The organism is Rhizobium sp. BG4, assembly GCF_016864575.1.
Lineage (GTDB): Bacteria > Pseudomonadota > Alphaproteobacteria > Rhizobiales > Rhizobiaceae > Rhizobium.
Window position 1 is genome coordinate 2215015 of the sequence record NZ_CP044125.1, and the last position, 53743, is coordinate 2268757.

General features: G+C 60.9%; 70 protein-coding genes and 1 tRNA gene (2 of these 71 running past the window's edge). 38 read left to right on the top strand and 33 right to left on the bottom strand.

Translation table 11 applies throughout. The features are described 5' to 3' along the window. Positions 1-813: the beginning of a phage tail length tape measure family protein gene (locus tag F2982_RS11310; protein WP_203427867.1), read on the bottom strand. It extends 1140 nt beyond the left edge of the window; only the first 813 of its 1953 coding nucleotides appear in the window; it begins with the start codon at positions 811-813; its stop codon lies beyond the left edge, outside the window. Positions 814-824: 11 nt separating this feature from the next. On the opposite strand from F2982_RS11310, the gene F2982_RS11315 reads away from it, so the two are divergent. Then, on the top strand, positions 825-1148 hold the full coding sequence (locus F2982_RS11315) for a hypothetical protein (RefSeq protein ID WP_203427868.1): 324 nt from the start codon (positions 825-827) through the stop codon (positions 1146-1148). Between the two features lie 152 nt (positions 1149-1300). Here the strand turns inward: F2982_RS11315 and F2982_RS11320 are convergent, their stop codons facing one another. From F2982_RS11320 to F2982_RS11425, 22 genes are all read right to left on the bottom strand, one after another. Next, complete coding sequence (locus F2982_RS11320; protein WP_203427869.1) at positions 1301-1714, bottom strand: gene transfer agent family protein; 414 nt, start codon at positions 1712-1714, stop codon at positions 1301-1303. Beyond that, positions 1714-2160, bottom strand: a complete 447-nt coding sequence (locus F2982_RS11325; protein ID WP_203427870.1) for a phage tail tube protein — start codon at positions 2158-2160, stop codon at positions 1714-1716. The genes F2982_RS11320 and F2982_RS11325 overlap by 1 nt, the downstream gene beginning before the upstream one ends. 18 nt (positions 2161-2178) lie before the next feature. Next, entirely contained in the window at positions 2179-2583 is a 405-nt protein-coding gene (locus tag F2982_RS11330) for a DUF3168 domain-containing protein (protein ID WP_203427871.1), read from the bottom strand. 1 nt (position 2584) lies between these two features. After that, positions 2585-3001, bottom strand: a complete 417-nt coding sequence (locus tag F2982_RS11335) for an HK97-gp10 family putative phage morphogenesis protein (protein WP_203427872.1) — start codon at positions 2999-3001, stop codon at positions 2585-2587. Further along, positions 2998-3402 (bottom strand): head-tail adaptor protein, encoded by a 405-nt coding sequence (locus tag F2982_RS11340; RefSeq protein WP_203427873.1) that lies wholly within the window; start codon positions 3400-3402, stop codon positions 2998-3000. Before F2982_RS11340 ends, F2982_RS11335 begins: the two co-directional genes overlap by 4 nt. Continuing rightward, a complete protein-coding gene (locus F2982_RS11345; RefSeq protein WP_203427874.1) occupies positions 3395-3568 on the bottom strand; it encodes a hypothetical protein in 174 nt (57 codons plus the stop codon). The genes F2982_RS11340 and F2982_RS11345 overlap by 8 nt, the downstream gene beginning before the upstream one ends. Before the next feature lie 10 nt (positions 3569-3578). After that, positions 3579-3875 carry a head-tail connector protein gene (locus tag F2982_RS11350; RefSeq protein WP_203427875.1) on the bottom strand — a complete coding sequence of 99 codons (297 nt, stop codon included), beginning with the start codon at positions 3873-3875 and terminating at the stop codon, positions 3579-3581. A gap of 9 nt (positions 3876-3884) precedes the next feature. Further along, positions 3885-4079 carry a hypothetical protein gene (locus tag F2982_RS11355; RefSeq protein ID WP_203427876.1) on the bottom strand — a complete coding sequence of 65 codons (195 nt, stop codon included), beginning with the start codon at positions 4077-4079 and terminating at the stop codon, positions 3885-3887. 64 nt (positions 4080-4143) lie between these two features. After that, a complete protein-coding gene (locus F2982_RS11360) occupies positions 4144-5457 on the bottom strand; it encodes a phage major capsid protein (protein ID WP_203427877.1) in 1314 nt (437 codons plus the stop codon). Positions 5458-5490: 33 nt separating this feature from the next. After that, positions 5491-6159 (bottom strand): HK97 family phage prohead protease, encoded by a 669-nt coding sequence (locus F2982_RS11365; RefSeq protein WP_203427878.1) that lies wholly within the window; start codon positions 6157-6159, stop codon positions 5491-5493. Further along, a complete protein-coding gene (locus tag F2982_RS11370; protein WP_203427879.1) occupies positions 6131-7411 on the bottom strand; it encodes a phage portal protein in 1281 nt (426 codons plus the stop codon). Before F2982_RS11370 ends, F2982_RS11365 begins: the two co-directional genes overlap by 29 nt. After that, on the bottom strand, positions 7408-9114 hold the full coding sequence (locus tag F2982_RS11375) for a terminase large subunit (protein WP_203427880.1): 1707 nt from the start codon (positions 9112-9114) through the stop codon (positions 7408-7410). Before F2982_RS11375 ends, F2982_RS11370 begins: the two co-directional genes overlap by 4 nt. Then, positions 9101-9487 carry a hypothetical protein gene (locus tag F2982_RS11380; RefSeq protein ID WP_246777433.1) on the bottom strand — a complete coding sequence of 129 codons (387 nt, stop codon included), beginning with the start codon at positions 9485-9487 and terminating at the stop codon, positions 9101-9103. Before F2982_RS11380 ends, F2982_RS11375 begins: the two co-directional genes overlap by 14 nt. 181 nt (positions 9488-9668) lie before the next feature. After that, positions 9669-9935, bottom strand: a complete 267-nt coding sequence (locus F2982_RS11385; protein WP_203427881.1) for a hypothetical protein — start codon at positions 9933-9935, stop codon at positions 9669-9671. 2 nt (positions 9936-9937) lie between these two features. After that, positions 9938-10321 (bottom strand): HNH endonuclease, encoded by a 384-nt coding sequence (locus F2982_RS11390; protein ID WP_203427882.1) that lies wholly within the window; start codon positions 10319-10321, stop codon positions 9938-9940. A gap of 168 nt (positions 10322-10489) precedes the next feature. Further along, complete coding sequence (locus F2982_RS11395; RefSeq protein WP_203427883.1) at positions 10490-11149, bottom strand: transcription termination/antitermination NusG family protein; 660 nt, start codon at positions 11147-11149, stop codon at positions 10490-10492. Further along, complete coding sequence (locus F2982_RS11400) at positions 11133-12323, bottom strand: helix-turn-helix domain-containing protein (RefSeq protein WP_203427884.1); 1191 nt, start codon at positions 12321-12323, stop codon at positions 11133-11135. Before F2982_RS11400 ends, F2982_RS11395 begins: the two co-directional genes overlap by 17 nt. Continuing rightward, positions 12320-14344 carry a DNA cytosine methyltransferase gene (locus F2982_RS11405; RefSeq protein WP_203427885.1) on the bottom strand — a complete coding sequence of 675 codons (2025 nt, stop codon included), beginning with the start codon at positions 14342-14344 and terminating at the stop codon, positions 12320-12322. Before F2982_RS11405 ends, F2982_RS11400 begins: the two co-directional genes overlap by 4 nt. Positions 14345-14346: 2 nt before the next feature. Further along, a complete protein-coding gene (locus F2982_RS11410) occupies positions 14347-14637 on the bottom strand; it encodes a hypothetical protein (RefSeq protein ID WP_203427886.1) in 291 nt (96 codons plus the stop codon). Then, positions 14634-15974, bottom strand: a complete 1341-nt coding sequence (locus F2982_RS11415) for an MT-A70 family methyltransferase (RefSeq protein ID WP_348652503.1) — start codon at positions 15972-15974, stop codon at positions 14634-14636. The genes F2982_RS11410 and F2982_RS11415 overlap by 4 nt, the downstream gene beginning before the upstream one ends. Before the next feature lie 188 nt (positions 15975-16162). Continuing rightward, positions 16163-16354 carry a hypothetical protein gene (locus F2982_RS11420; protein ID WP_203430128.1) on the bottom strand — a complete coding sequence of 64 codons (192 nt, stop codon included), beginning with the start codon at positions 16352-16354 and terminating at the stop codon, positions 16163-16165. Continuing rightward, complete coding sequence (locus tag F2982_RS11425; protein ID WP_203427888.1) at positions 16351-16821, bottom strand: phage regulatory CII family protein; 471 nt, start codon at positions 16819-16821, stop codon at positions 16351-16353. Before F2982_RS11425 ends, F2982_RS11420 begins: the two co-directional genes overlap by 4 nt. A 106-nt stretch (positions 16822-16927) precedes the next feature. On the opposite strand from F2982_RS11425, the gene F2982_RS31530 reads away from it, so the two are divergent. From F2982_RS31530 to F2982_RS11520, 19 genes are all read left to right on the top strand, one after another. Next, on the top strand, positions 16928-17275 hold the full coding sequence (locus tag F2982_RS31530) for a hypothetical protein (protein WP_246777434.1): 348 nt from the start codon (positions 16928-16930) through the stop codon (positions 17273-17275). Continuing rightward, positions 17272-17934, top strand: a complete 663-nt coding sequence (locus F2982_RS11435) for an XRE family transcriptional regulator (RefSeq protein WP_203427890.1) — start codon at positions 17272-17274, stop codon at positions 17932-17934. Before F2982_RS31530 ends, F2982_RS11435 begins: the two co-directional genes overlap by 4 nt. Before the next feature lie 263 nt (positions 17935-18197). Further along, entirely contained in the window at positions 18198-18383 is a 186-nt protein-coding gene (locus F2982_RS11440) for a hypothetical protein (protein WP_203427891.1), read from the top strand. Positions 18384-18454: 71 nt separating this feature from the next. Further along, on the top strand, positions 18455-18631 hold the full coding sequence (locus F2982_RS11445) for a hypothetical protein (protein WP_203427892.1): 177 nt from the start codon (positions 18455-18457) through the stop codon (positions 18629-18631). Beyond that, positions 18631-18798 (top strand): hypothetical protein, encoded by a 168-nt coding sequence (locus F2982_RS11450; RefSeq protein WP_203427893.1) that lies wholly within the window; start codon positions 18631-18633, stop codon positions 18796-18798. The genes F2982_RS11445 and F2982_RS11450 overlap by 1 nt, the downstream gene beginning before the upstream one ends. A 2-nt stretch (positions 18799-18800) precedes the next feature. Beyond that, entirely contained in the window at positions 18801-19172 is a 372-nt protein-coding gene (locus F2982_RS11455) for a hypothetical protein (protein WP_203427894.1), read from the top strand. Continuing rightward, positions 19165-19374 (top strand): hypothetical protein, encoded by a 210-nt coding sequence (locus F2982_RS11460; protein WP_203427895.1) that lies wholly within the window; start codon positions 19165-19167, stop codon positions 19372-19374. Before F2982_RS11455 ends, F2982_RS11460 begins: the two co-directional genes overlap by 8 nt. A gap of 1 nt (position 19375) precedes the next feature. Further along, entirely contained in the window at positions 19376-20533 is a 1158-nt protein-coding gene (gene dnaN, locus F2982_RS11465) for a DNA polymerase III subunit beta (protein ID WP_203427896.1), read from the top strand. After that, positions 20530-21111 carry a DUF1643 domain-containing protein gene (locus tag F2982_RS11470; RefSeq protein WP_203427897.1) on the top strand — a complete coding sequence of 194 codons (582 nt, stop codon included), beginning with the start codon at positions 20530-20532 and terminating at the stop codon, positions 21109-21111. The genes dnaN and F2982_RS11470 overlap by 4 nt, the downstream gene beginning before the upstream one ends. After that, a complete protein-coding gene (locus F2982_RS11475; RefSeq protein ID WP_203427898.1) occupies positions 21108-21425 on the top strand; it encodes a hypothetical protein in 318 nt (105 codons plus the stop codon). Before F2982_RS11470 ends, F2982_RS11475 begins: the two co-directional genes overlap by 4 nt. Beyond that, positions 21425-21967: a hypothetical protein gene (locus F2982_RS11480; RefSeq protein ID WP_203427899.1), complete on the top strand. Its 543-nt coding sequence runs from the start codon at positions 21425-21427 to the stop codon at positions 21965-21967. The genes F2982_RS11475 and F2982_RS11480 overlap by 1 nt, the downstream gene beginning before the upstream one ends. Continuing rightward, entirely contained in the window at positions 21964-22698 is a 735-nt protein-coding gene (locus F2982_RS11485) for a hypothetical protein (protein WP_203427900.1), read from the top strand. The genes F2982_RS11480 and F2982_RS11485 overlap by 4 nt, the downstream gene beginning before the upstream one ends. Further along, the gene (locus F2982_RS11490) at positions 22695-22940 is read left to right on the top strand and encodes a hypothetical protein (protein ID WP_203427901.1); all 246 of its coding nucleotides are present in this window, start codon (positions 22695-22697) and stop codon (positions 22938-22940) included. Before F2982_RS11485 ends, F2982_RS11490 begins: the two co-directional genes overlap by 4 nt. Continuing rightward, positions 22937-23185, top strand: coding sequence for a hypothetical protein (locus F2982_RS11495; RefSeq protein ID WP_203427902.1), 249 nt, complete (start codon positions 22937-22939; stop codon positions 23183-23185). Before F2982_RS11490 ends, F2982_RS11495 begins: the two co-directional genes overlap by 4 nt. Then, a complete protein-coding gene (locus F2982_RS11500) occupies positions 23175-23531 on the top strand; it encodes a hypothetical protein (protein WP_203427903.1) in 357 nt (118 codons plus the stop codon). Before F2982_RS11495 ends, F2982_RS11500 begins: the two co-directional genes overlap by 11 nt. Continuing rightward, positions 23512-24105 (top strand): GNAT family N-acetyltransferase, encoded by a 594-nt coding sequence (locus F2982_RS11505; protein ID WP_203427904.1) that lies wholly within the window; start codon positions 23512-23514, stop codon positions 24103-24105. The genes F2982_RS11500 and F2982_RS11505 overlap by 20 nt, the downstream gene beginning before the upstream one ends. After that, the gene (locus tag F2982_RS11510; RefSeq protein ID WP_203427905.1) at positions 24102-24311 is read left to right on the top strand and encodes a hypothetical protein; all 210 of its coding nucleotides are present in this window, start codon (positions 24102-24104) and stop codon (positions 24309-24311) included. The genes F2982_RS11505 and F2982_RS11510 overlap by 4 nt, the downstream gene beginning before the upstream one ends. Next, the gene (locus F2982_RS11515; RefSeq protein ID WP_203427906.1) at positions 24308-24487 is read left to right on the top strand and encodes a hypothetical protein; all 180 of its coding nucleotides are present in this window, start codon (positions 24308-24310) and stop codon (positions 24485-24487) included. The genes F2982_RS11510 and F2982_RS11515 overlap by 4 nt, the downstream gene beginning before the upstream one ends. A gap of 103 nt (positions 24488-24590) precedes the next feature. Then, the gene (locus tag F2982_RS11520) at positions 24591-25592 is read left to right on the top strand and encodes a tyrosine-type recombinase/integrase (protein ID WP_203427907.1); all 1002 of its coding nucleotides are present in this window, start codon (positions 24591-24593) and stop codon (positions 25590-25592) included. Positions 25593-25594: 2 nt separating this feature from the next. Here the strand turns inward: F2982_RS11520 and F2982_RS11525 are convergent. Further along, positions 25595-25679: transfer RNA gene (locus F2982_RS11525), tRNA-Leu, on the bottom strand. 118 nt (positions 25680-25797) lie between these two features. After that, on the bottom strand, positions 25798-27093 hold the full coding sequence (locus F2982_RS11530; protein ID WP_203427908.1) for an MFS transporter: 1296 nt from the start codon (positions 27091-27093) through the stop codon (positions 25798-25800). A 126-nt stretch (positions 27094-27219) separates the two neighbouring features. Between F2982_RS11530 and F2982_RS11535 the strand changes: the two genes are divergently transcribed. Continuing rightward, complete coding sequence (locus F2982_RS11535) at positions 27220-27807, top strand: TetR/AcrR family transcriptional regulator (RefSeq protein ID WP_112720237.1); 588 nt, start codon at positions 27220-27222, stop codon at positions 27805-27807. A 17-nt stretch (positions 27808-27824) separates the two neighbouring features. Here the strand turns inward: F2982_RS11535 and F2982_RS11540 are convergent, their stop codons facing one another. Then, positions 27825-28805 carry an aldo/keto reductase gene (locus F2982_RS11540; protein WP_203427909.1) on the bottom strand — a complete coding sequence of 327 codons (981 nt, stop codon included), beginning with the start codon at positions 28803-28805 and terminating at the stop codon, positions 27825-27827. A gap of 184 nt (positions 28806-28989) precedes the next feature. Here F2982_RS11540 and F2982_RS11545 point away from each other — a divergent pair, with 184 nt between their 5' ends. After that, the gene (locus F2982_RS11545) at positions 28990-30618 is read left to right on the top strand and encodes an AMP-binding protein (RefSeq protein WP_203427910.1); all 1629 of its coding nucleotides are present in this window, start codon (positions 28990-28992) and stop codon (positions 30616-30618) included. Positions 30619-30628: 10 nt separating this feature from the next. Here the strand turns inward: F2982_RS11545 and F2982_RS11550 are convergent, their stop codons facing one another. From F2982_RS11550 to secA, 3 genes are all read right to left on the bottom strand, one after another. Next, positions 30629-31906 carry a GNAT family N-acetyltransferase gene (locus F2982_RS11550; RefSeq protein ID WP_203427911.1) on the bottom strand — a complete coding sequence of 426 codons (1278 nt, stop codon included), beginning with the start codon at positions 31904-31906 and terminating at the stop codon, positions 30629-30631. After that, a complete protein-coding gene (locus tag F2982_RS11555; RefSeq protein ID WP_130284199.1) occupies positions 31906-33321 on the bottom strand; it encodes a lipopolysaccharide biosynthesis protein in 1416 nt (471 codons plus the stop codon). The genes F2982_RS11550 and F2982_RS11555 overlap by 1 nt, the downstream gene beginning before the upstream one ends. A 165-nt stretch (positions 33322-33486) precedes the next feature. Continuing rightward, positions 33487-36201 (bottom strand): preprotein translocase subunit SecA, encoded by a 2715-nt coding sequence (gene secA, locus F2982_RS11560; RefSeq protein WP_112720241.1) that lies wholly within the window; start codon positions 36199-36201, stop codon positions 33487-33489. 249 nt (positions 36202-36450) lie between these two features. Here secA and F2982_RS11565 point away from each other — a divergent pair, with 249 nt between their 5' ends. The 6 genes from F2982_RS11565 to F2982_RS11590 all read left to right on the top strand — a co-directional run bounded on the left by F2982_RS11565 (position 36451) and on the right by F2982_RS11590 (position 40503). Then, positions 36451-37338, top strand: a complete 888-nt coding sequence (locus F2982_RS11565; RefSeq protein ID WP_112720242.1) for a peptidylprolyl isomerase — start codon at positions 36451-36453, stop codon at positions 37336-37338. Between the two features lie 55 nt (positions 37339-37393). Beyond that, on the top strand, positions 37394-38635 hold the full coding sequence (gene argJ / locus F2982_RS11570; protein ID WP_203427912.1) for a bifunctional glutamate N-acetyltransferase/amino-acid acetyltransferase ArgJ: 1242 nt from the start codon (positions 37394-37396) through the stop codon (positions 38633-38635). Then, on the top strand, positions 38604-39419 hold the full coding sequence (locus F2982_RS11575) for a GNAT family N-acetyltransferase (protein WP_112720244.1): 816 nt from the start codon (positions 38604-38606) through the stop codon (positions 39417-39419). Before argJ ends, F2982_RS11575 begins: the two co-directional genes overlap by 32 nt. Before the next feature lie 2 nt (positions 39420-39421). Then, entirely contained in the window at positions 39422-39835 is a 414-nt protein-coding gene (gene mutT, locus F2982_RS11580) for an 8-oxo-dGTP diphosphatase MutT (RefSeq protein WP_203427913.1), read from the top strand. Between the two features lie 124 nt (positions 39836-39959). Continuing rightward, positions 39960-40298 carry a hypothetical protein gene (locus F2982_RS11585; RefSeq protein ID WP_203427914.1) on the top strand — a complete coding sequence of 113 codons (339 nt, stop codon included), beginning with the start codon at positions 39960-39962 and terminating at the stop codon, positions 40296-40298. Continuing rightward, on the top strand, positions 40291-40503 hold the full coding sequence (locus F2982_RS11590) for a Flp family type IVb pilin (protein WP_348652504.1): 213 nt from the start codon (positions 40291-40293) through the stop codon (positions 40501-40503). Before F2982_RS11585 ends, F2982_RS11590 begins: the two co-directional genes overlap by 8 nt. 9 nt (positions 40504-40512) lie before the next feature. On the opposite strand, the gene F2982_RS11595 is transcribed toward F2982_RS11590, so the two are convergent. Further along, positions 40513-41397 (bottom strand): methyltransferase domain-containing protein, encoded by an 885-nt coding sequence (locus tag F2982_RS11595; RefSeq protein ID WP_203427915.1) that lies wholly within the window; start codon positions 41395-41397, stop codon positions 40513-40515. Between the two features lie 77 nt (positions 41398-41474). On the opposite strand from F2982_RS11595, the gene F2982_RS11600 reads away from it, so the two are divergent. The 5 genes from F2982_RS11600 to F2982_RS11620 are packed head-to-tail and all read left to right on the top strand — an operon-like array spanning position 41475 to position 44416. Beyond that, a complete protein-coding gene (locus F2982_RS11600) occupies positions 41475-42251 on the top strand; it encodes a ComF family protein (RefSeq protein WP_203427916.1) in 777 nt (258 codons plus the stop codon). Between the two features lie 34 nt (positions 42252-42285). After that, positions 42286-42543: a glutaredoxin 3 gene (gene grxC, locus F2982_RS11605; RefSeq protein WP_112720248.1), complete on the top strand. Its 258-nt coding sequence runs from the start codon at positions 42286-42288 to the stop codon at positions 42541-42543. 10 nt (positions 42544-42553) lie between these two features. Further along, complete coding sequence (locus F2982_RS11610; protein WP_203427917.1) at positions 42554-43411, top strand: carbon-nitrogen hydrolase family protein; 858 nt, start codon at positions 42554-42556, stop codon at positions 43409-43411. Continuing rightward, a complete protein-coding gene (locus F2982_RS11615) occupies positions 43408-43836 on the top strand; it encodes a DUF1178 family protein (RefSeq protein ID WP_130284187.1) in 429 nt (142 codons plus the stop codon). The genes F2982_RS11610 and F2982_RS11615 overlap by 4 nt, the downstream gene beginning before the upstream one ends. 1 nt (position 43837) lies before the next feature. Continuing rightward, on the top strand, positions 43838-44416 hold the full coding sequence (locus F2982_RS11620) for a DUF3291 domain-containing protein (protein WP_199627801.1): 579 nt from the start codon (positions 43838-43840) through the stop codon (positions 44414-44416). A 4-nt stretch (positions 44417-44420) separates the two neighbouring features. Here the strand turns inward: F2982_RS11620 and ubiG are convergent, their stop codons facing one another. After that, a complete protein-coding gene (gene ubiG / locus F2982_RS11625; protein WP_199627800.1) occupies positions 44421-45167 on the bottom strand; it encodes a bifunctional 2-polyprenyl-6-hydroxyphenol methylase/3-demethylubiquinol 3-O-methyltransferase UbiG in 747 nt (248 codons plus the stop codon). Between the two features lie 53 nt (positions 45168-45220). Beyond that, positions 45221-46651 carry an amidase gene (locus tag F2982_RS11630; RefSeq protein ID WP_203427918.1) on the bottom strand — a complete coding sequence of 477 codons (1431 nt, stop codon included), beginning with the start codon at positions 46649-46651 and terminating at the stop codon, positions 45221-45223. A 94-nt stretch (positions 46652-46745) separates the two neighbouring features. Here F2982_RS11630 and F2982_RS11635 point away from each other — a divergent pair, with 94 nt between their 5' ends. Then, a complete protein-coding gene (locus F2982_RS11635; RefSeq protein WP_203427919.1) occupies positions 46746-47528 on the top strand; it encodes a helix-turn-helix transcriptional regulator in 783 nt (260 codons plus the stop codon). A 35-nt stretch (positions 47529-47563) separates the two neighbouring features. Here F2982_RS11635 and F2982_RS11640 read toward each other — a convergent pair whose 3' ends face one another. Further along, positions 47564-48895 (bottom strand): APC family permease, encoded by a 1332-nt coding sequence (locus F2982_RS11640; protein ID WP_112720255.1) that lies wholly within the window; start codon positions 48893-48895, stop codon positions 47564-47566. Positions 48896-49006: 111 nt separating this feature from the next. On the opposite strand from F2982_RS11640, the gene F2982_RS11645 reads away from it, so the two are divergent. From F2982_RS11645 to prfA, 4 genes are all read left to right on the top strand, one after another. Further along, entirely contained in the window at positions 49007-49177 is a 171-nt protein-coding gene (locus F2982_RS11645; RefSeq protein WP_203427920.1) for a hypothetical protein, read from the top strand. A gap of 198 nt (positions 49178-49375) precedes the next feature. Then, positions 49376-50650 (top strand): aspartate kinase, encoded by a 1275-nt coding sequence (locus F2982_RS11650; protein WP_112386085.1) that lies wholly within the window; start codon positions 49376-49378, stop codon positions 50648-50650. Between the two features lie 91 nt (positions 50651-50741). Beyond that, positions 50742-53009, top strand: coding sequence for a phosphoenolpyruvate--protein phosphotransferase (ptsP, locus tag F2982_RS11655; RefSeq protein WP_203427921.1), 2268 nt, complete (start codon positions 50742-50744; stop codon positions 53007-53009). Positions 53010-53037: 28 nt separating this feature from the next. Next, positions 53038-53743, top strand: partial view of a peptide chain release factor 1 gene (gene prfA, locus F2982_RS11660; protein ID WP_112720257.1) — the 5' portion only. Its footprint extends 374 nt past the window's final position; only the first 706 of its 1080 coding nucleotides appear in the window; the start codon lies at positions 53038-53040; its stop codon lies beyond the right edge, outside the window.

Consider the following 53743-nt stretch of genomic DNA (forward strand, 5'->3'; position numbering starts at 1 on the left):
ATCATTGGCCGATGAGGCGAATTGGTCGAAGGCATCCTGCAACTGGAGGATAACCGTGTCTTCCTCGCCGGCAGAGCGCAGTTTGTTGACGAGGTCGTCAACTTCCACTCGGGCATCTTTTATCTGCCCCTTGGTGTCTTCGAGAGTGCGCGCATTGATAATCGATCCGGCCTCGTTGATCTCAGCCGCATCCTTCGCTCGCTTCAGTTCGTCGGCATAATCGCGTAACGCCGGCAGTGCATCGCCCCAACGATCCGCTACCTGTTGAATCAACTGAGCCTGCTGCTTCAACGTCTCCTCAGATGCCTTCCCGCCTGAAACCATTTCGGCGAAATATTGGACTGCGGATCCGCCCAAGGCGATGATCGCAATAGTGGCGAGCGAGACCGGGTTGAGGAGAGACGTAAACGCACCGGCCAGAGCGCCAACTGCCGCTCTTGCACCTGTCCCGCTGCCGAGGGCCTGAGTGATCTGGGTGCCCTGCTGCAGAGCAATCAGAAATGGGGATTGCCCACCTGCCAATTGAACTCCAATATCGTTCAGCTGAGCCGCCAGATTTCCGGTCTGCACCGAAGAATCTTTCACTGCGCGCTGAAACTGCTGCGCATTTTTGGCGCTCGAGGAAAACGCTTTATTGCTGTTCGCGGCGACCCCGTTGAATGCACCCGAGGCGGCTTTGTCTATGCCCGAGAACGCCTGCTCAATCGCCTTCGTATTAGCTTGGGTTTGCCCCACCAAGGATTTTAACTGACGCTGAATTTGACGCGTGTCCGCGCTTATGCTCAAAACCAGTTGTTCGTTATCGGTTGCCAAGGAGGTTCCTCATGGACAGGTGGCTGCAGGGGTTGGTTGCAGTAGCATGCGTGGTGGTGATCGCAGCCGGAGCTTACTTTGGCTTGAAAGAGATCCGTGTCTCGCAAGCCGCCGAAAGCAGGAGGCTCGCCGAGCAAGCACGCCAGATGGAGCGGCTTCGCGTATCGCGTCTTACTCCTCAGGAGTGCACGCGGATGGCTAAAGAAACCATTCCCGACCAGGTTGGGCAACCGGCGCGGACAAAGGAGTATCTCAAGGACCTTTTTGAATGTGATGATCTTGGCCGGATCGACGCCTCTTGGAGGGCTGAGTTAGACAAGTTTGGGATATTCTAATCACGAAGATAACCACTCCCAAAGCTCGTCCTTCTCGCTTTGGCTGAGCCGCCTGTCGCCCTCCGGATCATTCGCATCGACAAATCCGTCGAGAGCGGCGAGATACTCAAAAACCGACAGACCCAACACCTCCGATGGCGAGAGACCCATTGCTATGCCGTTTCCAATGATGGCGGCAAACCGGAACTTTCCGTTCGGGAGCGGCTCTTCCGCTTCCTTGGATTTGCCGCCTCGGATTTTTTTCCGACATCCTCCTCAGGAGCGCCGACAACGCCGGCACCAAGAACCGTCTGAGCGATGACGAGATTTTCGAGGGGCCGACGCCCTTCCACTTCCGTCTCGACGAGAGTGAGTGCCGCCGATTGGCTCATTCCGCCACCGATGAGCCCCCACTTGATCACCTCGGAGATATCCTGTAGCCGCCAGCGGCCGGTCACGAGCCGGTCGAGAACAACGTACGGGCCGGCATCGCAGGCCTCCTGAATTTTCATCAGCTCCCTCCAGGTCAGCTTGAACATGGTTCGCTGACCGTTGAAGGGAATTTCGCACGAACCGTCGCGGCTCATCAGCCAGCATCCGTGACGACGCGAACCATTTCGCCGTCGCTTTGCATGGAGACGTTGAGCGTCGCGCGGCCGGCATTTGCAGCCCCGGCTTCCAGGCTCTCGATATGCATGGCGCCGGTCCAGGTGATCGTCTTGGACGGAAACTCCCATTCGACCTTGACCGGCACGGATTCGATGCTGTCGAACGCGTCCAGCCACGTCTCGACGCTCTCTTCGGCAAGAACCCCTTCGCCGCTGACCGACATGGACAGCGACGTGGCATCGCGGCCGAGCCAGTCGATCTTGTCAGGATCATCGCAGTCCGGGACATTAACCTCGTCGAGGCCCTTGTTCAGCGTAATCGAGCGCTGGGTAAAGCCGCAGGGGGCGGCATACACGATGGGGGTTGCGTCATTCCCGACGAGAACGCGGAACTTCCCGCCCTTGATGGTCTTTGCCTTCGCCATTTCACTCTCCTGTTGAGATTAAGGTTGTTCAATCGTGCCTTCGAAGGTCAGGACACTATGGGACGTGAGGCCGTCCTCATCCCTGAAAGTGCGCGTCTGCCTGTGGCGAAAGTCCACGAGTGCGTTATCGACGAGCTCGATGTCGGCCGACCTGATGGCGCGCCGAACCTGGTCTCCGATCTTTTTAGCCTGCTCGAAGCCTGGCTCTCGTGTCCAAACATCGATATCGAGTGAGATTTCGAAAGCCACGATGCAGTCGGCATCATCGCTGGTCTCGTCCGCCTCCCCGATTGTCACGTAGGGGAAATCTGCGCCGGGCGGCACGACGTCATAGACGCGGTTGCCGATGAACGCCGTCAAATCTCCATAGGATTTCAGGCGGGCAACCAAAGCCACCTGCAGCTCGTACGATGGAGAAGCCATGTCAGCCCTTGACCTTCTTGACCGCTTTGCGGACTGCCGCCGCCATCTGGCGGCGAATCTTCGGCCGCTCTTGCCGGTATGTCGGAAAAATGTGCGGCCGCTTCGCCATCTTCACAGTTCCAAACTCCAGAAACCGCCAGATAAAGTCGGCGAAGACACCGGTTGCGTTCGGATCTTTGGTCTCGTTCTTGATGCCGCCCGCCGGCGCCTGCCGTGGGCGATTGACCAGACGATCGGCTTCGATGCTGGCCCTGTAAGCGCCAGTCTTCGGTCCAGGCGTTCGCGGCTTGATCTTCGATGCTAGCATCTGGGCCGCGGCGAGCTGCTCCTTTGCAAGCTCTTTTTCGGCGTCCGGCACGATCTGATTGAGGAGCCGCATCGTGGTCTCACGACCAAGAAACTTCGCCTTGACCTTCATCCGCTCGCGCCGCCGCTCTGGCCGAGGCAGTCGATCCACGCCCGGTCATCTGAAACCGTCACTTCCGCGATGTTATAGGAAAGGCCGGTCCATTTTTTGCCGTCAACCATTTCGCCATTAGTCGCATCGACGAGATTGCCGGTTCTGGCATCGCGCATGCGCCAGTCGGTCGAAATTTCCTTTGTCTGCGATGAAGCCCGCACAAAGATCACTTTCGCGCTCTTGCCCTGCAGGCGACCGGCGATCACCGCCTCGCCGCCACGCAAGTTGATGACCCCCGCACGAACACTGAACTGCTCCTGCCACTTTCCAACGGTCACACCGTCACCGCGATCGAGCTCGACGCGCTTGTCGAATGCGAACCGATGATAGAGATCGCCGGCCGACCTTGCCTCAGGCATCAGAAGCCTCGCCACGCGGCTTCGGATCGACCTCGACCGCCTTTTTGGATGCAATCGCCTGCTCACCGCACGCGCGCTTTACAGTCTGCTCCATCCCGGCCTTGTAGCCGATGGTCACACCGCGAGTGGGCTTGTAGTCGAAATCACCTGTGAAACGGACGCGCATGAACCTTCTCCTATACTCGCAGCCAGCGGTAGGGATCGATCAGCAACTGACTCGACCTTGGAAGTCCTTCCAGACCAGCACGATTTTCGTAAAGCGCCGCCACGTACATCATTGCAGCGACCTTGAAGATCGCCTCCTTGCCGATAGGCACAAGAGAGAGGTTGCAGTACTGGAGCACCGAAGATTCAGCGGCATCCATATATGTTTGGATGGTCACGTCGTCATCGCCAGTGTCAACGCGCAGATGCTCCTTGACTTCGGCCAGCGTATAAAGCGGGCCAAGTTCAGTGATGACGACGTTTCCCATGATATACCCCTAGTTTGTGCCCGTCTTGTTTGCGACGGGTGGCGCTTTCTTGTTTGCGACGCCGGGAGCCTGCTTTTCACTGCCGGAACCCGCCTTGCGAACCGCTCCGAACGCCTCCATGCGCTCGAAATCGTCGGGACTGAACTCCCGCTCCGTTCCTTCGGGATCACCATCGAGTGGCTTAATAAGAATTGCCTTGATCATGCTGCTCTCCTTCGGTTCATGAAACCGGCGCCGAGAACAGCGCCGGTCGATATGAGCCGAGGAATTACGCTACGCGGCCGAGATCGCCGTAGACGATCGCCTGAGGGCGGTAGATAGCCATCGCAAGGCGTTCTTCTGCGCGGATGGTAACCTTGTTTTTGATGAAGTTGTCCTGATCTTCGGTCGAAACGTCGATGGTGGCGTCCTGACGGTCGAAGATCTGGGCAGCAAGGTTGAAGGCGCCGACAAGGGCCTTGTCAACGCCCATGGCCTGCGTTTCGACGACCGGCAGGCCCCAGAGCGTCTTCTGGATAGTGCCCTGCGGGTTGCCGATGATGTACCGGCCTGTGTCGTCCTTCTGCATCTCGATCGCCGCCATATCGATCGGGTTCATGACCATGCCATTCGGCGGGTACTCTGCAAGAGCAGCCTGCAGGATCATCAAACGAACCGTATCGAGCTGAGTGGTAGCAACCAGGCTGCCTGGCGCCGAGTAGGCGGTTGCAGCGGTCACGAGGCCGAGCAGGTTCTGGCCGGTCCCGGAGCCGTTAAGAAGCTGGTTCTCTTCGACGTAGGCCAGGCCGAAGCGAAGACGCTGGTCGATGATGGAGCGCAGGCCGGGAGCGTCCGCCAGGATCTGCACCGACGTGCGCATCCAGTGAGCGATGGTGCGGACGTTCGCGACCTTGTCTTCGAACTGAAGTTCCGACTGCGGCTTTGCCGTACCTTCGGCGACGGGAGCTGCGCTGTTGGTGAACAGTTTCTCCTGTTCGTACTCGATCTGATTGCTGCTGGTCTGACCCGGCATCAGCAGTGCGCGCACGGTCATGCGACGCTGCGGCAACTCGACTTGCATGCCACGACGATCCGCAGGAACCAGGGCGCCAGCCGATCCGGCGGCATCCGTCGTGAGAGAGGTGATATCCTTCACATCGACCAGGACGCGACCACGGGGGCGGGTCTGGCCGGCGAAAGCCTTGAAGTCTGAATGCTCGACGAAACGCTCGCCGGCGGTGCGCTGATCGTTGTCATCGCCGCCGCGGTTCGCGAGCTTCTGGTCGAGTTCATCAAGCCGAGCTTTGGCGTCGTTCATGCCCTTGATGGCTTGGTCGGCGAGCTCCTTGGCGGTAGTGGCCAGCGGGGTGCCCTTTTCGGCCTCAGCGAGAGCCTTTTCCGCGATTTCCTTGACCTTGTCGTGCTTGGTGTCGAAATCACGCTTGAATTCCGCCGCCAGCTCGGCCGCAGTTTTCGTATTGTTGCCGTTCGGACGGTCCGGAGCGTCGAAAACGATGCGGGGACCGAACGGCAGAGCCGCCATAGAAGCAATAGCGAATGCGATCGAACCGCCACAAACGACGGCCAGCTTATGTCCCGACATGGGAACCTCCAGTTTTCGGTTGAAATTGAGCGTTCAGCTCATCAAGGCGCGCAGGAATGCAACGCCGTCATCAGCCGCGTCGGCAAGTTCCCCTTGCCCCTTCAGGTGGAGACGCGCGGCGCGCTCCGCCTGCGAATTCGAGAAGCCCAGCCCCTTGAGCCAGGTCTCAAACTCTCTTTCTGAAAGCCGGTCCCCGGCTTTGAGCTTTTCGGTGAGATCGTGAGCTGCTTTGGCTGCCTTCACGCTCTGCACAACTGCATTCTCATTGGCACCCACAGATACGATGCTAACCTCGACGAGATCGAGTTTCTGCAGTGTCCAGACGTAGGTCTCGGTATCGACGCTGTACTCTTTGATGCGATAGCCAATCGACAGGCCATCAATATCCTTGGCTTTCAGGAGAGCATGGGCCTCTCTGCCGCGCTGAACGTCCATGTTCAGTTTGCCGCGCATCAGCAGGCCGTGAGAATCTTCCGTCGCATCAAGCCATTTTCCGATCGGTTCATCCGAATTGTGCTGCCAGAAGAGCTTTGGCATTGTGCCCTTGGCCTTGTGAAGCGCCAGGCTTTCCGAATATGCCCCATCCGCTATAATGTCGCCGTAGGCGTCGGGCTCGCCGCCGAACGTCGAGCCATAGCCTTCGAATTCGCCGGTGTCCTTGAGCGACTTGATCTCAAGAACTGGGGCTGTTTTCTTGTCCATTTCGATCTCCGTTGATGGCATTCGCCAAGGGAATGTCCTGCATCTGGACCGTGACCACGTCGCCGCCGTCGATCGGCGGAAGATTTTCGAGCGCTCTGCACTCATTTCGGGTAGCGATGCCCATCCGGATCGCCTTTTCGTAAGCTTCGTATCGACTGGCGGTATCGCCTCTCAGCAAGCCCTCGAAATTGAACTCGATCACGATCCCCTGCGACCGTTGCTCCGACAGGGAAACGAGCTGCTTCAGGACCGATTGTTCAATCCGCTTCAGGCGCTTGCGAAGCGTGAATTTCTGGAAACCAAGGACGTCAGCCTCTTTTCCAGTACCCCAATTTGAGGCCTTGTCGCCAAAACCCACCATCGCTGGGGGGACGCCGAAGATCCGGCAAATCTGCTCGCCGCTGAATTTGCGACTTTCGAGCATTTGCGCGTCCTGGGGGTCGATCGAGATCTGTTCCCATGTCAAGCCGTTGTCGAGCAGCATCGGCCTACCGTTGCGGATCGACCCCATGTACCGCTCCTGCAGAAGCCGCTCCAGATCTCCGCGCTGCTCTTTGGACAGTTGCGTCTCCGGCTTCGTGGAAAGAACGCCGCTCGGATTGACCCCATTTGCAAAAACCGAACCTGCAGCCTCCTCCGAGGCCATTGCGTCACCAAAGACGTTCCTGCAGACAGAAAGTGTCGATAAGCCGGAAATGCCATCCCCTAAAGGCCCGCGAATATGCAGAACATCAGCGGCTCGTCTGACATATGAGCGGCCATTGTCCGTCCACGAATATTCGAGATCGCCGTTTGCCTTGCGGCGAACCGTCATTCGGTCCGGTCTGACCGGGTAGAGCGATGTAATGATTCCGCCGGACCGCCGCTCGATAGACGCATAGGCATTCCCATGCAGCTCGACACTCGCCGCCATAACCTCCCAGAAATCGACGGCGGTCTGATCGAAATTCGGGCTGTCATGCAGAACGAAATATAGAGGATGATCCTTCGCCACGGTGCGAATGCCGTTTTCGGTCCGATAGACCATCAAAGGCAAGGATGCGATTGTACCTGCGATCAGCTGCACGCACGCCCACGTGGCAGACAGACCGACAGCTGCCTCCGCCTGATGAAGGCGATAATCCCGATAGTCCGCTAGAGTGACCTGGTTCGCAGTGAAATTATCACCGTTCTCGGTCGAGGCGGCGCCGCTTCGCCATGGCTCGATATCTTTCACGCCGTCGCGGCCAATTAGGCGGGTAAACCAGTTCATGCGTAGCTCGCTATCCACGCCTCGGCATCGAAAGCCGCAGCAGCTTCGGGGTTCTGGAACATCAGCATCGCGGCATTGAAGAGCGCCATAAGCATATCGATCTTCGCAGCTCCCGAGACTTCCTTGGTAACAACGTAATTGCTACCCTTCAGGGTCTGTTTTGCATTACCGACGCACCAGTTCATGATAGGCTGATCGCCATGCAGAAAGCGACGATCTTCAAGCTTGAGCGGAACCGACGAGATTGCCGTCTGTAGTTTCCAGCCCTGCAAGACAGCGCCAACCACTGGATCCGTCAGACCCTCCTCTTCAAGAGCATCAACGAGAAGAGCAACGCCTGCGCTGTCGAGACCGATGCCATTCTGCTCGGGGAGGAGACCGCTATCAGCGACGCGGCGGCATATCTCGGCTGCAGATGCGGCCTGGTCTTCACCAGACTTGCAGATGATGAGGTCACCGTCTTCCTCGAAGGTTCTCAACTGCGAGGCGATGCTTTTGCGCTGCTCAAATACGGTTTTTCGCGCCCAAGCTTTTCCCCACCCAAGCCAGCGCTTGGAGGATTTTTCGCGGCCCAGGACATAGAGTGCCGCAAGGTCGTCAGCGCCGCCCCAGTCTATGCCGATGGTGCAGACCTCAGATCGCCGTAGCAACTCATCGAGATCCGTGATCTTGTCATCGATGCAGTTCGACCAGTGCAGTGCACCTGACCATCCATCGCCGCCGAGGCCCACGCCGATCTCAATGTTGAGATGCTGGCTCGCCCAAATCTGCTCAGCCTCTTTCGAAACCTTTCCGTTGTTCTCGTAATCGTCGATCAACGCCTGCGGATCGATGGACCGCCCCATGTTCGGCAGGATCAAACCCCAGTTTTTCGGGTTGCGCCAAAACTCTTGGTCGAGCTGCTTCTCCACCGGAAACTCGTAGAGAACCGGAAGCATGATCGGCGAGCGACCGCCTTTGCCATCGCGGATCTTCCGAGCCTTGTCTAACTCGGTGCGCCAGATGCCGGCAGGAGGCTCGTCGGATTGCGTGGTGATCATCAGCAATCGGCCGCGTTGCTTCGTGATGCCGCCGCCGCGGATCTGCTGCATCACCGCCGCCGCCTTCGCTTTCTTGCCGAGCTCGTGCACCTCGTCGATGATCGTCATGATCGGGATTTCGCCGGTGACGATCGACGTGTCGAAGGTTTTGACATCGAGCGACGTGCCCGTCTTGTAGCGGGTGATCGTCTTCGTGTGGTCCTGAACCTTGAAGATGGTCTCAAGCTTCGGGTCGAGGCGGATCATGCCTTGAGCCTGGTCAAAGCAGCGCTCGGAAATGTTCTGGCTTGGCCCGACCAATAGCATTTGCCGGTTCGGGGCGTCGATCATGTATAGAGCCGTCAGGGCCAGACCGGCCACATAGGTCGTCTTAGAGTTCTTCTTCGGCACCATGCAGAGGAGCTCCCACACCGTGGGAAGCATGGTTTCCGGATCTTCGCTTGCGAGGAATACCGCCAGCATGTCGCGAAACCAGTCACCGCATGCCTCGACAAGAGGAGGGTTCCCAGGGACGTCTGGCAAACGCAGCCGATTGAAGAACGCTATCGCCTTTCCGGCCTTGACCTTATCGTACGGCACATCCGCCATAGGCGTCTGTCCCGCAAGAAGCCTGTCCCACCAGTCCGGGCAAGCGAAGCGAGGAAGATCCTCAGTGGCGAGCATTCTGCGAAGCCTCTTGCTCCAGTTCGGCCATCAGATCAGCGTCGGCATCACGCGCCCGAATTTCGTCCAGCTGCTTCTTGCCTATGCGCTCAGACGCGGCAGGCTTTGTTTCCTGCTTGGTCTTTGCAGGGGTGCCAAGTTCGCGCTCGACTTCCATTCGATCGTTGCGCTCCAGGAGTCTCCCGAATTCTCGCATCGCGCCGACATTGCCGCTCTCTGCCAGCTCCCAAGCTTTCTCCAGCCGCCGAGCCTCAAGCCGATCCCGCATCGATGTGCGCTCTTTGAGCTCGGCTCTAAAATACCGCTTTATCGTCGCCTCGGATCGACCGATAGCGTTGGCTATTCGCCGGTTAGACCAGCCAAGTGCAAGCAACAGCTTGATTTTGTTGCGGTCTTTTTCGGTTGGCTCGTAAGGAGGCCGACCGCGCTGACCTTTCCACTCGGGAATGGGGTGCCCCAGAGGTCAAAATTCTCGGTCATGCCAAAAAAAATCTCCAAATGAGAGGGGCGCGGGTCTAGGGGTCGGAGGCCTTCCAGACTTTCGACCCGCCCCCCTAGGACTCGATCGGGGCTTCGGTCGGCACCTCGCCGACCTCGACCATGACGGGCGGGTGCATGGTGCCGAGGATGCGAAGGTGCACGGACGCGCCAGCATTAAGGCGTTCCAACTCATCAGGTGTCGGCGTCCATGCCGTCACCATTGCGGGCGTGCCTTCACCACCAACTGTGCAGTTGATCAGCTCGTCACGCAGAGGAAGACCAAGGTAGCCTTGGCTCTTGCCAAGGATGCGGGTTGCACGTTCGATCATCGCTATCTGCATTGTCACCACCTAGCCTGCGCTCGTTCCTGCTTCTGCTTCTCGCTGTCGTGGTAGGCCTTGCTCACGGTCTGCAGGTTCTCGATGTCCCAGAACAATCGTTCGTCACCGTGATGCGGCTTGACGTGGTCAACGACCGGGCTGTTATCAGCCGGATGCTTGCCCATGCAGATCACGCCCGTTTGCTTGCAGGTGTAAGCATCGCGAACCAGCACCTGCTCTCGCAGCTTCTGCCAACGGCTGGTCTTGTACCACTTGCGATGTTCGAGGTTCTGATCACGCTTGCGATGTCGGATCGCTTCAGCTTCCTGCCTGTTGGCCGGCGCTATCGGAGAGAGGCGAGACCCGAGCGTCTTCAGTCGAGGCTGCAGAGATTTCAGCTTGCCCATATCCCTAGATGCAACAAAGGCGACCGTCAGGTCGCCTCGTCAATCATCTGGTCATAGCAGTGGCACTTGCTCTGAATCGGTGCCTCTCGTCGTCGAGGCTGTCAGAGCGGGGTCCGGGCGCGAGAGCGAAGGTCACTAAGAACCGGATCAACCGTGGGCAATTTGTAGTCACAAGCGATGGATCATTGCAAGAGGGGTCAGGATCGGGGTCTTGCGCCCGAAGATGTCCAATTCCACCACAGGGCATCCCTTACCCGATCCGCCAAACGCGATGACTTCGCCCTCGAAGGAAGCGAACGGCCCCTCCTTGATGCGCACTCTGCAGCCAACCGGAAAGACGTCACCTTTGACTTCCCAATCGTAGGCACCGCTCTCGGCCATGTACTTGAAGTGTTGGACGTTTTGGTCTGACAGTCGAAGCCGTATAGGCCATCCGCCGACGACGCCACGAACGTGATCAAAGCCCGTCAATCCTTGGATCGCATGCTCCGACTGGTGGCAGCGAACGAACAGGTAACCCATGAACACAGGCTTCTCAGATGGCGGCAATTCTTTGTGGTGGCGCCGGCGTTTCGGCCCTTTGCAGATGGGCACGAACGCCTGAATTTTATTTTCAGACAGGGCCATTTCCACAGCCTGCTCGCGTCCAGGCCAGACATGAAGAACGATCCACGGTTTATCTGAGGGGTTCTTGGCGGCGATTCGCATCCCTGCTTCCTCAACACAGCGAGCCCGATTCGCCGCTTCTCGCGCGATCTGATCGAGACGCTCAATGCCTTTCGCCGAAACCATGCCCTCGAACGGATCACCCTTAAGCTGCATCGTCATTGCCTCGTTCCCTCATAATCGCATCGCTGAATTCCGCCACCGCCTGCTCTGGCTCTCCCGGCGGGAAGTAGAGCCAGTCAACGCCGCTCGCTGGAACCGGTAGCCACGGCCAACCCTGCACTTGGTGATAGGCCTTCCAGCGCAGCGCCTCCGCACTGTCCTTGTGATAGCTGACGAAGTTCTCGGATAGCTTCACGAGCCACGGCGCCACTGTGACGCCTTCGGCCATCTGCGCCCGCTGGTGCATCGTCATCACCTTCGGCCATCCATAACGAAGCCTACGTTCGCGGATAATGCCTTCCGCCACAGGGCCGCCTTTCAGCAACTCCGCCCGCTGATAGGTGGTGGGCGCTATCGGTGGATTAGCAGCCTGTTTCATCAGCTCGGCAAGGCGCTTGGCGCTCCAAGCCCTGCTGAATGCGTTGTGAACGATGGTGCGCTCGCCTTCAGGCGTCGGGTCGGGAAAGCTGGTCCAGAACCGCTCGCGGAAATACGTGGACGGCATGGGAATATGCTTGCGGTTGCCAAAGGTCGCCCGCCAGGCAGGAAACCGGATAACTGCATGTCGGCGATCCTCAACCGAAAGTGCGAACCACTGCTTGAGCGGCCCCTTTTTGTCGGCGTCGGCGAAATTCGGCCAATCCTTAACGAGATCCCAAAAAGCAGCTTCGACCTGCTTTCGATCTTCGAACCCGGAATCTTTCTCTCTCCCTCGATCGGAGACGCGCTCTTGCGCGCTCGCAGAGAGAGATGATGGTTCTAATGGTGGTTCTATTACGGTTCGGGTGTCACCGTGACACCCGTCTCTGCCGTCGGTGTCACCCGTCTCCGTCTCATTTGTCACCCGTCCCTCATCCTCAACGGGTGACACGCTGTCACCCCTATCAGGCTTGAAAGAGAAGAGGCGATTGAGATCGAAATCATAAGCGGTCGCGATTCCCGGGCGGCCTGTCGCGTTTCTAACAACGACGAGAATGCCCTCGCTGACGAAGTCGGAGAGCATGCGTTGGATGGTGCGCTCCGAGAGTTCCGTCTCGGCTGCCAAGCGCGCCACGCTCGGATAGATGCCACGCCCTTCGTCGTCGGCGAAGTCGGCCAGCCTCACCGCCAAGAGCTTTCTATTGCTGCCGCCGAGGTTCATCCTGAACAGCCGGCTCATGATCATTATGCTCATGCCGCCAACCTCTCGACCGTGAGGTGGCCGCAGTTGGCAAAAACAAGCGCTGTGGCGACTGGCGGCGACACGCTGTTGCCGACGCAGCTCACCTGCACCGATTTCGAGAACGGCTTCCAGACCGGCTCTCCGCCACCCTCAGGCGCCATATAGGCGCCGTCGATCTGATAGCCGGGCGGAAAGCCCTGCGCGTTGTACAGCTCGCGCGGCGTCAGCATCCGCATGCCTATATCGACGATGACGAATGTTTCGCCGCCGATGCTGATCGTCACGAACTCCCGGTCATCCCAGAAGCCGTGCGCCCGCATGAAGGCGGCCACCTGTCGCGCCCGCTCCGCCTGGTCTTCGGTGAACGGCGGAACGTCAACGCGAGCCTCGACGTGGCCGTGCCGGTCCTTGGTGGTAATCGTGCGGCACGGCTGGTCCTCCTCGCCGCCGTCGCCGGTCCCGTAGTAGGCCTGCAGGTAGGGTGCAACGAGCATCGATTTGCCGCCGCCGTGCGCCGTCGTCGTCGCGAGCGGCTTTTCCACCTCGTGCCCGGTCGATGTGCCGAACTGGCGCGAGATGAATGCGGTCACAGGCTGCTGATGCGAGCCTGAGGCGGTGATTGTCGCCAACGGCTCCTCTGCGTCGCGGCCCGGATTGACGCCGCCGATCCTGCGGCTGTCGTTGTTGTGCTGCGCCACGAATGCGACAGCAGCTGCATGCTTCACCCCGCCAGCGACTACTGTACCCAGCGGCTTGCTGATATCGAGCGCGCGAGGCTCCTGGCCTTCGCGCTCGCCGTACCCGGTCTGGATCAGCGTCGGCACGATGACTGAGTTCTGGTCCTTCTTCGAGGCGCAGATGGTGTGGTGCGGCTCGTCTACCGGTCGGTTCGCGCCACCCTGCTGCGCATAGGTCAGCACTGGTGCGATAACACCCAGAGGCGCAGCGCCGCCCGGCCGCTTGATGAAGCTGTTCGCCGTTATGGTCGAGAGCGGATCGCGCACATCCTGTCCCGTGGCGCCGGTATTCATGCGGATGACAGATGGCGCCACCGCCGCCTTTTCGCCTCGATGAGCGCCGGTGATCGTATTGAACGGTTCCGCCACGTCCTCGCAGCGCCCGCCATGCGTCAGGTTGACGATGAAGGGTCGCTCGGCGTCGAGCACATAGCGCTTCATGCCGCGCGCCACGCGGGCCATCGTATTGTCCGCGAGCGGCCGAACCGCCTTCAGGCCGAACCGCCGCATGATCTCGTCGGACGTATCGAAGATCGACGGGCAAGGCTGCGACCAGTCGATGATCTCAGCCGCCGTTCGCCACGGCAGCTTTCGCCCGGCGATCACGTCGCGGTCATCAGGCTTACCATGCGTCGGCTTCGGCCAGACGATTGGCTGACCGTCGAAGCGGATAATGACGAACAACCGCTTGCGGATCGTTGGCGCGCCGTAATCGCATGCCCGCAGCTCGCGATACTGAATCTTGCCGCCAAGCCGCCGGATCGCCTTGCACCATTTCCTGAAGGTCTCGCCGCGGCGTTCAGGATCTGGCATCAGGCCGCGCTCGGTGGCGATCAGCGGCCCGTAATCCTTGAACTCCTCGACATTCTCCATGATGATGACATCGACCTGTCCGCCGCTCTTCTGGATGCGCTCCACCCAGCCCGGAATGATCCAGGCGAGATCGCGGATATTGCGCTCCACCGGCTTGCCGCCCTTGGCTTTCGAGAAGTGCTTGCAGTCGGGAGAGAACCACGCCAGCCCGATATGCCGCCCTTTCAGGTAATCGAGCGGGTCGATACGGTAGACGTTTTCCGAAAGGTGCAGCGTCTCAGGATGATTGGCTGCGTGCAGCGCCAGGGCATCGGCATTGTGGTTGATGGCGATATCCGGCGAGCGACCCAGCGCCATCTCGATCCCGGTCGATGCCCCGCCGCCGCCGGCGAAACTGTCTATGATCATCGGCGGAAGCTTGCCCCCGCGTTGCTGAAACAGGTCAGCAGTGCTCGTGCCCCCGAAGAGCGATCCCGCATACATGGTCAATCCCCTCTGGTCGCCGCCGCGACCCGCATGTCGAGCGCGGCCATCGCCAGCGCCTTCTCGATTTCGATTGAGTAGTGGCCGTCCTCTGTTCGGACGGAGAGCGCGGCGGACAAACGAACCGCCGCGTAACTGAGGGCCGTCTCGAAGCCGATACCGGCAAGGACGAGCTTGATGTCGGAATGGCAACGCAAATACGCGTCGTCAGAGGCGCGGAGCAGCCAGATGGCAATATCTGGCCAGGACCGCAGCGCGGCGAGATGTTCGACGGTTGGGAGAAAGCCGGTCACGCCACCTCGCCTTCCGCGCTGGCGGCTTCAAAACCCCACGCTTCCCAGCCGGGGCGCGGCGCCCTGCAGAACAGTTCGAGCTTCGGGATGCCGGGATAAAGTTTGTCGATCGTTTCGGCGTAGAAATCGGGCTTGGCGCTGTGCCTGCCCTTGGCTTCCCGATGCACCGTCTGCGGCTGCGTGCCGGGAAGCGGCGCCACCGGTTTGCCCTTCTTGCCGATCAGCAGCAGTTCGTGGCGGTCGCGACCCCAGTATCCGGTTCCGGCGAATTCCTTGTCCCATATCCAGTGGTGGACATAGGTGAAGCCCCAAGCCTCCATGACGCGCAGCGCGTCGGGCAGCATGGGGTTCGTCGCCCAGAGAAAGAGCACCGCATCAGCTTTGGCAGGCGATCCGATCTCGGCGAAAAGGTCGCAGATGGCCCCGGTTGGCATGGTCGGATAGTGGTTCTCTGCGCTCTTCTCGCGCCCCGTCACTTCCGAACGAACGCCAAACTGCCATGGCGGATCCGCATAAATGATCGGAAATCGCTTGGTGATCTGGCCCACCGTCGCCGCGCCATTGGTCTGCACATGCGCCATGTGCGTCAGCCGCACGCTATGGCGGACCTCCGCCAGCTTGCGCCGGTTTTCCTTCGTGGCGGCCGCCATGCGCTTTTCTTCGTTGAGAGCGGCCTCGACATAGAGAACCTGCTTGTCCGGCGCGACCTGTTTGAGACGATCGAGGAACGCGCCGCTGTCGAGACGGGTGCCGCGCAGCCGATGCAAGGCCATATCGACGATCTTTTCGCCCCTGGCAGCATCACGCTGGATTGAACGTTCGCTCTGGCCTGTCGCCTCGGCGGTTGCTGTTGAGAACCGCCTCACAGAGGAGTCGCCAACTTGGCGACTCCTCGTGTGCTGGTTTGCGCCATGCTCCGTTTCAGGATGCTTTTCGAGATAGATTTCTTTACGGCGAGCGATGAACAAGGCTCTGTCTGCCGCCGTCAGCTCCTCGCGGCAAAGGTTTTCGTCGATCTCCCAAAGCTCGCGGTCGAGATCGTCCACCGCTTCGTGAAAGCAAAGAACCTTCGCCCATCCGAGCTGCCGCGCCGTTTCGATACGATGCAGGCCGGCAGAGAGATTGACGCGATCGTCCGTCTCTGAACCCTGAACGGAAATCGGCGTCTTCTGTCCTATCTCGCGAAACGAAGGCTTGAGCGCCTCGACCTTCGCCATATTGGCCTGACGTAACCGAGTACCGATATTGATCGTGTCGATGTCACGCCAGATCGCGCGGCGGGAGTCTTCTGGCTCTTCGATCAGGGCCGCGACCGGAGCGGGCACCGCCTTCTGCATATGCCCGACCAGCTTCGGCGTCGGAAACCAAAGGTCTGCATCCTTTGCATCCCGCTTCAGCAGTCCCTTGATGTTGAGCTTGATGCAGGACTTTCGTTCGGCGGCATTATTGCTGCGGACCTGACCTTCACGCTCCGCGATCTGAAGCAAGGCAGCCTGACGATCCCGCGAGATGCTGATAGTGTTCGTCATTGCGCCGCCCTCCGCTCGAACCGCACGAGACCGCGCAAAATGGTTTCCGGTTGGCGGCCCTTGGCGATGCGAGCGGCAAATTCTGCGGGCTCATAGATGAAATCGCTGTGCGCGATGGCGCGGCGAAGCGGCTGCGGCAGGCTGTCAAAGGCCTGCATACGCTCGACGGATTGAATGGCGGCGTTCACTTTGCGCCTCCGTCTTCGATCTTCGCCAGAACCTGCTCGATCGCACGCAGGGCCTGGCGGCCTTCGGCGGCGATCTTCTTGCGTTCCAGCGCGTCGATACGGTTGTCGAGAAGGGCATCCAGAATGGCCCGAGAGACATCCATGCTCTCGGAGAGCACTCGGTGCGCGTCCATTTCCGTAAGCGGCCCACTCGCTACGCCCTCACCGTCGGGAACCAGCCGATAACCAAGTAGGCGGGCCATCGCAGAGACAATTGCCGGGCTCTTCGCCCGCCGGTCGGCTTCGACCGCAATGTCGCACGGGATGACGTTTTCCTTCAGGTCGTCATTGAAGGAGGCGTATTTCGACAACGTGGAGACGTTTACGCGCGTCAGATCAGGAAACGCGGTGACGCCGCCGCCCAACGTGTAGGACGCCTCGGTTGCGGATTTGATCGAGCGTATCTCGACCTCAGAAATTGTGCGCACGACTACTCCCCCTCGGAAAGCAAGGAAACAAAATCAGGAATGGATTCGGTGATGGGCGCAGGCTGGCGCCTTAGTGGTCGTTCGTCAGCAAATCACGGAGGTCCGCATGCCTGTGAATATCCACGAGTGCGTCGAGGAGAAGAGAGCCCAGCGCATCTATGTCTCAAGGCAGAGGAAGGCGAGGTCATTCGGCCGCCTCCGAGATGAGGATAAAATCGTTAGGACAAACCTCTCCTTTCGTCACCTCGGCGATCTTTCGCATCTGCTCTGGCCGCGGAACGCGCTCGCCGTTCATCCATTTTCTCGCCCCAGATACGGACACGGTTCCAACGATGGCCGCGAGTTCTTCGGGCGTGAGGTGATTTTCGGCCATGTAATGAGCGAGCTTCATTACAAAAACTTACCCATTATGGGGAAGATTAGCAACCCCAAAATGGGGCGCGACAGGACATGAAAGCTGTGGACATGTTTCCCGCTATGGGAAACCAGTTGAGAAATCTGCGTAACAAGCGTGGTTGGACGCACGAACAGGCGGCCGATGCGATGGGTGTTTCAAGGGGCCAGTTCATCAAGCTTGAACGGGGCGAGCGTCGACTCACGGAGCAGTATATCGAGCAAGCGGCTCGGGCGTTCGAGGTACGGAAGGCCGAAATCTTGGCTGACGGCGGTGACGACGTGGTGCCTTTGATGGGATATATCGGCGCGGGCGCCCAGATCGAGCCAGAGTTTGAACAAACCCCGCCCGAGGGTCTCGACCAGATTTCAGTTCCCTTTCCGCTGCCTGACGACATGATCGCTTTTGAAGTTCGTGGCGACTCGATGCTGCCCGTTTTCAAGGACAGGTCGATTCTAATTGTTTATCGCGATCAGAAGCGGCCATTGTCATCGTTCTATGGTGAGGAAGCGGCAGTTCGAACATCAGACGGCCGGCGCTTCATAAAAACGATTATGCGCGGGGCGACGGGGGTCACGCTCAATTCATGGAATGCGGCACCCATCGAGGACGTAGAGTTAGAGTGGATTGGTGAAATTTTCGCAGTCCTGCCGCGGGCCTCCCTGAATAAGGTTGCGCGCCTGGGCGGCATCCAAGGTAGCCTCCGGATCAACGGATAAAAGCCTCAAAGAACTGACGGCGATCAAGCCCTGCGAAAGATTTTTCGCGGGGTTTTTTTGTTTTTTGCCAATAGCTTGCGGCCCGCGTTGCCACGATGAGACCAAATCTTCCCCATTATGGGGTTGCTAATCTTCCCCAATTTGGGTAATTTTTTCTTGTCCGGCCAACTCCTCCCCATCCGGACTGCCACGTTGGCAACGCCGCCGCCTCCCTCCTCCCTGCAAGGCGGCGGCGTCAACGAGGGGAGATACAGGCCAAACACATGAAAACCGAATCCACCACGATCACCGCCGCCGACCGCGCCGACCGCGCGCTGATGGTCAGGCTCTTTCAGGAACGCGGCCCGCAGACCGACAAGCAGCTGCTTGCAGCCGGCATCTCCTATGAAAGCCAGGCGAAGAACGTACCGGCCGTCGCCGAAATCGTCCGCGGCGCCGAACTGCACTGATCCGATCCGTTTTGATTTCCGCCCCTGGCCTCAGCGGGCGGAAGGCCGAACGGATGCGAAAGGGCACACCGATGCGGAACATCAAGATCAAACCGATGACTCTCTCGTCGAGCTACATGGAGCGCCGCAAGCGCGTCAATCACGTCGCCTTGTTTCTCGCGGTCTTCATCCTCTGCTGGGACATCCTGGCGGTAAAGGCGGCGCTGGTCGCCATGCAGCGTCAGGCTGAAGTCGCGGCGAGGGTCTGATGAGCGACGACGCCCTGATTTTCATCCTCACGCTGACCGCCGTCTGGTGCGTCATCGTCCTGGTGCTTGTTGGCCTCTGCCTTCGCCGCGCGGCTTTGCGCATGCGGCGCGAGCGCTTGGCGTACCAGCGCATCTACCAACCCTTTGTTATGCGTAAAGGAGAGTGACCGTGCGCAAGAAGCTACCGGGAAAAGATCAGCTGGCTGCGTATCTGGCCGCCGGAAACACGGTCGAGCAGATCGCGGCCAAGTACGACTGCAAGCCGAAGTCGGCGAGGCGAAAGCTGCGTGAGCTTGGCCTCACTGCCGGGATGACCGGCCATTCGCATTCGCACCATGTCGAGCGACGGATGAAATCCATGATCGACTGCGCGCCGGAGCCCGGCGTGATCCTCAAGGAGGATCGCATCACCTTCAATCGTGAAATGCCGTGGCAGGGCACTGGATCGCGCATCCGGCCGCTCTCCTTGCCGCGACCGTCCATGTATCTCGCGGCGATCGCCAACAAGTATCCGAACCTCAATGGAGATGCCCGTGTCTGACGCGATCCTCAACGGCACTGGCCCATCAATCAATTCCGAGCATTACGAGGTCGAGCGCATCTATCGCGCTGTCGCAGATGGCGAACCGACGTTCGAGATCCTGCAGCTGCTCTACGATCGCTTCGGCGTTGAGTGCAACCTGCGCCCCCCCGTCGCGGAACTTCGCCTTGCAGGCCGCTGCAGCCGTTCGTCGAGGGCCTGAGATGTTCGTCACCGAAAAGGCAGCTATCGCCGCGGCACTCTCAATCGCCAATGACGCGGTCAACAACGGGGCAAAAATCCCCGTGCTTACGCATGTCCTCTTCGACCGGGACGGCGACCGAATGACTGTCACTGGCACCAACCTCGATCAGGAGATCAGCGCCAGCTTCGCAGCTGAGATCGCACGGGATTTCGAGCCGTTCGCGTGCCCTGCAAAGCTCTTGGTCAGCATCGTCAAGAATATCGCTGACGGCTTTAATGTGACGATCGACGCCGTCTATTCCGGCGGGAAGCTCAGCGATATCAGGATCACCTCGGGCAAATTCCGAACAAAGCTGCCGGTCCTGCCCGCTCGCGATTTCCCGGCGATGCCTTCGGGCGATCTTCCTCACCAGTTGAGCCTGAGCGCCGACCACTTCCTGAAGGCTCTCAAGACGGTCTCGTTTGCCGCTGAAACCAACGAGCAGCGATATGCTCTGTGCGGTGTTCGCCTCGACCCGGAGAAGGACGGCCTCGTCGTTGTCGCCTCTGACGGCAATCGTCTGGCGCGCCGCACCCTGTCGGCGCTGGAGTTCGATCAGGATCTATACGGCGTTCCGGGGGTCACGATACCCAACGCAGCCGTCTCGGCGATCGCGCGCATCCTCGACAAGAAAGAAGACGTGACCATCGATCTTTCGGAGGATCGCATCCGCGTTGCCACCGATGGAGCCGTCGTCACCTCGAAACTCGTCGATGGTCACTTCCTCCCATACAAGCCGCTGATGCCGCATCCGGACAGTCTGCGAGTGATCATCAGCGCGCAGGCGCTGTCATCTGCCCTCGCTCGAGTCCTGACGGTCAGTCCCGACAAGATGAGCGGCGTCGTCTTCGATTTCAGCGAAGGCAAGCTCGTCCTGCATTCGAGCGACGATTCCCACGGTGAGGCGGACGACGAGATCGCAGCCGTCTGCCCCGGCGAAATCTGCCAGGGCTACAACGGCCGGCATATCATTGCCGCGCTTGAACACCTGGACCGCGACGAAGTCGAGATTGTCGTCGGCGCCGGCAAGGTTCCGGCATATATCCGCCCAGTTGGTGACGATCGCACAATCATGATGGCGGGTGTCGTGCGTATGCGCGGAACCTCGGCGGCGCTACTCGAAGGAGAAGCGGCATGACCCAGCTGTCGCTGTACGGCTCCGAGCCGGAAATGAAAAAGACCGCGCTCATCTCTGATTGCGGCCTCTATCGCTACGAGCTGACGCGCGTCTGGCAGAAGGGTGCGCCGCTTCTCGTCACCTGCATGCTGAACCCATCGACGGCAGATGCCGATATCGACGATCCGACAATCCGCACGCTGATCCATTTCGGCAAGGTCTGGGGATACGGCGGCCTGATGGTCGTCAACCTGTTCGCGTTTCGCTCGTCGAGCCCGGTCGTCATGATGGCGCAGACCTATCCGCGCGGACCGAAGAACGAGGACGCCATCGCAACCGCCCTCGGGATAGCCCGAGCGCAAAACACGCCGATGCTCGCCGCATGGGGCGCCAACGGCGCGCACCACGCGGGGCCGCGCGACCTGCTTGGCGGTCAGGACTGGCTTTGCATTCTGGCGAAGAAGCACACGGTTGATCTCGTCTGCCTGGGCCTAACGAAGGACGGCTTCCCGAAGCACCCGATGGCGCGCGGCGTCCATCGTATTCCGCGCGACCAACAACCGATCCCGTTTCAACGCGCGGCGGAGGTGTCACTATGATTGAATTTCATTGCGACAGGACGATCAAGTCTACCCGCAAGCCGCATCGTTGCGAGCAGTGCAACACCATGATCGATGCTGGAAGCCCGGCACACTACGGCGCCGGAAAGTTCGACGGTTACTTTTACTCGCATCACTGCCACGTCGAATGCCATGCAGCAGCGTATGCGCTTGCTGAAGAAACGGACTGCTGGGCTGAAGATTTCCCATGGTTTCAGCATATGTCAGAGACCGATCATCATGAATGGCTCCTGACGTTTTACCCGATCGTCGCAGATCGCCTTAGCATCGTCCCCCTGGAGTTCGATCGCTGATGGCTACAGTCGAAGAGAAAGAGCGGCTGGGCGCCATACGCTTACGACATGAGCAGGCGAGCAAGGACTGGCAGGTTGGCGGCTCTGGTCTGGAGTTGCATGCAGTCCTCGTTCCTCGAACGCCGCCAGTTGCGATCGTCGGGCTCTTGGAAGATTGCGGCTATACCGATCGCGACTTCCTCGTGCACGCGCATGACGATGTCGCCTTTCTCTTGGCGATGCTGAAGCGGGCAGCTGACAAGCTGCATAGCCTAGTGCCGCCGGAAGATCCTCGCGAGATCGAGCGCCGGGAACGCGAGGCCGCCGAGAAGAACTTTGCCGCCAACTGCGCGATGATGTGCGCCAACGACCGCGCATTCCGCCAGTTCCTGATCGAGCGGCACCAGCTGCAGGACGCTGGCGATACCGAGCGCGTGAAAACGCGTGTCCGATCCATCCTCGCCATCACATCGATGGCTGAGTTGAACGACGACGAGAACGCCGCAAAGCGCTGGAAAGCGCTGCGGTCTGATTTCAAAACATGGCTGAGGGTGAGCGCGTGACCAAAGATATTGAAAAATTTGCGGCGATGGCGACGGAAGAATACGTTCGCTGGCTGGCCGCTGGCAACTCCAGCGGAACCCTTTCGGAGCACGCGGTCGCAGGGCTACGCAAACACTTCGCAGATGTCCTGAACGACTATGCGAGCGGCTCCTACCCATCCCCCATTTCACATTTGCTGGGGAGCGCCGATGACGACGAAACCTACGAAATCGGCAAGCGTGATGGCTATTCCGAAGCTGTCCAGCAGATCGATCAGCTGACCGGCGGCGATGGCGAGTACCGCTATTGCACCGATCATGATCCGGACCGGCACACTCCCGGCCCTGCCGAGATGATCCAGCGCATCGTTGACCGCTTCGAAACGCTCAATCTGCTGCACGATGCGGAGAAGACAGGCCGAGATCAGGAGTGGGGCATATCAGCCGCACCTCGTTTGGTGGGGATCGATGATCTCCGGAAACGCATTGCTGGCGCCATTTTCGACCCCGGCGCGACTGAGGGCGTCAAGGGCGACCGCCACCTGACGACATGGCAGACGGACGCCGTTATGCGCGCGATTGCCTCTGTGCCTCATGTGGTGGGGAGCGAGCACCAATTTCGGGACTTCTGCGATCAGCTGATCGCGATGTTCGATTTCAATAAACTTGAGCATTCAGTATGCGACGAGGATATGGACCTCGTCGAGCACATCCGCGCTGCCTTGGCCTCAACTTCGGAGGCGCAGGGATGAGAAACGTCAACGACAGCATCACCTTTCTCACAGGATGGGCAGCCGAAATCAGGGCTAGCAGCGGAAACTCAGTTGATGCTGACTGCTTGGAATACGCTGCCACCAATCTGGCCGAGCAGGCTTCTGAGATTGACCGGCTACGCGCCGCGCTGACGAAAATCTCAAGCCCAACGCAGACCACTGGCTTGCTGTGGTGGCAGGTGGAAGCCCGCGCCGCTCTCTCTGCGGAGGTAGAGGGATGAGCAAGCCACACCCTGATGACATCGCCGTTGACCGCTTCGCCGCAGCGATGAAGGAAAAACTTGCCGAAAAGCGCAACGAAGGCTTCAGCGGCTGGTGCGACCCAACCCAATGCCCGATCGACTACCTCACCGCAAAGCTTGCTGAGCAAATTCACTCCAGACCTGTCCTCGATCCGGTCGATATCGGCAATTTCGCAATGATGATTTTCAACCGCCCTGGGGAGGTACCAGATCGTGGCCGCTAAACGTTTCCGCAAGAAGCCAGTCGAGATCGACGCCGTACAGTGGACAGGCAAAAACGTGCTGGAGGTCTACACCTTTATGCACGGCGCGCCTGATCTCAAGCGCGATATAGCGCAGGACAAATGGCAAGACTTCACCAGCATGCACGAGGGCAAAGACTGGCATATCAAGACGCTGGAGGACGGCCCGAACGGCGAGGCAAAGCATGTAGCCAGCGTAGGCGACTGGATCATCAAAGGCGTGAAGGGCGAGCTATACCCCTGCAAACCCGACATCTTTGAAGCCACCTACGAACAGGTCGAGCCCCCACCGCCCGTAGAGACATGTGGTGGGGAGCGAAGCCGATAAAATTGCCCTGCTCGAGGAAAAACGCATGAGTTTTACCCTCAACCGCGCACTCGACAAGAACGTCAGCAAGTCAGAAGGATCAGGCGAAACGATGCATGTTGTATCGTATTTCGAGGACTGCGGTCACTCTCCTGCGTGGCCCCTTATCCCGACCGCAGTCATAAATTTGGATCAAGCCGGTTTCAGCTTTCATCCTTACCAGTCTCCGCTCTGGAATGACCCATGCCTAATTTGCCACGATGAGGAGGGGGCAACCAAGGGCTTCCTTGTCTATCGGTATGACCAGCAGCGGTGCGCGTGGTTCATACTACTCGCCTACACCTTACCGAACTATCGTCGCCTCGGGGTTCATACCATCCTCTTCGAAACCCTCGTCGAGAGGGGGAAGATGCGTGGCGATATTTTATCGATCGACAGCGGTACCCATGTGCTGAACAAGGCGGCTCAAGCAGCCTTTGAAGCTCAAGGACGGAAACAGGTCGCCGTCCATTACGAATATCGCCTTCGCGATTGGCTTCCGGGCAAGCGACCGGTTGATCTCCCACCTCCTGAAGAGAGGAAAAACGCAGAATGAGCGACCGCACCAGATCCGGTCGCCGCAAGTCTGCGATCGTCCGCCTCGTGGCAGGCGCACCTTCGTCAGAAATGGAGCGCCACGGCGCCGCTGTCCTCGCCATTGCGCTCGGGACGACGACAGATCAGCAGCTCGTCGATATGGCCCGCGAGGTCTGGACGGCGATGGCAGCGCAGCGCGCGAAAGAGATGGAGGCGCCGCAATGACCGCTACGGCTGTCGTCAAGCAATCCGACCTGAAGCGCATGGCTGCGGTCGCCAACGAACAGAACGTATGCGTCGAGATCGAAATCGACGGTCGTATTGTCAGGGTTCTGCCGGCCGCGGCGGCAAAGCAGCAGGAGAGGAATCCGTTTGCACCCAAAGGGGGAATTGATCTTTAATGCACGACATGCCGCGCAAACTCCCTCTGAACGTCATCAAAGAGAAAAACCGCCACGGAAATTGGGTCTACTATTACCGAGAAGGTAAAGGCCCAGGACCCGCATGCGTGCCGAGCCGGGAACGTCAGATTTCGAGGCGGAGTACAAGAGGATATGCGCAGGCACGCCAGTCCGAACGCGAAAGGAAGTGAAGGATAAGCGGTCTCTGCAGTGGCTGGTTGATCGCTACATGGAAAGCCGCGTTTGGTCAGACCTATCAGTTTCCACCCGGAAGCAGCGCAGCAACATCTTCACCAACTTTCTTGAAAAAGCAGGCAAGTCGGCCTTCGCCGACGTATCCAAGCAGGACATCGAGCGTGCGATCGAGCGCCGCTCTCACACGCCAGCGCAAGCCAATTGCTTCTTGAAAGCGGTGAGGGGCGTCTATGAGTGGGCCGTTAAGAGTGAGCTTGCCGTATTCGATCCAACGCATGGCGTTGATCGTCTCAGCGACAAGACTGACGGCTTCGAACCGTGGACATCAGAGGACGTGCATCTTTTCTGCGTCAAGTGGCCGATCGGGTCGATGCAGCGGCTGGCGCTCGAACTACTCATGTTCTCCGGGCTCCGCAGATCCGACATTGTTCGCGCCGGCAGGCAGCACATGACAGGCAACGTCTTCTCGATCAGGACTAAGAAGACGAACACCGAGGTCACGGTCGAGTTTCCTCAGCGCCTCCTGGACGTGATCAGCCAGACGAAGACCGGCGACCTGAACTTCATCATCAGCGAACACGGAACGCCGTTCACAGTCGAGTCATTTGGGAACTGGTTCCGGAAGCACTGCCGAAAGGCCGGGGTCTTCAAGAGCGCCCACGGAGTGAGAAAATTGTCGGCGACCATGGCGGCAAACGCCGGCGCCTCGTCGCACGAGCTCATGGCGCAGTACGGTTGGGCGACCTCGCGGCAGGCCGAAACCTACACGAAAAAGGCCGATCGCAAGCGACTCGGCGTCAAAGCTTCTCAATTGGTTGCAGAACAGATCGAGAAGGAACTTTCCCCGCACCTCAATCCCAGTGCGGGGAATATCGCGAATTCCACAATGAAATCAAAGGCCGCTAAGTAAAGTGGTGCCCCATGCCGGGGTCGAACCAGCACTTCTTTCGAAACTCGATTTTGAGTCGAGCGCGTCTACCAATTCCGCCAATGGGGCACGGATAGTAACGGGCGGGTGTCTAACATGCAGGCGCCCGCGCATGCAAGACGGTGGGCGGTGTTATCCGGCTGATTTGATATGGCTTCCGGCGCAGGCGCGCCGGAAGCCATTTTCGTTAGTGGGCGATGGCCTCTCCGGCGCTGCCCTGGCCGGACTTCTTGAGCGTGATCGCCAGGATCGAGGCGAGCAGGCAGAAGGCGCCGGCGATGAAGAACGCGGGGAGGAAGCTCTGCAGCTCGGTGCGCGACAGGCCGGCGCCGTAGGCAGCGGTCGCGGCACCCAGCTGGTGACCGGCGAAGACCCAGCCGAAGACGAGGCCGACCTTTTCCTTGCCGAAGCGGTCGGCGGCGATCTTCACGGTCGGCGGGACCGTGGCGATCCAGTCGAGGCCGTAGAAGACGGCGAAGATCGACAGGCCGTAGAAGGTGAAATCGCTGAAGGGCAGGAAGAGCAGTGAGAGGCCGCGCAGGCCGTAATACCAGAAAAGCAGCCAGCGGTTATCGAAGCGGTCGGAAAGCCAGCCGGAGCCGATCGTGCCGAAGAAATCGAAGATGCCCATCACGGCGAGAACGCTGGCGGCGGCCACAGGCAGGATGCCGAAATCGCCGCAGAGGGTGACGAAATGCGTCTGGATCAGGCCGTTGGTGCTGAGGCCGCAGATGAAGAAGGTGGCAAACAGGATCCAGAAGGTCGAGGTCGTCGAGACTTCCCGGAGAATGACGAGAGGCATCTTCAAGGCGTCGATCAGCGTGCCGCGGGCCGGAGCGGCCGTCACATGCGCCTCGCCGACGGACGGTAGGTTCAGGTCCGACGGGCGGTCGCGCATGAAGAGCAGGACGACGAGGGCTGCGACCATTATCATGGCGCAGACGAAGAACACCGTCGAGCGCCAGCCGTAGCGCTCCGTCAGCTCGGCCATCAGCGGCAGGAAGACCAGCTGGCCGGTTGCCGAGCTAGCCGAGAGCATGCCGACGACGAGGCCGCGATGCTTGGTGAACCAGCGGGCGGAGACTGTTGCTGCCAGCACCATCGCCGTCAGGCCGGTGCCGAAGCCGACGACGATGCCCCAGAGCACCAGAAGCTGCCAGAGCGAGGTCATGAACAGCGAGCCGATGAAGCCAACGCCGATCAGGCCGAGGGCGAAGACGATGACCTTGCGGACGCCGAAATAATTCATGAAGGCGGCGGCGAACGGACCCATCAGACCGAAGAGGATCAGGCGGATCGCCAAGGCCGAGGAGATCTGCGAGGTTTCCCAGCCGAATTCATCCTGCAGCGGCTTGATGAGGACGCCGGGTGCGCCCATGGCGCCGGCCGTTACCAGCATGGTCAGGAAGGTGGCGGCGACGATGATCCATCCGTAATGAATGTTTCGCCGGGCGAGGGTGGAGGCAAGCGCTGTCGATACCATGAGGCGTCATCCATTCAGAGGGCTGATCAATACATCACCGATTTAGATGATGGTCATCATATTTGTTGCGTATTGATGATTGGCATCATATAAATTGTCAAGCGACCAATTTCAGGAATTGCTGCAATGCGCGTGAGCCGCGAAAAATTTGCCGAAAACCGCCAGAAGATCATCGAGGCCGCCGGGGTGATGTTTCGCGAAAACGGCTTCGATGGCGTCGGTGTCGCCGACATCATGAAGTCCTGCGGGCTGACGCATGGAGGGTTCTACGGTCACTTCCAGTCGAAGGACGAGTTGCAGATCGAGGTCAGCCGCGCACTGGTGGCCCGCGTCGAGGTGCGCTGGAAGGAATTGATCGCAGGCTCGCCGCACCGTCCCCTCGAGGCGCTGCTGGAGCACTATGTCTCATGGTGCGCAGTCGACGATCCCGGCAACAGTTGTGTTTTCGTATCGCTGATGGACGAAGTTGCCCGCAGCAAGGGTGCCGTGCGGGAAATCTTCAATGACGGGCTCTCGATGCTCGTCTCGATCCTCGCCGAAGTCGTGCCCGGCGATACGCCGGAAGAGCGGCGCAAGAACGGCTTTACAACCCTGTCATCGATGATGGGGGCTGTCAGCCTGGCAAGGGCTGTCGAGAGCCGCGAGCTTGCCGCGCAGTTTCTCTCGACCACGCGCCAGAAGCTGTCGCCGGCGACGGCGCCTCTCGAAATCTGAGGCGCCGCGCGAGTGTCTTACTTGAAGCCTTCGACGCGGTGCGGAACGTAGGGTTCCTCCAGCATCGCCACTTCCTCCGGCGTCAGCTTGACGGCAAGCGCGGCAACCGCGTCGCTGAGGTGGCCGGGGCGTGAGGCGCCGATGATCGGGGCGGTGATGGCGCTCTTCTGCAGGATCCAGGCGGTGGCGATCTGCGCGCGGGGAACGCCGTGTTCCTTGGCGAGACGGCCGACGGCATCGATGATCTTGCGGTCGGAATCTTCGGCCTGCCGGTAGAGCGTCTTGCCGAATTCGTCGCTTTCGGTGCGGGCTGTCTGCTCGTCCCAGTCCCGCGTCAGGCGTCCGCGGGCAAGCGGGCTCCAGGGGATGACGGCGATCTTCTGGTCCTGGCAGAAGGGCAGCATCTCGCGCTCTTCCTCGCGGTAGAGCAGGTTGACGTGGTCCTGCATGCTGACGAACTCCGTCCAGCCATTGAGGCGCGCGGTGTAGACCATTTTGGCGAATTGCCAGGCATGCATCGAGGAGGCGCCGATATAGCGGGCCTTGCCGGCCTTCACGACGTCATGCAGCGCCTCCAGCGTTTCCTCGATCGGGGTCGAATAGTCGAAGCGATGGATCTGGTAGAGGTCGACATAATCGGTGCCGAGGCGGCGCAGGCTGTTGTCGATCTCGTCGAAGATCGCCTTGCGCGACAGGCCAGCGCCGTTCGGGCCGGGGCGCATGCGGTTGAAGACCTTGGTGGCAAGCACGATGTCTTCGCGCTTGGAAAAGCTCTTGATGGCCCGGCCGACGATTTCTTCGGAGGAGCCGTCGGAATAGGTATTGGCCGTATCGAGGAAGTTGATGCCGAGATCGATTGCCTGCTTGAGGATCGTGCGGCTTTCCTCTTCGCCGAGCGTCCAGGCATGATTGCCGCGGCGGGGATCGCCGAAGGTCATGCAGCCCAGGCAGATCTTTGAAACTTCGAGGCCCGTCTTGCCTAGTTTTACATAATCCATTGAAATGACTCCGTGATTGAATTCCGCCCGCCGCCTGAAGATCAATTTAGGGCGGAGCGGCGACAAAAGTCAGCAAGCATCGCGCATAAATTTCGATGACCGGCCGAAGGGTGCCTTCAATGCTCGCGCTTGCACTCGCGCGCCTGCGGGTGTTAGCTGGTGCAGCATTGACCGGAACTAGCCTATGAAATTGCCCCGCTTCGATCGCTATGACGATCTCTACCGCGATTTTGCGTGGGACATCCCCGATGATTTCAATATGGGCCGTGCCGTCAGCGACGACTGGGCGAAGATCGAGCCCGACCGGATCTGTCTTGAACATTTCGATCCCGGCGGCCAGCACCCCTCGATGACCTATGGCGAACTGTCGGCACGGTCGGCATCGCTTGCCAATGGGCTTGTATCGCTCGGCATCCGGCGGGGGGACCGCGTGGCGTTGCTGCTGCCGCAATCCTTTGCGACTGTCATCTCGCATGTGGCGATCTACAAGATGGGCGCGATTGCGCTGCCGCTGGCGTTGCTCTTCGGTGTCGAGGCGCTGGAATACAGGCTGAAAACCGCGGGTGCGTCCGCCGTCATCACCAATGCTTTCGGCATGGCGCGAATATCAGAGATCCGCGATCGCCTGCCTGATCTGAATACGGTGATTTCGATCGATGGCGGAGAGGCACTGGCATTTGACGAGCTCGTCGCTTCGCATCCGCCGGTCTTCGAGGTGGTCGATACGGGGCCAGACGATCCGGCGCTGATGATCTTTACCTCGGGCACGACGGGAGCGCCGAAGGGTGCGCTGCATGGGCATCGCGTGCTCGCCGGGCATATTCCCGGCATGCAGTTTGCCCATGAAGGATTTCCGCAGGCGGGGGACAAGGTCTGGACGCCGTCGGACTGGGCCTGGGCGGGCGGCTTGCTCAATGCGCTGCTGCCGAGCCTGTTGCTTGGCGTCCCCGTCGTCTCGTCTCCGGCGCAGAAGTTCGATGCCGGTACGGCCTACCGCATTATGGCCGAGATGCAGGTGCGCAATGCGTTCATTCCGCCGACGGCGCTGCGGCTGCTGAAGGCGGCCGGTGATCCGTATCTGGCGCACAAGCTCAATCTGCGGACGATCGGTTCTGCCGGCGAATCCCTCGGGCGCGAAACCTATGTCTGGGCACGCGATACGCTCGGCATCACGGTCAACGAATTCTACGGCCAGACGGAGTGCAACTTCGTCATCTCCTCAAGCCGGGCCGCCGGTGTTTCCAAAGCCGGCGCGATCGGACGTCCATCGCCGGGGCACCGGGTTGCCGTCGTCGATGATCGCGGCAACGAATTGCCAGTGGGCGAGACAGGCCAGATCGGCGTCAAGGCGCCGGATCCGGTGATGTTTCTGGGATACTGGAACGATCCGGAGGCGACGGAGCGCAAGTTTGCGAATGGCTGGCTGCTGACGGGCGATCTCGCACATCAGGATGCGGAAGGGTTCATCACCTTCGAGGGGCGGGATGATGATGTCATTACCTCCTCGGGATACCGGATCGGGCCTGCCGAGATCGAGGACTGCCTGTCCGGGCATCCGGCCGTTCAGCTGGCGGCTGCCGTCGGCAAGCCGGATCCGGTTCGCACCGAGATCGTCAAGGCCTATGTGGTCCTGGTACCCGGCGTTAGCGCCGGCGCCGAGCTTGCCGCCGAAATCCGCGACTGGGTGAAGATGCGGCTTTCGATGCATGAATATCCACGCGAGGTGGAGTTCGTCGATTCACTGCCGCTGACGACGACGGGCAAAGTGATCCGCCGCCTGCTGCGCGAGCGGGCAGCGGCCGAAGCTGCGTAGGCTCAGCAGTTTAGCCGCGGCCTGCCAGCGACATGATCTTGGCGCGCAGCATCTTCGCCATATTGCGGGTGTTGCGGTACATGTGAAGCTGGGTGACCGCCTGGCGGACATCGCGGTCGCCGTTCTGGTTAAGGCCGATGACCAGCGTTCCCATGTCCTCGCGTTCCTTCCAGAAGCGGCTCATGATCGGATGATCGGGGATGGCGCAGGAATCCGAGCGGACGATGTTGGCGTCGTCGAGATGCCATTCCGTCAGTTCACCCATCAGCAGCTTGCCGGGCGAAAAGCGGGCGAACTCCTCGTCATAGGCCGTCTTCCAGGTATAGGCTTCGCCGCCCATCATCAGCACGACGATCGCGGCGATCGCCTTGCCGTTGAAGTCGATCGTATGGATACGCACGGCGTCGATGGCGGCGAGATTGGAAACGGCTTCGCGGGCGAAGGCGGTGTGATAGCGGTCGGTGACGAGCGCGCTGCGCTTCTTGCCCTTCCAGCCGCCGGCTTCCATCGCCAGGAATTCTTCGAAACGCATATGCACGTCGCGCGGCTGGCGGGCGACGCTGTAGGTCACGGTGCCCTTGTCCTCGAGCAGGCGCCATTGGCGGCGCATCTCGCGCATGTGCGAGGAGGAGACGGAGCTTGCGAGATAGGCGACGGCATCTTCCTCGCTCTCCAGCATTGGGCGCTCGAAGGGATTGGTGATTGTCAGCGGCAGGTTGCGGCCGAGAGCGACGGCCTTCACCAGCCGGGCGAAGATGCCGTTGAGCCTCAGATCAGGCAGCACGAGGATCTGCGGCAGTCGCAGGTCGCGGGCCGTCAGGCCTTCGAACAGGTTATCGAGCGTCTCGGCGGCATCCTCGGCATCGACGAGCGGAGTGCCGAGCGGCGCAAAGCTGTTCGACCAACCGCGGATGATCGAGGGGCCGACGGCAAAGCCCGGCTTCTCGACGGAGAAGGGCATCAGGAAGCGCATGCGGCTGCGGTTGCTGGCGGTGTCGCGCATCAGGGCGAAGCTCACCTGCCTGTCGTCGAGGCGCGGCATGGCGGGCGCCAGGAAGCGGCCGGTGAAGAAGACGTTCGGCTCGATCGCGCGGTTCGAAAGGAAGTCGAGCTCGTCCTGCAGCTCATAGCCAAGCTTGCCGGGATAGACGCAGAGCTCGCGGCCGGCGCGGCCGACCTCGACGCGGGCTTCCGCCTGCGGTCCGTCGAAATTCAAGGAGGCGAGCTCATGGACCATGCGGTTCGTCGTGGCGTCCGTGGACTCGGTATTCGGAGGAGTGCGCACCATCAATGGGCCTTCCTGTCTGCCTGCGCCGTTGCCGGGCGGCTGAATGCAAAGAGAACGATGCCGAGCGTGCGCCGCACGGCGATGTGGAGAAGTGTCGCCTCGACAGCCATGGCCGATGCCGTGGCGATCGCGGTGCCGACGGTTCCGAGGTGAGGGATGAGGGTCAGGTTGAGCGTGATGTTTGCCGTCAGCGCGCCGGCATAGAGGGCGGCGCAGAGGTTCTGCTTGCCCGCCATCATCAGCAGCGTTTCGGCCGGGCCGACCAGCGCCTTGGCGAGGATGCCGGCAAGCAGGATCGCCATCAGCACATAACCGGCAGTGAAGGCGCCGCCGAAGAGCGAGAGAAGCAGATGGCCGGCGGCCAGGACGCAGAGGCCGATACCGAGCGCCGGCCAGAAGGTCCAGCGGGCGGCATCGGCAGCAGCAACGGCAAGCTCGGCCCGGGTGCCGCCCGCGATGATGCTGGAGAAGCGGGGGCCGGATGCCGCCTTCACCGAGAACATGATGAACTGCACCAGCGCCATGGTCTTGGCGGCGGCGAAATAGATCGCGACGTCATGCGGCTCGAGGAAGATGCCAACGATGACGACGTCGGAATTGGTGAGCAGGAAGCTCGCACCCTCGATCAGGAAGATCGGGAAGGCGACGCTGAGCCAGGCGATGAAATCCACCTTGCGCTGGCCGGTGTCGTAGTGGCGGCGCAGGCGCAGCAGCGTTGCCACATACTGACCGAGCGCCGTGACATAGGTTGCGAGCAGGGCGGACTGCATCGCAACGACCGCCGTATGCTCGGCGCCCATGGCGTTGGCGATCAGCATGAAGAGGATGATCAGGATCGGTCGGACGATGTAGACCGGGCTCAGCGCCATGACCGGCCAATGGTTGGCGCGCGAGGTGCCTTCCAGGATATCGCCGAGCGCGATCATCGGCAGCGCGAGCAGGCCGAGGAAGCCGGGGATCAGATAGTAGATCTCGATCTTGTCGCCGAAGAAATGCAGGCCAACCATGCCCGCGACCATCAGCAGCGAGCCGGAGAGGATGGCGAAGATGCGGGCGGTCCCCGTCAGGCCGCGGATTTCCTCGAAGGCGCCGGATGCCTTGTATTGCGGCAGGAAGCGGACGATCGCGGTGTGGAAGCCGAGGCAGGAGAGATCGCCGAAGAGAACGATCAGCACCCAGATGAAGACGAAGATGCCATATTCCCACTCGCCCATCAGGCGCGCCAGGATGATCTGGGAAACGAAGGCGAGGGCGGCGCTCAGAATGCGGATTGCGAAAGCGGTCAGCGCCATGCGCTGGGCGGCCGCCTTGCCGTCACGTTCGGTCAGGACGGCAGCGAGCATGCGTAGAAGACGGCTGCCGGCCGGACGCAAGCTGGCGGGCAGCATTCTTTCAGCTGTTTCAATGACTGCCATAATGAACACGCACAACTCAGAACTCAGGCAAATCGTGTTCTCAGTCTTGCCAGATCAGGGTTAAGAAACGGTTGTGCTGGCGGCGCGTGCTCAACAGTGAAGTTGCTTGATCCACAAAAGAAAATGCCGCCCGGAGGCGGCATTTTCATCATCTTTTTCAGTCAATCAAGCTTCGGCAAAAGCGCCGTGGCAATGCTTGAACTTCTTGCCCGAACCGCAGGGGCAGGGCTCATTGCGGCCGACCTTGCCCCAGGTCGAGGGATCGTTCGGATCGCGGTTTTCAGGCGCGACGATCACTTCGGATGCCTGGTAAATCGGCGCGAAATCGTTCTCGCCGGTGTCGGGATCCAGGTGCTGGGCCTGCATGACCGGAAGCTCCGGCTCGGCCGGTGCCTGCTGGACCAGCTCGACGCGCATAAGCTGCGCGGTAACCGCCTGGCGGAGGTTGTTCAGCAGCGACTGGAACAGCTCGAAGGCTTCGGACTTGTATTCCTGCAGCGGGTCGCGTTGCGCGTAGCCGCGGAAGCCGATGACCGAACGCAGGTGGTCGAGGTTGACGATGTGCTCGCGCCACAGGTGGTCGAGCGTCTGCATCAGGATCGAGCGCTCGACATAGCGCATGATGTCGTCGCCGAAACGCTCGGCCTTCTCGGTGAAGGCGGCGTTTGCAGCTTCGGTGATGCGCTCGCGGATATCGTCTTCGCCGATACCCTCTTCCTTGGCCCAGTCTTCGATCGGCAGGTCGAGGTTGAGAAGGTTTGCCACCTGTTCCTTGAGACCGGCAGCATCCCACTGTTCGGCGTAGGCGCGTTCCGGAATGTGCTTGTCGACGAGGTCTTCGATGACTTCGCGGCGCATATCCGAAACGGTCTCGGCAATGTTGGCGGCTTCCATCAGCTCCAGGCGCTGGTCGAAGATGACCTTGCGCTGGTCGTTGAGAACGTCGTCATACTTGAGCAGGTTCTTGCGGATGTCGAAGTTGCGGGCTTCGACCTTCTTCTGCGCGCGTTCGAGAGCCTTGTTGATCCAGGGATGGACGATTGCCTCGCCTTCCTTGAGGCCGAGCTTCGTCAGCATGCCGTCCATACGGTCGGAGCCGAAGATGCGCATCAGGTCGTCCTGGAGCGACAGGTAGAACTTCGAGCGGCCCGGGTCGCCCTGACGGCCGGAACGGCCGCGCAGCTGGTTGTCGATACGGCGGCTTTCGTGGCGTTCCGTTGCGATGACGTAGAGACCGCCGGCGGCAAGCGCCTTTTCCTTCAGCTGCTTGATCTCGGCACGGATCGCCTCGACCTTGGCATCATATTCGGGACCGTGCTCGACGCCTTCTAACTCGCGCTCGACACGCATTTCGAGGTTGCCGCCGAGCTGAATGTCGGTACCGCGGCCGGCCATGTTGGTGGCGATCGTCACAGCGCCGGGAACACCGGCCTGGGCGACGATATAGGCTTCCTGCTCATGGTAGCGGGCGTTCAGAACCTGGAAGTCCTTGAAGCCCTGCTTGCGCATCAGGTCGGCGAGCAGTTCGGACTTTTCGATCGAGGTGGTGCCGACGAGAACCGGCTGGCCGCGCTTCTGCGCGTCAGCGATCTCGGCGATGATCGCCTTGTACTTCTCTTCGAAGGTCCGGTAGACCTCGTCGTCTTCGTCGATACGCTGGATCGGCAGGTTGGTCGGCACTTCGACGACCTCGAGGCCGTAGATGTTGCCGAATTCTTCCGCTTCCGTCTGCGCCGTACCGGTCATGCCGGCGAGCTTGCCGTACATGCGGAAGTAGTTCTGGAAGGTGATCTGCGCCAGCGTCTGGTTTTCCGGCTGGATCTTGACCTTTTCCTTGGCTTCGAGCGCCTGGTGCTGGCCTTCCGAATAACGGCGGCCCGGCATCATGCGGCCGGTGAACTCGTCGATGATGACGATCTCGTCGTTACGGACGATGTAGTCCTTGTCGCGCTGGAACAGCTTGTGGGCCTTCAGCGCGTTGTTGACGTGATGGACGATCGCGACGTTTTCGATGTCGTAGAGCGAAGCGCCCTTGAGCAGGCCGGCCTGCTTCAGGAGACCTTCGAGCTTTTCCGTGCCTTCTTCGGAGAAGTTGGCGGAACGCTGCTTCTCGTCGATTTCATAATCGCCGTCGGAGAGCAGCGGGATGAAAGCGTCGATCGTGTTGTAGAGATCGGAGCGGTCATCGAGCGGGCCGGAAATGATCAGCGGCGTGCGGGCTTCGTCGACCAGGATCGAGTCCACTTCGTCGACGATCGCGAAGTTGTGGCCGCGCTGGACCATCTGCGCCTTCTCATACTTCATGTTATCGCGAAGATAATCGAAGCCGAGCTCGTTGTTGGTGGCGTAGGTGATGTCGCAGTTATAGGCGGCTGCGCGTTCCTCGTCGGAAAGACCGTGGACGATGACGCCCGTGGTGAGGCCGAGGAAGCCGTAGACCTTGCCCATGGTCGCCGCGTCGCGCTGCGCCAGGTAGTCGTTGACGGTGACGACGTGCACGCCCTTGCCGGAAAGCGCGTTCAGATAGACCGGCAGGGTTGCGACCAGCGTCTTACCTTCGCCGGTCTTCATCTCGGCGATGTCGCCGGAGTGAAGGATCATGCCGCCGACGAGCTGTACGTCAAAAGGTCGCATGCCGAGAACGCGGCGCGAGGCCTCGCGAACCACGGCAAAAGCCGGGATCAGGATGTCGTCGAGCGTCTTGCCATCTGCCAGCTGCTTGCGGAACTCGACCGTCTGTGCGGCGAGCTGCTCGTCGCTCAAGGCCTTCGTCTTTTCTTCGATGGCGCTGATTGCTGCGACTTTCGGCTGGAAAGACCGCACGCGGCGGTCATTGGCAGAGCCAAATATCTTGCGGGCGATGCCGCCAAAGCTGACCATATGACTGGCCCTTTCTCATATTCTTCCCCGGCTTTTCTTATGCGCGCACCCAGCCGAAATTCAGGCGCACGCCTCGAAACGCCAGGAAACTGTTCTGGACGCGAGGTTGCGTGACAGATAAGAGGGGGGTCGAATGATGTCAACGGATTTGGCTGATATAGAAAGGCCACATTCCAGTGTTGAACGCTGTTTTAGGCTGGATTCACACGTGATGCTGAAGCCGGTGGTGTAACTCTGAAAGGTTATTTGATGTTGAGCTACAACAAACTTGCCGTGATGGCGGTCGCGACCTTCGTTGCGTTCCATGCGCCGGTCTACGCTGAAGACAAGCCGGACGCCGTCATCGCCAAGGTTGGCAACCTGGAAATTCATCAGTCGGAACTCGATCTGGCGATCGCCAATTTGGACCCGCAGCTCGCTCAGCTGCCGGACGATCAGAAGAAGGTCGCTGCCCTTTCTGCTGCCATCGATGTGAAGCTGCTGGCCGGCGACGCCGCCGCCGAAAAGCTCGACCAGACCGAAGAATTCAAGAAGCGCATGCAGTATCTTTCCGATCGCGAGCTGCACAATGCCTACTTCAAGAAGCACGTTGTCGACACCGTCACCGACGACGAAGTGAAGGCACGCTACGACAAGGAAGTCGCAGCCCTGCCGAAGCAGGAAGAAGTTCACGCCCGCCACATCCTGGTCAAGACCGAGGATGAAGCCAAGGACGTCATCAAGCAGCTCGACGCCGGCAAGGATTTTGCTGAACTCGCGAAGGAAAAGTCCACGGACCCGAACAAGGCTGACGGCGGCGATCTCGGCTATTTCACCAAGGGCCGCATGGTCAAGGAATTCGAAGACGCAGCCTTCGCGCTCGAAAAGGGCACCTACTCCAAGACCCCGGTGAAGACCGATTTCGGTTACCACGTCATCAAGGTCGAAGATAAGCGCGATGCACCGCCGCCGCCGTTCGACCAGGTCAAGGACCAGGTTCGTCAGCTCGTCATGCGCGACAAGTATCTTGCCCTTCTCGCCTCGGCGAAGGAAAAGTCCAAGGTCGACATCATGGACGAAACCCTTCGCAAGGGTTACGAGGATGCCAACAAGCAGCCGGCGCCAGGCGATGAGCCCGCCGTTCAGCCGCAGCAGTAATCATCATTCGGGCCCGGTTCTTCCGGGCCCTTCACTATCAGGCAGGTCCATCACAATGTCCGGTTCCGTTTCTCCGCTCGCCCCGAAGACCTTCGCATCCATGCCCGCGCTTCGCGGTGTGCGCATGGCGACCGCTGCTGCCGGGATCAAGTACAAGAACCGAACCGACGTACTGATGATGGTGTTCGACAAGCCGGCTTCGGTCGCGGGCGTCTTTACCCGCTCGAAGTGCCCGTCGGCGCCCGTCGATTTCTGCCGCAGCAACCTGCCGCACGGGGTTGCGCGCGCCGTCGTCGTCAATTCCGGCAATGCCAATGCCTTCACCGGCCTCAAGGGCCGCGCCGCCACTGAGCTGACGGCGAAGTCCGCCGCGGCTGCCGTCGGCTGCGGCGAGAACGAGGTGTACCTCGCCTCGACCGGTGTTATCGGCGAGCCGCTGGACGCGACCAAGTTTTCTGGTGTTCTCGATGCCATGCATCGCGATGCGACCGGTGATTTCTGGTTCGAGGCAGCCAAGGCGATCATGACCACGGACACCTATCCGAAGGTCGCGACGCGCAGCGCCGAAATCGGCGGCGTCAAGGTGACGATCAACGGGATCGCCAAGGGCGCCGGGATGATCGCGCCCGACATGGCGACGATGCTCTCCTTCGTCGTAACCGATGCCGATATCGCTCCGGCCGCGCTGCAGGCGATGCTGTCGGAAGGCGTCGGCCCGACTTTCAACTCGATGACCGTCGATAGCGACACCTCGACATCCGATACGCTGATGCTGTTTGCAACCGGCGCCGCAGCGGTTGACGGTCAGGCGCGCGTCGAGCGCGCCGACGATGCCCGTCTCGCGACCTTCCGCGTCGCGCTCAACGAAGTGCTCAAGGATCTGGCGCTGCAGGTCTGCCGCGACGGCGAAGGCGCGACCAAGATGCTCGAAATCACCGTGACCGGCGCCGAGAGCGATGCGGCGGCCAAGCGGATCGCGCTTTCGATCGCCAATTCGCCGCTGGTCAAGACGGCGGCTGCCGGCGAGGACGCCAACTGGGGCCGTATCGTCATGGCTGTCGGCAAGGCCGGCGAAATGGCGGATCGCGACCGTCTGGCGATCTGGTTCGGCGATGTGCGCGTTGCCGTCAACGGCGAGCGCGACCCCGGCTACTCGGAAGAGGCTGCGTCGAACGTCATGAAACAGCAGGATATTCCGGTTAAAGTCGACATCGGTCTCGGTAAAGGTCAGGCAACGGTCTGGACCTGCGACCTCACTAAGGAGTATGTGGCGATCAACGGTGACTACCGGAGCTGATCGTTCATTGACTGAGACTTCTTCAAAGACGGCAAACTTGCCGCTCGTTCGCAGGCTGGAAGCAGTTGGTTTCCGGGCGTGGCCCGCTTCGTCCGTGCAGTATGACGGCAGCTGGCAGGTACGGCTGACGGCGGGTCATCCCTCGAACCGTCTGAATTCCATCGTGCCCCTCGATCCGTCCGATCATCGCGATATTGAGATCCGCCTGGAAAAGGCGAGCAGGAAGTTCGAAGCCTATGGTCGTCCGGCCGTGCTGCGGCAGACGCCGCTCTGCACGCCGCTGCTCGTCGACCTGGTCGCCGAGCAGAACTGGACGCATTTCGACGAGACGATCGTCATGACCTGCGATCTGACGCAGGCCGATCTTCCAGATACCCTCGACCATCTGCCGACGCACGATATCGGCCGCTTCGTCGATGCCAATCTCTCGACCGACCAGGTCTCGCCGCGGCTGAAGGCGGCGCTGGCCGAAGTGATCAACGCGATTAAGCCGCCGTCCGGCCTGTTCATGATCGAGGATCCGGCATCGGGGCCGCTGGCGACGGTTCTTTGCGTGCAGGACAACGATCTGGCCGGCATCATGTCGCTGTCGGTCGCCCGGGAGCGCCGGCGCGAAGGTCTCGGTCTCGAAATTCTGACATCGGCTCTTCGCTGGGCGCGTATGCGCAGTGCCCGCACCGGCTGGCTTCAGGTCAAGGCCGATAACGCGCCGGCTCTTGCACTCTACGACCGCCTCGGCTTCCGTGAAGCCTATCGCTACAGCTACTGGCGTAAGGCGCTCTGACGATGAGCGATGCCGGCAAGAAAATTCTCCTGGTTGCTGCCTGCGCGCTGATCGATTCCGACGGGCGCATTCTTCTGGCGCAGCGGCCGGAAGGAAAATCGCTTGCCGGTCTTTGGGAATTTCCGGGTGGCAAGGTCGAGCCGGGCGAGACGCCGGAAGAGTGCCTGGTGCGCGAGCTCGAAGAGGAGCTTGGCATCAAGACCAAGGTCGCCTGCCTGGCGCCGCTGACATTTGCCAGCCACAGCTACGACACATTTCATCTGCTGATGCCGCTTTATGTCTGCCGCCGCTATGAGGGCATGCCGCAAAGCCGGGAAGGGCAGGCGCTGAAATGGGTCAAGCCCATGCAATTGCGTGATTATCCCATGCCGCCGGCCGACGAGCCGCTGATCCCGATGCTGCAGGATCTACTTTAGGGATTTCTCACTATTTGCTTTCACGGACGGTTTTTGTCTGTGGATATTAATCGATCGTTTAACACCTTCTGCCAAAGATCGGCCTCAATCAAGCAACTGGCGTGTGTGTATGAAGGCTTGACGCATGGTCGACGACGATTTCTGGAAAGCGGTTAGAGAAAAACAGCAAGGCTCGAATGCTTCACGCAGGACGGGCGCGCTCAATCTTGCCTTGCTCTTCGGCACCGCCGCCGTGGCGCTCACCCTCATCCTCACCCCGATGCTGGCCGACAAGTCGAAGTCGAGCGTTTTCGCAAGCGTTCCCTCCGACTTCGACAACATCACCACCGGCTCGATCCCCAAGACCGAGAACGGCAAGCGTTACACGATCCGCCGCAGCGTGCTCCAGGAAACTCCGGGCTCCGTCTGCGTCGTTCAGGGATACGGCTCGGGGCCGGCTGCTGATGGAAGATCAAATGGCTGATGCGCCGCTTTCTGCGGGAAGGGTTGGGATGATGCGTTCTCTGAAGGCCTTGATCGCCGACATCCGCGGCGCAACTGCTGTTGAGTATGGTCTTCTGGCCGCGCTGATCTCGGTCGGCATCATCGCCGGTGTCGGCACCTTCGGCAACAATCTTCAGAACACGTTCACGAGCGTCAGCAATACGCTCGCCTCGCACAGCCAGTAAGCTTCGGCTCTACTGCTTCAGCTTGTGCTCTTCGACCCGGAGAGCATCGGCGAGACGCGCCTTGGCCGATCCCGGCTGCAAAGGTTTCTGCTGGCTCTCGTGTGGAGCCCATCCCGAGACATAGATGATCGAGAATGTCGCGCGGATCCGGCCGTCCGGATCGGAATAGCGCTCGGCATAGATTTCGGCGGCACGCAGGAAGAAAGCGCGCGAAAGCGGCTTGCGGCTGCGCGCGGCGAGCGGGTTCGCCATGCCCATGGCGCGCAGATCCTTCATCAGCGGAAAGATCGAGTCGTAGCGCACTGTATAGCTCTCGGCATCGATGACCGGCAGCGAGAAGCCGGCGCGCTGCAACAGGCTGCCGACATCGCGGACATCGGCGAAGGGAATGACGCGAGGGCTGGCGCCGCCGGTCATTTCGGCTTCGGTAGCAAGCAGCACGTCACGGAGTTCCTGTAGCGTGCCCGTGCCGGGGATAGCCGCAAGAAAAAGGCCGTCGGGCTTCAATGCGCGGCGGATCTGGATGAAGACGCCGGGCGTGTCGTTGGTCAGGTGTAGGCTGAGCGGGGCAATGATGAGGTTGGCCGATTGCGGCTCGAGCGGGACGTCTTCGAGGGGGGCGACGAAGGCGACCTCTCCCTCGGCGCCATAGGCTGCCTCTGCTTCGACGCGGTCTAATTGACCGATCTTGCCGAGCGCCAGCGCTGCCTTTGCCGCCGTGCCGGTCGCGCCATGCAGCTCGACGGCGCGATCGAACTGCCGCTCCACGACGGAGAGCCGTTCGGCAAGTTCGGTTGCGGCGATGTCGAGAAGGAAGGCGGCGTTGTGGTCGCTGTTCTTCAGCGCCCGGTGGCGGTGGGCAGCGATCGCGGCTCTATCGAAAATGATATCCATGGCGATGTGCATAGTCCCGTCACCGGCAGGCGGCAAGACGGATTTTCCTTTTGGCCGGAAGCGGCTACTCTCGCTCCATGGGGGCAATCGATTTCGGCAAAGCAGCGCGGTCAGGCTGGGCGCATCTTGCGCGGCCCTTCCATGCGCTTGCCGACCTCGTCTATCCGCCGGCCTGCGCTGCCTGCGGTACGATGACATCAGGGCATCGCGGGCTTTGCGCCGAATGCTGGTCGGGCGTGCTCTTCATCGAGAGGCCCTATTGCGAGGTGCTGGGGTCGCCATTCTCTCACGATCTCGGAGGCGGTATCCTGAGTGCGCAGGCGATTGCCGACCCGCCACCCTTCGATCGTCTGCGCTCTGCCGCCGTTCACGACGAGGCGGTCCGCAATCTGGTGCATGGGCTGAAATATCGCGACCGCGTCGATCTTGCGCCGATGATGGCGGGCTGGATGCTGCGGGCGAGCGATGGTGCCGTCGAAGCCTGCGATGCGATCATTCCTGTCCCGCTGCACCGGTCGCGGATGCTGTCGCGCAAGTTCAACCAGGCGGCGGAGCTTGCGCGGCATCTGGGCCACGTCTCGGGCAAGCCGTTGCTTCCCGCCACCTTGCTGCGCGTCAAGCGAACGGAACAGCAGGTGGGGCTCGGGGCGAGGGCGCGTGAGGAGAATGTGCGCGGGGCCTTCGCGATCGCACGTGGGCGGGAAAACGATCTTTTCGGCAAACGGATCGTGCTTGTCGATGATGTCTACACGACCGGCGCGACAGTGGCCGCGGCAACGCGCGTCTTGCGCAAGGCAGGCGCCTCCGACATCACTGTTTTGACCTTTGCAAGGGCTCTGCAAGAACCTATATGACAAGGAGAAAACAGGCCCGTCTGGAGACCGGAATATGGTACCCGTTACGATCTATACACGGCAGTTCTGCGGCTATTGCGCCCGCGCCAAGTCCCTGCTCGAAGAGAAGGGTGTCGATTACGTCGAGCATGATGCGACGTTTTCGCCCGATCTGCGCCAGGAGATGATCGGCAAGTCGAACGGCCGCACGACCTTCCCGCAGATTTTCATCGGCAGTGAGCATGTCGGCGGTTGCGACGATCTCTTCGCGCTTGATCGCGCCGGCAAGCTCGATCCGATGCTGGCGGCCTGAGGGTAGCACCATGGTCTTCAAGGCAGCAGCCGTTCAGATGTGCTCAGGCGTCGATCCGGCGCGCAATGCCGTGTCGATGGCGCGGCTTGTCCGCGAGGCCGCCGCTCAGGGCGCGACCTATGTCCAGACGCCCGAAATGACCGGGATGCTGCAGCGTGACCGCGCGGCTGCCAAAGCGGTGTTGCGCGGTGAAGCCGACGATATCATCGTGCGGACCGCTTCGGAGCTTGCGGCCGAGCTCGGCATCCATATGCATGTCGGCTCGACGGCGATCGCGCTCGACGATGGCAAGATGGCCAATCGCGGCTTTTTATTCGGCCCCGATGGCAAGGTCCTGAACCGCTACGACAAGATCCACATGTTCGATGTGGATCTAGACAACGGCGAGAGCTGGCGTGAAAGCGCCGCCTACCGGCCTGGCTCGGAAGCCCGTGTCGTGTCGCTGCCATTTGTGGAGATGGGTTTCACCATCTGCTACGACGTCCGTTTCCCGGCGCTTTTCCGGGCACAGGCGGTTGCCGGTGCCGAAGTGATGACGGTTCCTGCCGCCTTCACGAGGCAGACCGGCGAAGCGCATTGGGAAATCCTGCTGAGGGCCCGCGCCATCGAGAACGGCGTCTTCGTTATCGCAGCCGCGCAGGCCGGCGTGCATGAGGACGGGCGCGAGACCTTCGGTCATTCGATGATCATTGATCCCTGGGGCCGGGTTCTGACATCTGCCGGGGGCACCGGCGAGGCCGTTATTCTGGCGGAGATCGATCTGGCTGCCGTGAAAGCTGCGCATGACAAGATCCCGAACCTGAAGAACGGCCGGGAATTCTCGATCGAGAAGATACCGGGGGCGGTGAAGGGAGGCGTTGCCGCTTGATCCGCTATTCCCTCAGTTGCGAGAATGCCCACGAGTTCGAAGGCTGGTTTTCCGAGAGCGCCGATTTCGATAGGCAGGTAGCGTCCGGTTTCCTGACCTGCCCCGTCTGCCATTCGGGCTCGATCTCGAAGGTGCTCATGGCGCCGTCCGTCTCCACCGCACGCAAGAAGGACGAGATCAAGACCGTCGCCATGGACGCGATGCGCCGTGAGGCATTTCAGAAGCTCAAGGATGCCGTTGCTCAGGTGAAGGCGAATTCCGAGGATGTCGGGACGCGATTTCCTGAGGAGGCGCGTAAGATCCACTACGGCGAAGCCGATGCGCGCGGCATTATCGGCCAGGCAACGGCCAACGAGGCCCAGGAGCTGATCGAGGAGGGCATCGAGATCGCTGCCCTGCCCGTCCTACCTGACGATGTGAACTGACATGCAGTCCGCGCGCCTCGCCTTTTACAATTTCGGGCTTCATGTGGCGCCGGCTGATAGTGAGGCGGTTCGCGGCTTCATGCTGCGCGAACCCGCAAATTTCGAAGCAGCGACGCGAGCGCAGGGCTTCCTGGGGCGTTCGGGTTATCCGGGCGTACCCGGTACGCGAAGCTGGGGCGTTCAGGTTTTTCCGAGATATATCGAAGGCAGCGGCTTCACCACCGCGCCGTCCTCATTGTCGCTCTGGGCCGATATCGAGTCCTTGATGGCCTTCAGCTATAACGGCGTGCATGCCGACGCGTTGAAGAATGCCCGGGCCTGGAATGCCCGGCAGAGCTGGCCGCCGCTGGTTTTGTGGTGGGTCTCGGCCACCCATCGGCCAGACTGGCAGGAGGGCGCCTCGCGGCTTGAATATCTCGACGATCACGGACCGAGCGCGCATGCGTTCAACTTCAAGCAGCCTTATGGTCCTGACGGCGAGGAAATCACCATCGACCGCGAACGGGTGAAGGAGGTTGCTGCCCAAAACGCCACGCGCCAGCAGGATCTCTTGGAACTCGTGAGTAAATTGAAGGTCTGATTGCTCAGGCCGGGCGCTTTGCTAGCAGCATGTAATTCACGTCCATGTCCTTCGACAGATTCCATTGGTTGGCCAGAGGATTGAAGAAGACGCCGGTGCGGTCGATGACTTCGAGGCCAGAGGCGGTCATCGGCGCTTCCAGTTCTTCGGGACGAACCAGCTTTTCATATTGATGCGTGCCGCGCGGCAGCCAGCGCAGGATGTTTTCGGCCGCGAAGATCGCGAGCGCGGCGGCCTTCATCGTGCGGTTGATGGTGGCGACGAACATCATGCCGCCGGGGCGGACCATCCTGGAGCAGGTCGACATGAAGAATTCGACGTCGGCGACGTGCTCAACGACTTCCATGTTCAGGACGATATCGAAGGTCTCGCCGGCTTCGGCGAGCTGTTCGGCCGTGACAGGACGGTAATCGACGGAAACGCCCGACGCCTTCGCATGGGTGGAGGCGATGCCGATATTCTTTTCGGAGGGGTCGGCGCCGACGACGGTGGCGCCCATCCGCGCAACCGGCTCGGACAGCAGGCCGCCGCCGCAGCCGATGTCGAGGACGCGCAGGCCTTCCAGCGGCTTCGGGCTTTTCGGGTCGAGCCCGAAATTCTCGGCTGCCTTGTCGCGGATATAGGTCAGCCGCACCGGGTTGAACTTGTGCAGCGGCTTGAACTTGCCGGTCGGGCTCCACCACTCAGCCGCCATCGCCGAGAAGCGGTCCACTTCGCTCTGGTCGATCGTGCTCTTTGCGGCTTCGCTCATTGGTCTGCTCCTTGCGTCAGTCATGAGTGAAGTCGGACGATCGGCGGCATAAGTCAAGGGGCGGGAAGCCGCGGGACAGAGAGCCGCGCCTCCAGGGCCGCAGCCATCGACAGCACGTTTTCATCCGCAAAGCGGCGGCCGACGATCTGCAGGCCGACGGGCAGGCCGTTCGATGCGAGGCCGACGGGAAGCGACAGGGCGGGAAGCTGCGGCAGCATGTTGAAGGGACAGGTCATGTCGAGACCGACGAAGCGACCATCCGGGCCGGTCGCGACATAATCGTCATCGCATTCGGTGACCAGCGGGGCGGTAACGGCGCAGGTCGGGCAGAGCAGTGCGTCGTAATTTTCAAAGAGGGCGGCCATGTCGCGCCACATGCGGGTGCGCAGCAGCTCGACGCGCTTGTAGGCGGTGGCGTTCATCGCCAGCCCGCGATCGATCATCGAAACGACGGCCGGATCCATCTTGTCGCGATAGGTCTCGATCGTCTCACCGAAGAAGCCGGACATGAAGACGCACCAGAGGTCGAACCATTCGTCGTTGACGGCGCGTGTCCATTGCATAGGCACTTCATCGACCGTTGCCCCGGCGCGGCGCAGCTCGTCGGCCGCCTGGCGGACAAGCCGTTCGACTTCGGGTTCGACCTGATAATAGCCGAGATCGACCGACAGGGCGAAGCGCTTGCCTGCGAGGCTGCCGTTGCGGGCAACGTGCGAGACGAAGCCAACAGGCAGCGACGAGATGTCCTCGTCGCTCGGTCCGCAGGTCGCTTCCATGAAGGAGACGGCATCGCCGACGGTGCGGGCGAGCGGGCCGAAATGCGAGATGTTATCGAAGACGCTCGGCAGGATGGTCATCGGGATGCGGCCGATGCTGGCCTTGAGGCCGACCGTGCCGCTCAAGGCCGCGGGTATGCGGACCGAGCCGCCCATATCCGTACCCTCGGCGAAGGGCACGACGCCGGTTGCGACTGCAACGGCAGAGCCGCCGGAGGAGCCGCCGGAGGTGCACTCCGGGTTCCATGGGTTGCGGGTGATGCCCCAGCGCGGGCTATGGGTGAAGCTGGCATAGGCGAATTCCGGGGTCGTCGTCTTGCCCATGAGGATGCCGCCGGCATCCTGGAGACGGCGGACGACGAGGGCGGTCTCGTCGGGGATCCGGTCACCCTGGGTCCAGGAGCCGAGGGTCGTCAGGTCTCCCTTGGTGGGGGTCATGTCCTTGGCAGCGAAGGGGACGCCGTGAAGGGGGGCTGTCGCTTCGCCGCGCGCTGCGCTACGGTCCGCGGCCTGGGCGGCTTCCAGCGCCTGTTCCTCGCGGATCACCGTGAAAGGGTTGAGGGTCGAATTGACGGCCCTGGCGCGTCGGATGGATTCGGCAACGACTGATACCGACGAGAAACGCCCTTCGCGAATGCCGCGGGCGATCTCCGTTGCCGGGAGGTCGAGCGGATGGGAGGCGGATTGTTCGGCCGCGTTCTTGGTCATGTCTGCGTGTTCCATCGGGGTCATTGCATTTCGCTTTGAAAGAGTGCTTGCTGTGCCGGAAGCCGTCTACGGCTTTTCATTGCCAGGACAATTCATGAATTCCGTTTCGAGACCAACTTCCCAGATGCCGTCCTTCGACGTCTGGAATGCTGCTCTCGCGCAGGCTGCGAACGCCATCGGTTCGCGGGCCTTTCCGGATGCGCTTGCCGCAGCGCTCAGGCTGCTGGCGCCGTTCCAGATGATGAACGGCTTCATCTATTCGCCCGATGGCCATGCCTTCGATCTCTATAACGAGAAGATCGTTGCCGAGCGGTCGCTGATCGTCGACCGGTATCTGGCAGGTGCCTTCGTGCTCGATCCCTTCTATGACGCGATCCGTGCCGATGGCGGCGCGCGGATGATCGTGATGCGCGAGATCGCGCCCGACGATTTTGCGCAGACCGAATATTTCCGCCTGCACTACGCGACGACCGAGATCATCGACGAGATCGGTTTCGTTCTGGCGCTCGAGACCGGCTATATCGCCGTGCTGTCCCTGTCGCGCACCGGCAATGCGGCGCTGTTTTCCGAAGAGGACCTGCAGCGGCTGCGTTCGGCCGCATTGCTCGTCTGTGCGCTTGGAAGCCGTCACTGGTTTCATGTCTCGGGCTTGTCGCTGGAGATCAAGAATGCCACTCCAGCCGCACGGATCGAACATCCGCTGCTGACCAAGCGTGAACTCGAGATCGTGACGCTGATCCTCAAAGGACATTCCAACCTCTCGCTTGCCGCCGTTCTCGAGCTTTCGCCCAACACCGTGAAGGTGCATCGCCGGCAGATCTACTCGAAACTCAACATTTCCAGCCAGGCCGAACTCTTCCGCCTGTTCCTGGCTTAGCCCGGCCGTGTCCGGCCGGGCCGCTTTTCGAAGCTTTACTCTGCGAAGTCCATTTCGGGAGGTGCGGACTGGAAGAAGCGGGTCAGGTAGGCGAGATAGCCGACACCGATGACCAGCCAGATCAGGCCGAGAACCTTGGCATGCTCATCGAGATTCCAGAGCAGGAAGAGATCGCAGACCGCGGCGAGCGCCGGGATGACGAGACCGATCAACGCGCCGAGCGGCTTCACCTGCTGGTCGCCTTTCACATAGAGCGCGATGACCGAGATGTTGACCGCGGTGAAGGCGAGGAATGCGCCGAAGTTGATGAAGGAGGTCGAGGTCGTCACGTCCATGGTCAGCGCCAGCAGGCCGACGATGCCGACGAGCACGAGGTTGATCACCGGCGTGTGCCACTTTGGATGCAGGCTGCCGAAGATCGACGACGGCAGAACGCTGTCGCGTCCCATGGCGAAGAGCAGGCGGCCGACGCTGGCCTGGGCGGCAAGACCCGAGGTGAACTGCGCGACGACGAGCGTTGCAAGGAAGATGGTGACGAAAAGGTCGCCGCCGATGGTCTTGGCGATTTCGCTGGCAGCGGCATCGACAGAGACGAAGTCCATGCCCGGATGGGCAAGCTGGGTGACGTAGGCAGCGACGACGAAGATCAGGCCGCCGGCAAGCGCGGTGATCAGGATGGCGCGGGGCATGGTGCGCTTGGCATCCTTGGTTTCCTCGGTCAGCGTCGAGACGGCGTCGAAGCCGAGGAACGAGTAGGCGGCGATTGCCGCACCGGCGATCGATGCCGAGAAGGGCACGTCAGCCTTGAAGAACGGCGTTGCCGAGACGAGGCCGCCCGGGCCGCTGGCAGCCATGACATAGCGGGCTGCGAGGAAGACGAAGGCGATCAGGACGGCGAGCTGCACCAGCATCAGGATGAAATTGACGCGGTTTGCGAATGCGATGCCGACGACATTGACCAGCGTGGTCAGCAAGATGAAGCCGATGATCCAGACATAGGCCGGGATGGCCGGGAAGGCGGAGGTCAGGTAGGCCGCGCCGATCAGCCAGATGACCATCGGCAGGAAGAAATAGTCGAGCAGAACCGCCCAGCCGACGAGGAAGCCGATGCTCGGGCTCAGTGAGCGGCGGGCATAGGTGTAGGCGGAACCGGCGACCGGATAGACGCGCGCCATGACGCCGTAGCTGATGGCGGTGAGCAGGATCGCGGCAGCCGCCACGAGATAGGCCATGGCAGTCGTGCCCTGGCTTGCGGCGGCAAGTGCGCCGAAAGTGCCGAAGACGATCATCGGCGTCATATAGGCCAGACCAAAAAGCACAACGGACCAGAGGCCCAATGTGCGGTCGAGTTTTACTGTGTCATTCATGTTCCGCCTCCGCGAAGAGTTGTTGATTGATCTTCCCGGGAGCTGCGCAGTGCAATTCGTTTAGCTGTTCCGCGCAGGTCACCGCCCGCATTTTTTATTTGTGAAGAAAAGATGAACGAGCGGGCGGAGATCGAACATAACCCCAAGGTGTTATGGGGAGCGGCGGCCGGAGACGTCAACAGCCGCCAGGAAAAGCCTCTGCCGCCGATCGCGGAAAACTTTGCTAAACCGTACCGCCAAACGCCAACTGGCGACCTTGCCACCCCCATGCAAAGCCGCTAAGAGACGCCGCAACTTGAGCCCTTGGGCGCCAAGGCTTTAGAAGCGTTTCAGAACTCCCAATTCGAGCGCTCCGGCCTTTGGTCCGACCGGCTCCTGATGCCGGGTCTGGCAATCGTCTCTCCCGGTGGTTTGTCAATGGCGCATGATCGGCCGGAGAAATCCGCTCGCGGCCCCCGGCGCTGGCTGTGGTAGAGGCTTATGGCACGCATCGTTATGAAATTCGGCGGAACTTCCGTCGCCGATCTGGACCGCATCAAGAACGTTGCCCGCCATGTGAAACGTGAAGTGGACGCGGGCCACGAAGTCGCGGTCGTCGTTTCGGCGATGTCGGGCAAGACCAACGAGCTCGTCGGCTGGGTGCAGAACATGCCGAAGGTCGTCGGCGCCAACTCCCCGTTTTACGATGCACGCGAATATGATGCCGTCGTCGCTTCGGGCGAGCAGGTCACGGCCGGTCTGCTGGCGATCGCGCTGCAGGCGATGGATATCAATGCGCGCTCCTGGCAGGGCTGGCAGATCGCCATCCGCACGGACAACGCCCATGGCGCCGCCCGCATCCAGGAGATCGACGGTGCCGACATCGTCAAGCGCATGGGCGAAGGCCAGGTTGCCGTCATCGCCGGCTTCCAGGGAATCGGCCCGGACAATCGCATTGCGACGCTCGGCCGCGGCGGTTCCGATACGTCGGCCGTTGCCGTTGCCGCGGCGCTGAAGGCTGACCGCTGCGACATCTATACCGATGTCGACGGCGTCTACACGACCGACCCGCGCATCGTGCCGCAGGCGCGCCGCCTGAAGAAGATCGCCTTCGAAGAAATGCTCGAAATGGCATCGCTCGGCGCCAAGGTTCTGCAGGTCCGCTCGGTGGAACTTGCCATGGTGCACAAGGTTCGTACCTTCGTGCGCTCCTCTTTCGAAGATCCCGATGCTCCGGGCATGGGTGACTTCTTGAATCCGCCCGGAACGCTGATTTGTGACGAGGATGAAATCGTGGAACAGGAAGTAGTCACCGGCATCGCCTATGCCAAGGATGAGGCTCAGATCTCGCTTCGCCGTCTTGCCGACCGGCCGGGTGTTTCCGCCGCGATCTTCGGACCGCTGGCCGAGAACCACATCAATGTCGACATGATCGTCCAGAACATCTCTGAAGACGGCTCGAAGACCGACATGACGTTCACGGTTCCGTCGGGCGATGTCGACAAGGCGATCAAGGTCCTGTCCGACAACAAGCCGGCGATCGGCTACGATGTCGTGCAGCACGAATCGGGCCTGGTGAAAGTATCGGTTATCGGCATCGGCATGCGTTCGCACGCTGGCGTTGCAGCGACGGCCTTCCGCGCGCTCGCGGAAAAGGGTATCAACATCAAGGCGATCACCACGTCGGAGATCAAGATTTCGATCCTGATCGACGGCCCGTATGCGGAACTCGCTGTCAGAACTTTGCATTCCTGCTACGGTCTCGATAAGAATTGATTCCCAGCGGGCGGGCCGCCCCTTCGACATGAAGAGATGCGGCCGGTTTGCTGGCCGCATTAGGCATTTGTTTCGGGGAGCTTGAGACGCAATGAGAGACCTGTCCGGCGGTCCGCGCGTACTGCTCAAGCGGTTGCGCGAGTTGATGGCGGAGCCGCTGGAGCCGCAGGAGCGACTCGACCGGATCGTGCGCCAGATTGCCAGCAACATGGTGGCGGAGGTCTGCTCCGTTTACGTGCTGCGCGCCGACGGCGTCCTCGAGCTTTACGCAACCGAAGGTCTGAACAAGGAAGCCGTCCACCTTTCGCAATTGAAGATGGGACAGGGTCTCGTCGGTACGATTGCCGCTTCCGCGCAGCCGCTCAATCTTTCCGATGCGCAATCGCATCCGGCCTTCCGCTATCTGCCGGAAACCGGCGAAGAAATCTATCACTCCTTCCTCGGCGTGCCGATCCTGCGCACGGGCCGCTCGCTCGGCGTTCTCGTCGTCCAGAACAAGGCGAGCCGCAACTATCGCGACGAAGAGCTTGAAGCGCTCGAGACGACGGCGATGGTGCTCGCCGAGATGATCGCCACCGGCGAGCTCAAGAAGATCACCAAGCCCGGCCTCGAACTCGACCTGACGCGTTCCGTCACCATCGACGGCGACACCTATAATGAAGGTATCGGTCTCGGTTACGTCGTGCTGCACGAGCCGCGCATCGTCGTCACCAACCTGCTGAACGAGGACTCGGAAAAGGAAATCCGCCGCCTCGCCGAAGCCATGGGTTCGCTGCGGCTGTCGATCGACGACATGCTGTCGCGCCGTGACGTGTCGATGGAAGGCGAGCATCGCGAGGTTCTCGAGACCTACCGCATGTTCGCCCACGACCAGGGCTGGGTGCGCAAGCTGGAAGAGGCGATCCGCAACGGCCTGACGGCGGAAGCCGCGGTCGAGAAGGTTCAGTCGGACACCAAGGCGCGGATGATGCGCCTCACCGACCCGTATCTGCGCGAGCGGATGCATGATTTCGAAGACCTGGCAAACCGCCTGCTGCGGCAGCTGACCGGCTATACCGGCCGCACCACCGCCGATGGCTTCCCGAACGATGCGATCATCTTTGCGCGCGCCATGGGCGCTGCCGAGCTGCTCGATTATCCGCGCGCCAATGTTCGCGGTCTCGTGCTTGAGGAAGGCGCTGTCACCAGCCACGTCGTCATCGTTGCGCGTGCCATGGGCATTCCGGTTATTGGTCAGGTTGCCGGTGTCGTGGCGCTTGCCGAAAATGGTGATGCGGCGATCGTCGATGGTGATGAGGCGCATGTCCATCTGCGGCCGATGCAGGATTTGCAGCGCTCCTACGAGGAAAAGGTCCGCTTCCGAGCCCGCCGTCAGGAGCAGTTCCGCGCGCTTCGTGCTGTCGAGCCGCTCACCAAGGATGGCAAGCGGATTGCGCTGCAGATGAATGCCGGCCTGCTGGTCGACCTGCCGCAGCTCGCCGAATCCGGCGCTGAAGGCATTGGTCTGTTCCGCACCGAGCTGCAGTTCATGATCGCCTCGACCATGCCGAAGGCCGAGGAGCAAGAAGCCTTTTACCGCAACGTGCTGAAGCAGGCGGCAGGACGCCCCGTGACCTTCCGTACGCTCGATATCGGCGGCGACAAGGTCGTTCCGTACTTCCGCGGGCACGAGGAAGAAAATCCGGCGCTCGGATGGCGCGCGATCCGCCTGTCGCTCGACCGGCCGGGTCTCTTACGCACGCAACTGCGCGCCATGCTGAAGGCCGCTGCCGGCACCGAGCTGAAGATCATGGTGCCAATGGTGACCGAGGTTTCGGAGCTGAAGGCGGTCCGCGAGCTCCTGCAGAAGGAAGTGCAGCACCTCTCGCGCTTCGGCCACGGCCTGCCGCGCAAGCTGCAGTTTGGCGCGATGCTCGAGGTTCCTGCGCTGCTCTGGCAGCTGGACGAATTGATGGAAGCGGCCGATTTCGTTTCGGTGGGTTCCAACGATCTATTCCAGTTTGCGATGGCTGTCGACCGCGGCAATGCGCGGGTGTCTGACCGTTTCGACACGCTTGGCCGTCCGTTCCTGCGGATTCTGCGCGATATCACGCGCGCCGGTGAGCGTAACAATACGACCGTGACGCTCTGCGGCGAGCTCGCCGGCAAGCCGATCTCGGCAATGGCTTTGATGGGGATCGGGTTCCGCTCGGTATCGATGTCGCCGGCCTCTATCGGCCCGGTGAAGGCGATGCTGCTCGGGCTCGACGTGACGGCGCTCGCCAAGGTCATGGACGAGGCGCTCGACGATACGCATGGCACGGAAACGATGCGCGACATTCTTGTCCGCTTCGCCAGCAGCCACAATATTCCCCTTTAGACAACGATAAGAAGAATTGGAGTGAAGGGTGGCGAAGCTTCCCCTTGAAAAGATGCGCGAGCTGGAACGCCGCTTCGGCGAGATCGAAGCGCGCATGTCCGCCGGTCCTGCGGCCGACGTCTATGTGAAGCTCGCCTCCGAATATTCCGAACTGCAGCCCGTGGTCGGCAAGATCCGCGCCTATCAGAAGGCCGTGGCCGAGTTTGCCGACCTGGAAGCGATGCTCGAAGACAAGTCCGTCGATCGCGAGATGCGCGATCTTGCCGAGCTTGAATATCCTGATGTCAAAGAGCGCATCGAGGGGCTGGAGCAGGAAATCCAGATCCTGCTCTTGCCGAAGGATGCGGCGGACGAGAAGAGCGCCATCCTGGAAATCCGCGCCGGAACCGGTGGGTCGGAAGCAGCGCTTTTTGCCGGCGATCTGTTCCGGATGTACGAGCGCTTTGCGGCTGCCAACGGCTGGAAGGTCGAGGTTCTCTCGTCGAGCGAGGGTGAAGCCGGCGGCTTCAAGGAAATCATCGCGACGATCACCGGCCGCGGCGTGTTCGCCAAGCTGAAGTTCGAATCGGGCGTTCATCGCGTACAGCGCGTGCCGGAGACGGAAGCGGGCGGGCGCATTCACACGTCGGCGGCGACCGTTGCAGTTCTGCCGGAAGCCGAAGAGATCGATATCGAAATCCGGCCGGAAGACATTCGCATCGATACGATGCGCTCGTCGGGTGCCGGCGGCCAGC

Bases quoted from the DNA above. Each gene is read 5' to 3' on its own strand.
- F2982_RS11365 (WP_203427878.1), bottom strand. From the start codon at position 6,159: ATGGACAAGAAAACAGCCCCAGTTCTTGAGATCAAGTCGCTCAAGGAC.
- F2982_RS11400 (WP_203427884.1), bottom strand. From the start codon at position 12,323: ATGAGCATAATGATCATGAGCCGGCTGTTCAGGATGAACCTCGGCGGC.
- F2982_RS11355 (WP_203427876.1), bottom strand. From the start codon at position 4,079: ATGATCAAGGCAATTCTTATTAAGCCACTCGATGGTGATCCCGAAGGA.
- F2982_RS11350 (WP_203427875.1), bottom strand. From the start codon at position 3,875: ATGGGAAACGTCGTCATCACTGAACTTGGCCCGCTTTATACGCTGGCC.
- F2982_RS11370 (WP_203427879.1), bottom strand. From the start codon at position 7,411: ATGAACTGGTTTACCCGCCTAATTGGCCGCGACGGCGTGAAAGATATC.
- F2982_RS11325 (WP_203427870.1), bottom strand. From the start codon at position 2,160: ATGGCGAAGGCAAAGACCATCAAGGGCGGGAAGTTCCGCGTTCTCGTC.
- F2982_RS11440 (WP_203427891.1), top strand. From the start codon at position 18,198: ATGAAAACCGAATCCACCACGATCACCGCCGCCGACCGCGCCGACCGC.
- F2982_RS11335 (WP_203427872.1), bottom strand. From the start codon at position 3,001: ATGAAGGTCAAGGCGAAGTTTCTTGGTCGTGAGACCACGATGCGGCTC.
- mutT (WP_203427913.1), top strand. From the start codon at position 39,422: ATGAGCGATGCCGGCAAGAAAATTCTCCTGGTTGCTGCCTGCGCGCTG.
- F2982_RS11620 (WP_199627801.1), top strand. From the start codon at position 43,838: ATGCAGTCCGCGCGCCTCGCCTTTTACAATTTCGGGCTTCATGTGGCG.
- F2982_RS11395 (WP_203427883.1), bottom strand. From the start codon at position 11,149: ATGACGATGCAGCTTAAGGGTGATCCGTTCGAGGGCATGGTTTCGGCG.
- F2982_RS11520 (WP_203427907.1), top strand. From the start codon at position 24,591: ATGCGTGCCGAGCCGGGAACGTCAGATTTCGAGGCGGAGTACAAGAGG.
- F2982_RS11475 (WP_203427898.1), top strand. From the start codon at position 21,108: ATGATTGAATTTCATTGCGACAGGACGATCAAGTCTACCCGCAAGCCG.
- F2982_RS11330 (WP_203427871.1), bottom strand. From the start codon at position 2,583: ATGGCTTCTCCATCGTACGAGCTGCAGGTGGCTTTGGTTGCCCGCCTG.
- F2982_RS11510 (WP_203427905.1), top strand. From the start codon at position 24,102: ATGAGCGACCGCACCAGATCCGGTCGCCGCAAGTCTGCGATCGTCCGC.
- F2982_RS11600 (WP_203427916.1), top strand. From the start codon at position 41,475: ATGGGGGCAATCGATTTCGGCAAAGCAGCGCGGTCAGGCTGGGCGCAT.
- F2982_RS11595 (WP_203427915.1), bottom strand. From the start codon at position 41,397: ATGGATATCATTTTCGATAGAGCCGCGATCGCTGCCCACCGCCACCGG.
- F2982_RS11470 (WP_203427897.1), top strand. From the start codon at position 20,530: ATGACCCAGCTGTCGCTGTACGGCTCCGAGCCGGAAATGAAAAAGACC.
- F2982_RS11340 (WP_203427873.1), bottom strand. From the start codon at position 3,402: ATGCCTGAGGCAAGGTCGGCCGGCGATCTCTATCATCGGTTCGCATTC.
- F2982_RS11545 (WP_203427910.1), top strand. From the start codon at position 28,990: ATGAAATTGCCCCGCTTCGATCGCTATGACGATCTCTACCGCGATTTT.
- F2982_RS11630 (WP_203427918.1), bottom strand. From the start codon at position 46,651: ATGACCAAGAACGCGGCCGAACAATCCGCCTCCCATCCGCTCGACCTC.
- grxC (WP_112720248.1), top strand. From the start codon at position 42,286: ATGGTACCCGTTACGATCTATACACGGCAGTTCTGCGGCTATTGCGCC.
- F2982_RS11540 (WP_203427909.1), bottom strand. From the start codon at position 28,805: ATGGATTATGTAAAACTAGGCAAGACGGGCCTCGAAGTTTCAAAGATC.
- F2982_RS11575 (WP_112720244.1), top strand. From the start codon at position 38,604: ATGTGGCGATCAACGGTGACTACCGGAGCTGATCGTTCATTGACTGAG.
- F2982_RS11650 (WP_112386085.1), top strand. From the start codon at position 49,376: ATGGCACGCATCGTTATGAAATTCGGCGGAACTTCCGTCGCCGATCTG.
- F2982_RS11315 (WP_203427868.1), top strand. From the start codon at position 825: ATGGACAGGTGGCTGCAGGGGTTGGTTGCAGTAGCATGCGTGGTGGTG.
- F2982_RS11550 (WP_203427911.1), bottom strand. From the start codon at position 31,906: ATGGTGCGCACTCCTCCGAATACCGAGTCCACGGACGCCACGACGAAC.
- F2982_RS11415 (WP_348652503.1), bottom strand. From the start codon at position 15,974: ATGCAGAAGGCGGTGCCCGCTCCGGTCGCGGCCCTGATCGAAGAGCCA.
- F2982_RS11640 (WP_112720255.1), bottom strand. From the start codon at position 48,895: ATGAATGACACAGTAAAACTCGACCGCACATTGGGCCTCTGGTCCGTT.
- F2982_RS11435 (WP_203427890.1), top strand. From the start codon at position 17,272: ATGAAAGCTGTGGACATGTTTCCCGCTATGGGAAACCAGTTGAGAAAT.
- secA (WP_112720241.1), bottom strand. From the start codon at position 36,201: ATGGTCAGCTTTGGCGGCATCGCCCGCAAGATATTTGGCTCTGCCAAT.
- F2982_RS11450 (WP_203427893.1), top strand. From the start codon at position 18,631: ATGAGCGACGACGCCCTGATTTTCATCCTCACGCTGACCGCCGTCTGG.
- F2982_RS11535 (WP_112720237.1), top strand. From the start codon at position 27,220: ATGCGCGTGAGCCGCGAAAAATTTGCCGAAAACCGCCAGAAGATCATC.
- argJ (WP_203427912.1), top strand. From the start codon at position 37,394: ATGTCCGGTTCCGTTTCTCCGCTCGCCCCGAAGACCTTCGCATCCATG.
- ptsP (WP_203427921.1), top strand. From the start codon at position 50,742: ATGAGAGACCTGTCCGGCGGTCCGCGCGTACTGCTCAAGCGGTTGCGC.
- F2982_RS11645 (WP_203427920.1), top strand. From the start codon at position 49,007: ATGAACGAGCGGGCGGAGATCGAACATAACCCCAAGGTGTTATGGGGA.
- F2982_RS11445 (WP_203427892.1), top strand. From the start codon at position 18,455: ATGCGGAACATCAAGATCAAACCGATGACTCTCTCGTCGAGCTACATG.
- F2982_RS31530 (WP_246777434.1), top strand. From the start codon at position 16,928: ATGCCTGTGAATATCCACGAGTGCGTCGAGGAGAAGAGAGCCCAGCGC.
- F2982_RS11320 (WP_203427869.1), bottom strand. From the start codon at position 1,714: ATGAGCCGCGACGGTTCGTGCGAAATTCCCTTCAACGGTCAGCGAACC.
- F2982_RS11590 (WP_348652504.1), top strand. From the start codon at position 40,291: ATGGCTGATGCGCCGCTTTCTGCGGGAAGGGTTGGGATGATGCGTTCT.
- F2982_RS11385 (WP_203427881.1), bottom strand. From the start codon at position 9,935: ATGCAGATAGCGATGATCGAACGTGCAACCCGCATCCTTGGCAAGAGC.
- F2982_RS11480 (WP_203427899.1), top strand. From the start codon at position 21,425: ATGGCTACAGTCGAAGAGAAAGAGCGGCTGGGCGCCATACGCTTACGA.
- F2982_RS11585 (WP_203427914.1), top strand. From the start codon at position 39,960: ATGGTCGACGACGATTTCTGGAAAGCGGTTAGAGAAAAACAGCAAGGC.
- F2982_RS11635 (WP_203427919.1), top strand. From the start codon at position 46,746: ATGAATTCCGTTTCGAGACCAACTTCCCAGATGCCGTCCTTCGACGTC.
- F2982_RS11515 (WP_203427906.1), top strand. From the start codon at position 24,308: ATGACCGCTACGGCTGTCGTCAAGCAATCCGACCTGAAGCGCATGGCT.
- F2982_RS11360 (WP_203427877.1), bottom strand. From the start codon at position 5,457: ATGTCGGGACATAAGCTGGCCGTCGTTTGTGGCGGTTCGATCGCATTC.
- F2982_RS11345 (WP_203427874.1), bottom strand. From the start codon at position 3,568: ATGCGCGTCCGTTTCACAGGTGATTTCGACTACAAGCCCACTCGCGGT.
- F2982_RS11490 (WP_203427901.1), top strand. From the start codon at position 22,695: ATGAGAAACGTCAACGACAGCATCACCTTTCTCACAGGATGGGCAGCC.
- F2982_RS11495 (WP_203427902.1), top strand. From the start codon at position 22,937: ATGAGCAAGCCACACCCTGATGACATCGCCGTTGACCGCTTCGCCGCA.
- ubiG (WP_199627800.1), bottom strand. From the start codon at position 45,167: ATGAGCGAAGCCGCAAAGAGCACGATCGACCAGAGCGAAGTGGACCGC.
- F2982_RS11375 (WP_203427880.1), bottom strand. From the start codon at position 9,114: ATGCTCGCCACTGAGGATCTTCCTCGCTTCGCTTGCCCGGACTGGTGG.
- F2982_RS11555 (WP_130284199.1), bottom strand. From the start codon at position 33,321: ATGGCAGTCATTGAAACAGCTGAAAGAATGCTGCCCGCCAGCTTGCGT.
- F2982_RS11390 (WP_203427882.1), bottom strand. From the start codon at position 10,321: ATGGGCAAGCTGAAATCTCTGCAGCCTCGACTGAAGACGCTCGGGTCT.
- F2982_RS11565 (WP_112720242.1), top strand. From the start codon at position 36,451: ATGTTGAGCTACAACAAACTTGCCGTGATGGCGGTCGCGACCTTCGTT.
- F2982_RS11610 (WP_203427917.1), top strand. From the start codon at position 42,554: ATGGTCTTCAAGGCAGCAGCCGTTCAGATGTGCTCAGGCGTCGATCCG.
- F2982_RS11405 (WP_203427885.1), bottom strand. From the start codon at position 14,344: ATGTATGCGGGATCGCTCTTCGGGGGCACGAGCACTGCTGACCTGTTT.
- F2982_RS11530 (WP_203427908.1), bottom strand. From the start codon at position 27,093: ATGGTATCGACAGCGCTTGCCTCCACCCTCGCCCGGCGAAACATTCAT.
- dnaN (WP_203427896.1), top strand. From the start codon at position 19,376: ATGTTCGTCACCGAAAAGGCAGCTATCGCCGCGGCACTCTCAATCGCC.